The organism is Vallitalea okinawensis, assembly GCF_002964605.1.
Taxonomy (GTDB): domain Bacteria; phylum Bacillota; class Clostridia; order Lachnospirales; family PQDH01; genus Vallitalea_A; species Vallitalea_A okinawensis.
The window spans coordinates 1-57,671 of record NZ_PQDH01000017.1; the positions used below are offsets into that span (position 1 = coordinate 1).

Here is a 57,671-nt window from a genome sequence, read left to right on the forward strand (position 1 = left end):
GAAGTAGCGACAGAAGACCCAGCAGTAGAAGAAGTAGCAACAGAAGACCCAGCAGTAGAAGAAGCAACAGAAGACCCAGCAGTAGAAGAAGTAGCAACAGAAGACCCAGCAGTAGAGGAAGTAGCGACAGAAGACCCAGCAGTAGAAGAAGTAGCAACAGAAGACCCAGCAGTAGAAGAAGTAGCGACAGAAGACCCAGCAGTGGAAGAAGTAGCAACAGAGGATTCAGCAGTAGAAGAAGCAGTAACAGAAGACTCAGCAGTAGAAGAAGCAGCAACAGAAGACCCAACAGTAGAGGAAGTAGCGACAGAAGACCCAGCAGTAGAAGAAGCAGCAACAGAAGAATCATCAACGGAAGAACCAGCAACAGGAGAACCATCAACGGAAGAACCAACAACAGAAGACCCAGCAACAGAAGAACCAGAACCACAAACTCCAGAACAGACAGGTGGCACGGAATGATCATTAGGAGGATATAATGTTTACTAAAGATAGATATCTACCAACAAGACAATCTAAGTTAATAAGTTTATTACTCATACTAATTATGTGTTGCATATATATTTTTGAAAATTCGGCTATAGTATCTTTCTTTGATAGCCGAATTTTGAATTATATCATTAAACCGAGCATATGGACAAGTATAGCTTTTATAGTATGGCGATTGCCACGGCAACGTTCAAAAGGGAAATTAGTATTCAGAAGTCGTATTTATTGGTGGGCATTCAACTTTGCAATTTTTTACATAATTGTTCAAGTATTAGCTGGATTAATAGATGGATTAGGAAAGAGTCCCTATAGTCATTCACTAATAGGTATTATAACAAACATTATTTATATAGGAACATTGTTAATTGGGCGGGAACAGATTAGAAATTATTTAGTAAATAATTTTACGAAAAAGGAAAATTATTCAGTATTTATATTAGTTACCTTATTTATGACTATTACAAGTATATCATTAAAAAAATATACCAATCTAAATGAGAATATAAAAATTGTCACATTTATAGCAGAGTATTTTGCCCCAGAATTTGCTCACAATTTATTGGCCACATACCTTGTATTTTTGGGTGGGCCATTGGTTTCGATTATGTATTTTGGAATTATTGAAGGGTTTCATTGGCTATCTCCTGTATTACCTGATTTAAAGTGGATCACCAAAGCCTTAATAGGTATTTTATACCCTATATTTTCATTAATGACTATTCAAAGTATATATTTAAAAGGAATAAAAGAAATTAATAAGAGAGAACAAGATCGAGAAAGTCCTATCAGCTGGATTATAACAAGTATACTATCAATAGCAATTATATGGTTTGCTGTGGGAGTATTTCCTATATATCCTTCAGTAATCGCTACTGGTAGTATGGAGCCTATGATTATGCCTGGAGATGTTATTATCGTACAAAAGATAGATGGTAATAGTGTAGATATAGGGGATGTTGTTCAATTTAAGAGAGATGATATATTAATATCCCATCGGATAATAGAAGTAGTTGAAGATGAAAATGGGAAAAGTTATCGTTCAAAGGGAGACAACAATTCAGTAGCAGACTTGCAGCTTGTAAAGCCAGAGCAAATTAAAGGTGTAATCAAATATGTAGTACCTAAAATAGGTTGGCTGACACTACTTATTAGAAGTGAAGATGACGTAACTATGGAAGGGATTGAGTTTTAATCGATAATAATACAAAAGTGGTAGATATTTATTACTCAAAAGTAGTATTAAAGAGTATACCATAGAAGGGTGAATAAAAGGAAATAAAAGGATATAATTATTAATGGAAAAGCCAAATATCAACTATATAAATTGGCTTAAAGGTTTTTCAAGTACTTAATGGCCATTAAGTGAAATTTTAATTATTAAATACACAAATAAAGGAGTTTTTAAGATGAAAAAATCTAGAATATTAGCGTTAGTATTAGCTGTAGCAGTTATGATGATGGGTGCTGGCTATGCATACTGGTCAGATGCAGTTACATTAACAACAACTGTAAGTACTGCTCAATTAGATCTTTATTTTGACAATACTCTTGATACTGTTACATTTAATTCAGATAATGAAGATGTTGCTGTGGGAAGTGTAGATTATTCAGGTACTGCTGATGAACCTAATAGTGATGCTGTAGTTGTATTAGATAAACTTTATCCTGGAGCAACAGCTGATTTAACCCTGGTAATCCTCAATGATAGTACAATTCCTGTACAATTTTCTTCTCTTGGATTTAGTGAAGAAACACCTATAGATGGTGTAACTATTAATAAATCTATTAAATATGATGGTACCACGTATGATTTAGAAAGTGTAAATCTAAGTGAATTACCTGATATCCCAGCTCAAGAACCTATCGAAGTATTAATAGATATTGATGTTAGCACAACTGGAGCGGACGTTGCTGAAAATGGTAGTTATAGTTTTAGCTTCAATCCAACATTTACGCAATTTAACAATGATTAATGATAGGTAGTAGCAGGACTTAGTAAGTCCTGCTAAATTTTAAATTTTTTGAAGTGAGTGATAAGAATGAATAAAACAAAAGTTATTGCATTTGTTTTAGTTTTATCAATTATTCTAATGGGAGCAGGGTATGCATATTGGACAGATTCTATTCAATTGAATACAACTGTTTCGACAGGAGAATTCAATGTAAAGTTTTATAAACCTTTAGAGCCATGGGTAAAAGATAAATCTGTTAAAGTTAAAGCTACAGACGATAGTGATATAGTTTTAGCAGAAGCAGATATAGATCCTGAATTATTTCCTGACAATATTATAGGTATTCCGTATCCAGAGCCACCATGTAATCCAGATCCTCAGTATTATGCAGATGTTTTAACTGCAACATTTTCAAATGTATATCCTGGAATTAGAATGTTTGTTCCTGTTCAAGTAAAGAATATTGGTTCAATACCAGCAGTATTTGATTATGCTGAAGTAAAATTTTATCTTGAGGATGCTGAAGGTGATTATCAACCCGTAGAGGTTGATGATGAAGAGTTTAATGCATTAATTAGCGAATTCAAAATCAAAAACTTACGCTACAAAAAGTATAATGAGCTAGGAAAACTATACGGAGATAATGGGGATCCTGTACGAGTTAATAATGTTAATTTTAGCAACTTGGAAAATAAGCTAAATACATTATTATCTGGAGTAGAATTATTACCCTTTGATTATTTGAATATGTGCGAAGATGATGAATATGGTATTGAGCCATTTATTAAATTTGAATTATCACATACAGTAGAAGAAAAGAACTTATGTGATCAAGGCATTAGATTTGATATTATATTACACTGGACACAATTTAATGATCCAGAAGCACCAATAAATCAACCATAAATAAATTTAATAAGCGGAGTCAGTATATCTGACTCTGCTTAATTAAAGTTAAAATTATAGTTATGTAAAATGAATAGCAATTATTTGATCTTATAGAATATATTATACATAGGGGTTTGGATAGGAGTGTTATTTATGAAATTACGAATGAATAAAAATATAAAACTAGGTTTGCTCATAATAATAGGAGCATTGATGTGTTTAGCCTTCCTTATGCTATATAATGAATTAAATCCTGATTTTATGGAAGAAACTACTTCACTTTATAATTATAGTAGTTCTACAGATATAAACTATCAAGCAGTCTTAAAGCCTAATATTATATATGATAATGGAAGTTTAGATAAAGGTAATATTTATATTACTGAGTTTATTGACTTTTTTCAAACATCTTTCATTTATGAGTTTGCTAGTGATAAAGAGTCTAATATTAGTGGAGATTATGAGATTATTGCATCAGTTGAAGGGTATACAGGCGAGGGAGAAACCTATAAGTCCATCTGGAAGAAAAAATATGAGCTTTTACCAAAGACAAGCTTACAAGCTAAAGATAATCGCATAAATATTAAAGAGGACATACAGTTAAATATTAATGAGTATAATATATTTGTAGCACAAGTTATTGAAGAGTCAAATATTAATTCAAATATTAAGTTAACTGTTTCAATGAATATAAATTTAAAAGCCAACACAGAATATGGGCTTGTTGAAGAACGAATATCACCCTCCATTATAGTCCCACTTAATACAAGTTTTTTTGAGATCAATGAAAGTGGAGTAGAAGAGAAGCCAGGAAGCATAGAAGAAACAAAACAAATTATCTTACCAGTAAATAAATCTAGAGTTATAGTATACAGTTGTATACTAGCATTATCACTCATGGGACTTATATTCCTCATATTCTTTACTAAGGGAATTAATAACATCGATCAATTTGAAAAAGAATTAAAGAAGATATTCAAAAATCATGGAAATCGTTTGGTAGCTTTAAATGCAGAGATTGCTGCTACATGTGAAAATCTTAATAAGGTTAAATCCATAGATGACCTAGTGAGAATTGCAGATGAGATAGGTAAACCAATTTTGTACCAATACAGCCCTTATAGAAAAGATATGAATGAGTTCTATGTAATTGATGATAATGAATTGTATTTGTTTGATATCAACAAAAAACTAGAAGAGCAAAGTAGTTACGATTATTATAGTGGTGAGGAAACAGAGGAAATGTAACCTACATAACAGTGACTACAAATAGATTAAAAAAGTTGATTTAGGAGAAAATCTAGATAAGACACAGTAATTAATTTTGTAATAGATGATGAGGTGAAGGAATTGAATAAAAAAAAGATACCAGTTAATAAAATAATACCGTTAGCTCTAGCATTAATCATTGTCGGGTTTTTAGCTAAAAATATAACACAGATTACTTATGCGGTGATGGTAGAGGCAGATCCTGATGTAGTTATAACCATAGATGACGGACAAATAACTCAAGAGGGAAATTTGTTTGGAGATGAACTCTGGTATCCTGGGAAAGAAAAAAATGGGATAATACGAATTAAGAATAATAATACTTTAAAAGGGGTTGAGATAAGTAATTTAGGTCTTAAGACAAAACTACTCAGTGCAGATGAAAATTATGACCCCACAATGGTGTACACATCTTTCTTAAATAATATGTTACTTACAATAAAGAAAGGTAGGCTAGCAGTTTTTGATAATAGTATTGTAGAAAACAAGACTTTAGCAGAGTTATACTATAAAGAAAATAGTAGTAGTAATGATCTATCTAAGGAAGTCTTTCTATTAAGCGAAGGTGAAGAATTTACTATTAATAAAGAGAGCTTTGTAGATTTCAGATATACTCTACGCATGGATGAAGCTGCTGAAAATGAATTGGAAAATATGCAAGCTACTGTAGATCTTTTAATCAATGTAAATGATATTATAGAATAGATGATAGCGTATTATTTCTTAAGATTATAAGCCCCTATTACAATGTGGGATAACCCATCATTATAATAGGGGTATTTTAATTACTTAATTCTTAATTATAAGGGAATCCCTAAATAGACCATCACAAAAGCAAAGAAAAGAACAATTGAAAACACTATACCATTAAAGCTTAATTCAATGCTTCTAATCTTTTTAAAGAGTTTAATTCTCTTATATACAAATCTATAAAATAAGATTCCAACGATGAGACTTAGTAGATAAACCCCAGCCTTGAATAAATAGCTACTAGGATCTATTTCAAAATGCTGATTAAAAAAGAAATCAATTAAATAAGTCCCAAATACACCACCTGTTAGACAGAAGAGTCCTAATATAAAGATCACAACCCTTTGGTTTAAGGGGGAGTGTACCTTTTCATTTGGGTGAATCTCATCTTTACCAAAGAAAATAGACATGTATTTGACAAATGACATAATGGTTCCTAGATTAATAAGCAATAAACCATATTCGTAAAAAGTACCAACTGTACCTTTCTGAATTAAATACTTAGAAATACTGCCATTAAAAAATGGTGCGCCTGTTATTCCAAAGAAAGCCATTAATGTGACAAAACTAACTAAAGGCATCTTATAAAGTACTCCTTTAATCTTTCTTATATCCCGGGTGTGATAAGAATCGATGATCATTCCAGCAGTTATAAATAAAGTGGACTTAAATATTGCATGATTAAGAATATGGTAAATACTGCCCCAATAACTATAAGGATGATTTAAGCTGAGTCCAAATACTATGAGACCAATTTGGCTAACGGTATGATAGGCCAGAATTAGTTTGATATCTGTTTGTGATAGAGCAAGTATGAAGCCAATAATACCTGTTAAGAATCCCATAATAAGAAAGAGTTCATGAATATCTAAAGCCGTAGAAAAAGTATCTTGAAGCCGTATTAATAAGTAGACCCCTCCTTTGACATAAAGACCAGATAAGATAGCTGATACGGATGAGGGAGCAGAGGGTGTACCATGAGCTCGAGGTAACCAACTAAATAAGGGCATAATGGCCGATTTTAATCCTACTGCAGTTATAAGTAAACTATAAGGCAGTATAAGATCCTTGGGCTCGACCAAATGAATATGTTCAGCAATAAAAGTAAGATCTAAGGAACCAAATAATTTATACATATAGCCTACACCAAAAAGGAAAAATGTCATAGCAACAATATTTGTTAGGAGGTAGATCATACCATCATAAATGGACCTTGAGTCTTTCTTGAACATGATGAGTATACTGACTACTATTGTTGAAACTTCAATAAGTACATAGAGATTAAAGAGATCATTAGATAGAAAGATACCATTAATGAGTCCCTGTAACAACATAAATAAGAACATAAAAAGCTTATTAGCATATAACTTCTGATAACTGAAAATGAACATCATTAAAAATAAAAAGACAGTCAGCATGATCAAGACAGCTGTAATCAAATCCGCATATAATGTGATACCAATGTTCACAGGCCAATGGCCTAAAGTCTCTGTTAGAACACCTTCAGTCTTAACTTTCCAAAACAACCCAAAGGAACTCACTAAAAAAGCAAACTGTGTTAAGATAACCATCAATTTCAAATGTCTTGCATTGATTAAGTAAAGAAGTGTGGCAATAAGTACTGGCCACAATATAAACCAATAAAGCATTACGAATCCCCTCTTTTTCTAATGACTTTAAGCCAGTTAGTTGTTCCATAACGGTGATAGAGTGTCATGAACATGGTTAATGCTACAGCTGTTACTGCTACTCCAATAACAATTGCAGTGATCATTAAAGCTTGAGGTAAAGGATCGACCATTAAGGCTCCTTCCGACCCAATTGGTGGTTTACTATCAGGAGTAAAACGAATAGATAGGAAGAATAAGATAAGACCTGCCTGTATGATTCCTAAGGAAATAACTGTTTTCAAGATATTCCTTCGAGCTAAGAGGCCATAGATGCCCACAAGAAACAGTATGATGCTAACTGTTTCACCATTTAAAAAATCCATTGTTGTCACCTGCTTTCAAATAGTACAAATCGATAAAAGATAATCGTTAAACCACAACACACCTTTATACCTATCAAAGTATTCATTGATACAAGGTAGAACTGTTTCATCCAATCAAATGCAAGCATTTGATTGAATATTAGTAAGATAGGTAGGAGCATAATACACAAATAGAGTACTTTTTCAATAATTTGAAGCCTTTTTAGATCAATATTTTTTTCTGGTGTTATTAAGTAACGTATGATAAAAATGGCTGCTAATACAGCACCACCCTGAAATCCTCCCCCAGGTGTTATATGACCATTAAGTATAATATAAAAGCCAAAAAGAAGGATAAATGGATAGGCTACAGATAAAGTTTTAGCTACAATTGGATCACAATTATTCATTCTATATCACCTTCATGTCTTGAAAAATGGATAATCCCGATAATACTTACTAAAAGGAGTAAAGCTTCAAAAAGGGTATCAAATACTCGATAGTTTAAATAGATGGCAGTGACAGCATTAGAAGCCCCTGTATCATTTTGAAAGTGAGTGGTATAGTAAGTTGATACCTGCTCAGAGATAGTTTCTATTGAACTAACTGGAAACTGGAGAACAAGTATAAATAAGCTAACCATAAGTAAAGCTATTCCTTTTCTTCTCATTCATCATCCCCCGTTTCAAGGATTAAACAATTATAAACAACAGGACCTGTAAAATCTTCTTGCAGGTATTTCTGTAGATTCTCATAGTGATAGTTAGTACCATCACCAAAGATATAAAGCTGATCATTTTTTTCTTCTACGATTATGTCAAAGTCATCTAATTTCAAAACTTCTTCCAAGTTATGAGAGGTATAGATGACATCTAGTTCTAATTCCTCTTTCATAACGAATTTTTTTAATGCATTAACAAGGTCATTATTATTAGGCGATAAGTGGTGACCTTTTGTCTTAGTCAAATAGATACGAAAGATTTTATATTTCTTGAGGGCTACTAGAAAAAGAATAGTGGAGAGTGTACTTCCTATTATCGCTTCTGCAATTGCCACATCAGGAGCATTATAAAGCAAGTAAGTAAATGAAGATATTAATGAGAAGACACCTAAATAAATGATTGCTCGCCTAAGGATATTGGTTTGTACAGCTAAAATAGAAAAAATAATCATTAAAAGGAAAAATAACTGCTGCATCTAATCACCTTTCTTCACATGGTAACCACTATAATGGGCACTCTTTGTTATAAAATGGGTGCTAACAGGATTTAAAAGTAGTACAGCAAAGAGTATAAGGAATACTTTTAAACTAAAATAGCTAAAGCCTTTATAAACCATAACACCAAACATCATACAGATAAATCCAGCTGTATCAATGAGAGATGCAATAAGTATTCTTGAATAAAAGTTCTTAAATCTAAATAAACCAATACTGCCAATCAAAATAAAAATTAATGAGACTGCCATTAAAACTAATCCAATTATTTCGTTCATTAGATCTTTCCTTTCTGTTGAATAAACCGACTTATAAAGATTAAGCCAATGATGTTCAAGAGTGCATAGGCTAATGCAATGTCTAAAAGATAGTTCTGATCATTAAGTAAGGCGAACAATACGATAAGAGCAGTTATTTTTAGTGACATTAAATTAAGACCTAAAAGTCTGTCCCATACAGAAGGACCAAGAATAAGTCGTAATAAACTAAAAATCATAATGAATGATAGTAGTAGAATAATCGTTTGCAATTAGCTATCCTCCTTCACTAAGATACTTTCAAAATCATCTGTAATGGAGTCAGAGTTACCTGAAAGGGTCAGAACAAGTAAAGTATCTTTAAAAAAATCAATAGTAATGGTACCCGGTGTTAAAGTTACAGAATTGGATAAGACAACTTTATGCCAATCTTTTTTTAGATGAGTTTTAACTGAAACTACTTTTATATTGGAATGGCCTTTTATAATGAGTAGTATACATTTCAAACTGGCTTTATAAATATTAATGATTAAAACAAAGATATACTTGAATAGTTTAACTAAATTAAATGAGATATGAATTGAGTCTATAGGAAAACCAAGGAATAAACGTCCCATTCCAAGAGAAAAAAAGCCTAACAAGAGACCAGTTACAATAATAAAAGGTTGAAAACTTTCGTTGAGTATACACCACAGTAGTGTGCTGATAACACTAAAAGGAAGATCATGAATTAGTTTTTTCATCACATCACACCTTTTTATTTATTTACTTGTAGTATATCAAAAGGCTGTTGCTAAAACAAGTATTATTGGTTGATAGATTATAAAATGTGTTATAATCTAAGTGATGATAGTCAATGCACAAAGGAGATAAGAAATGGGTAAAAAAGTATATGCGGTTAGAAAAGGAAGAAAGACAGGCCTTTTTGGGACATGGAGCGAATGTGAAAAGCATGTCAAAGGCTATACAGGCGCGGAATTTAAGAGTTTTAAGACTAAAGATGAAGCAGAGGCTTATTTAGGTCATGGTAATAATACTAGAAAGTCTTTTACTGACAATGATATGATTGCTTATGTAGATGGTAGTTATGATAAAGATTTAAGAATATATGGATCAGGAGCAGTTATTCTTTACCAAGGAGAGAAAGTTACTTTGAGTGAGAGTGGGAATGATCCCAATTTAGTGGATATGCGTAATGTAGCAGGTGAAATTCTAGCATCCAAGATGGCTATGGATTATGCCCTTAAACAAGGCGTAAGTACCATCGTCATACACCATGATTATGAGGGGATTGCTAAATGGTGTACCAAGGCTTGGAAAGCTAATAAAGTTGGTACAAAGGAGTATGCCAAGTATTATGATGAAATAAGCGAGCAAATAGAAATAGTTTTTGTCAAGGTTAAGGCACATAGCGGTAATCGATACAACGACGAAGCTGATGAATTGGCTAAGAATGCCATTGTAAATAGTAGTAGACATTTTAGCGCTTAGTATGAAATATACTAAGCGCTTTTTCCTTATAGATAAGGGTAGTTACTGTAACTCTGAATGACGAGTTCTTCCCCAGACTTAGTAATCTGATAGATCTTTTTATTACCTGAATCGTTGCTAAAAACCAAGTGATTTTCTTCTAACAGAGATAGAATTTTACGTACAGTTTTCTTTCTATGGTTGCCAAAGATCAAATAAATTTCTTCGATATGTAATTCAGCTTTAATAACCAACTGCTCTAGTATTTTCACAGCAAAAAATTTATCTAATCCATTTACTGATTTAAAGAGATGTACAAATAAATCCTGTTGGTAACTACTCACAGCAATCAATCCTTATTGCTTTTTTATTATATATGAGTTAGCTGTTAAATTTATGCGATTGACCTCATGGTATTTATGTAGTAATATGTGAAAGGCAACATTTTATGTTTGTTATAATAAAGATTTGAGAGTGAGGGAATTTGATGATGTCAAATAGTGAAATAAGAGGCGAAGCAAGACGTCTCCTTAGTGGGAACTGGGGGACTCCAATTGGTGTTATGCTTGTACTATCTATTTTAGGTGGTACTGTTGGTGGTTTACTAGGCTTAATCCCTATTGTAGGTGTTATAGGAGCTCTTTTCATTCAAGGAGCTTTATCTTTAGGAATCGCTATTTTCTTTATTAAGTTTATAAGAACAGGTGCAGCAAGTTTTGAGGATAGTTTTCTAGGATTCAGGAACATTCTGAAAGCATTTGGTCTTACATTTATGATGGGTTTGTTTATTTTTTTATGGATGCTTTTATTCATTATACCAGGGATGATAGCAGCTTTTAGATACTCATTAGCATTCTATATCCTTGCAGATAATCCAGAAATGGGCGTTATGGAATGCATTGCAGAAAGCAAACGATTAATGAGTGGTAACAAAGGTAAGCTTTTCTTATTATCCTTAAGTTTTATAGGATGGTCACTACTTTGTATCTTAACTTTAGGTATCGGCTACTTATGGTTAGCTCCTTATATGCAAACAAGTTTTGCGGTGTTCTATGAGGACGTTAATGGGAAACAAAATATAGAGGCAACTGTAACATTATAGTATTAAGATTAGGTAAAAAGGTTGTATATGAAGACGATAAAAAGGAAATCCGTTAGTGGATTTCCTTTCTTTAATGTTCGTAATTAGTTCCCTTGATTGTTGTAGTAAATATCAATAGCCTCTTTCATAAAAGTAGCTAAGCCTTCTTTATATTTTTCATAGTAAGCTGTAAAACGAGGGTCCGCTACATACATTTCACCAAGACCTTTAAAGATCTCAGGTGTACATTCATAGAAGTACCTAGTAATATGAGCACGATAATCATCCATTAGCTGTTGTATTTCTGGATGACTAGGTCCTAAATTCATTTTCCTACTGATAGATTGAGTGATTTCTTCACTTGCTTTTTGGATAATAGCCCAATCTTTTTTTGTATAAGAATCCGTTTTTTCTTCACATTCTTTTACTTTAGCAGTATCGTATTTTTCTCTTACCTCTTCCCTATATTGCTCTTTATATTTCTCAATTTCGGTCATATCGAATCCATCAAACATGTCTTTTTGATTCATATCCATTTCTCCTTTCATTGTGTTGAGAGTCTTATCAACATTATTGATAATGCGATCAAGTCGATTTCTCTTTTTAATCAAGAATCCCTTGTGAGTTAACAAAGCTTCTTTTCTGTTAAAAGATGGATCATTAAGAATGTCTCTGATTTCAGAAAGATTGAAATCCATTTCTTTAAAAAAGAGAATCTGTTGGAGGACTTCCAAATTGCTATCGCTGTAATACCTATAGCCAGCTTCAGTAACCTCATCTGGTTTTAATAAATCAATCTCATCATAATAGTGAAGTGTGCGCACACTTATTCCTACCATTTGAGCTACTTCTTTCACTCGATAAGCCATATCAATTACCTCCATTTTTATACTGAAACTTCCCACTAACGTAAGTCTAGAAATAATTAAAATTTGAATTATTTAATAGGACGTTTCAGTGACTTACAATAATAGAATAGTCTATCACGCAACGTAAGAGTCAAGGATATTTTATATATTTATTTTACCATTTTTATCTCCAAAGAAAACATTAACTTAAAATATAGTTAAAAAAATAGCAGCTTAAGGGGTAGACCATAAGCTGCTGTTTATAAGTTTAAGCTTCGATATTCGTATTTTTATTTAAATGAGTAGGCCTGCCAAAATCGACACTCTTGCCAACATATTTTACAAAGAGACCAATACCTAAGATACCAAATAGTAATGCCAATACGACACCTATCCATGAAGATACCAAACCAGTTATTAAATAACCAATGATGGCAAATGCGGCACCTGTTAAAGCATAAGGGATCTGAGTTTTTACGTGATCCATATGATCTGCACCTGATGCCATTGATGACATAATGGTTGTATCGGAAATAGGTGAACAGTGGTCACCAAAGATAGAACCTGAAAGTACAGAACTTAATGTTGCTAATACAAGAATAGAAGCTTCTGGACTACCGTTAACATAGTTTGCAGCCAATGGGACAGCTAATGGTACTACAATAGCCATTGTTCCCCATGAAGTACCTGTAGCAAAGGCTACTAAACAAGAGATAATAAATACAATGATTGGTAATAGTATAGCTGGAATACTTGTTTGCACATATCCTACTAGAAAATCAGCAGTTCCAATTTCAGAAACAATCGTTCCAATGGACCAAGCTAAAACCAATATAACTGCAGTTATAAATAAGGATTTGCATCCTTCTATCCATGAATCAAATACCTCACCCAATTTCATGGTCTTGTTCACCATAGCTGTAACACCTGCTACAATGCTTGCAAAAATTGCAGCCCAAATCAAAGCTACAGATGGGTCAGCAGCGCCGAAGCATTCTGCCATATTGGTCCAGCTTACACCGTCTTCGACAACATATGTGTAGCCGTTATACCATAAACCAACGAAAGCAGTTACGATTAAAGTAATGATAGGAATTAAAGCAGAAGAAATTTTGGGTGTAACCCCTGCGTTAACTTCTTCAGACTGTGTCTCTAAGTTGGACATTGGTTTTGCATCATCAGCCAATAATTTGCCTTCAAGACGAGCTCTCTTTTCTGCCTTATACATTGGACCATAATCTTTTTTTAACGCAGCAAGATAGATCACTAATGCAATGGCGAATATATTATAAAAAGTGAATGGGACAGTTTTCATGAATAGTAAGAAGAAGTTGGTATCGACACCTAGGTCACCGAAAACACCAGAGATAATACCAATTTCATAACCAACCCAAGTAGATATTGCTGCTAAACCTACGATAGGTGCTGCTGTTGAGTCAACAATATAGGCTAACTTTTCTCTTGATATTTTCATTTTGTCAGTCATAGGTCTCATGGTTGGACCTACGATTAATGTATTAGCGTAATCATCGAAGAAAATAAAGATACCTGCAAAGATAGTAGAAATTTGAGCTGCTCTTGGTGTTTTAGCTTTTTTAGCTAGCCATTCTGCTACTGCTTTAGTACCGCCGCTCTTTGCAACAATACCGGCCATACCGCCAATACTTAATGTAAAGAAGATAATTGCAGCATTCCATGAATCAGCTAAACTACCGAGTAAGTATGTATCAAGTGTACGAAGAAAAGAAGTAAAGATGTCTCCCCCATAAACCATCAGAACTCCTGAGAAAACTCCCAAGAACAGTGACAGAATAACTTGCCGCGTTAAGAAAGCTAAAAGTATAGCTAATATTGGAGGAATAAGAGACCAAGCACCAAATCCAGCAGACGTGTCAGTAACATAGCGAGGAGCTAACATTGCTAATCCTAGACCTAAGACTAAAACAATAATTAGAAAGACTTTATTCAATTTGCCCATTAAGAAAACCCCCTCCTTAAAAATATAGGCATACAACTAATTATAATATATATGACGAAGAAATGAAATATATTGAAGGATAATTGTTAATATTTATAAAATTTATACTATTACATAAAATATTTTTGCCTCATACCAATGCTGTTCAAAATTATGATGGGATTTTGCATGAGATAGGCAATAAAACAGAGGGACTTAGTGATAAAATAGCTTAGTTTACATATAAATGGAATTGTAGTATAATTTTCTTTGGAAAACTTAAAGGAGGTAAGTAAATATGAGAAAAATTAGTAGCGGATTTTTAGCAGTATGCTTTGCATTGGTTGTTTTTATGCAGCCATTTGTGAGCGAGGCGCAAGTTATAGATAAAGAAATAACATTAGCAGCCTCAGATGATGAACAGTTAGGAATTACAATGGAGCCAAAAATTAGTCAAGAAGATGCCATTGCAATCGCATTGGAATTTGCAAAAGAGTATATAGCTGTTGAACTTAATGACGAGTATGAAATGGATATATATTTAGAGGACTATAGTTGGCGTTCTACTAGTGATCTGTTTTATTCTATCTACTTTTCTAAATATGATGATAGCTATAGTAAAGACATTAGTTTTGAAATAGATGCTATGTCAGGCGAAGTGGTAAGTTTTGATCAATGGGAATATGATTATAATAGTAATTTTAACTATATACCAAAGTTATCTTATGATGAAGCAAAAGTAATAAGTAATGCTTTCTTAAAAAAGATACAACCAGTATATGCAAAAGGAGTTATGTTAGAAGAAGACGACAATTACGGAGCATATCCGTCAGAAACTTATAGCTTCCAATATGTACGTGTACATAATGATATCCCATTTGATACCAACTACATTAATATTGATGTAGATGCAATAACAGGTAAGATTGACTATTACTCCATCGGTTGGCATGAAGATGTTCAATTTGTTGAAGTATCTAACATGATAAGTAATGAAGAGGCTTATAAGATACTGGCAGACAGTTGTACTGTAGAGCTTAATTATGTGGAACAAAGTAATCCAGATACCTATGAAACAGAAGCTATTGTTGCAGTGTACGAACCTAGATTTAATAAATATATGATCAATGCTGAAGGTGGTAACGAATTTGAGTATGTGACATCATATATTGTAGATGATGATGAAGTAGTTACTGATTTATCATCAGAAGATAAGGAACGTTTGAAGGATATTAGTATAGACATACCACAACCAGCCAATGTAACATATACAGATGAAGAAGTAAACAATGTAGCTTTGATTTATAAAGATCTCATGGGCATTACCGATATGAAAATTGATGGTACGTGGTTATATGATTATGATGAAGAAAAATTATGGTCAGTAGAATTACAAGGTGAAAGTAATCCTTATAATTACTCCTACTCAAGCATGGATATAGAAGCTGAAACAGGTAAGTTAACATATTACAGTCATAACGGCGAAGACAAAGAGTATATGTTATCTCAGTCAGGTACAGAAGAAAAAATGTCTTGGGAAGAAGCTTACAAAGAAGCAGTAGCCATGATAGCTACCCTTTACCCAAATGAATTTAAAGAAATTATTACCAAACAGACTTATTATGATAACTCATACTATTATGATGAATATGGAATGGAAGATGTATTCTACTATTTTAGTTTTTCAAGAGGCGTGAATGGTATTGAGTATTATAATAATAGCATAGACATTGAGATTGGCGCATACTCAGGAGACGTTAATAGTATTTATTATACATGGAGTAAACTAGAATTTCCTAAGTTTGAAAATCTTATAAGTGAGAAAGAAGCTATAGATGCCTACTTAAATCACTATGAAAGCCACTTATCTTATGTAATGGAAGATTATGAGAGTGCTGATAAAAAAGCTATACCAGTTTATACTTTAGAGGTAGAAGATGTCTATAGTTACCCAGCAGCTGTTGATGCAAAAACTGGAGAAGTTCTTGACTACTGGGGAAATTCAGTGACAAATGATAAAATCTATGTGAATTTTGAAGGGCATCCGTCTGAAAAAGAGCTTACCATTATGCAACAATATGGTTTTATCGATTATGAAGGTGTTAGCCTTCAAGATGATATGACAGTAACAGAATTTATCAAGATACTTGTCAACATATTAGGCTACAGTAGTTACTATGTGGAAGATGATGATGCCTTAAAGTTTACGAACGTGACTAAAGAAGATGATGCTTATGATCACTTAATGGGAGCTATTTATTATGGTCTTGTTGAGAATGAAGCTATAGAGTGGGACTTTGATAAGGTACTTAATCGTGAAGAGATGGCTATGTACATGGTTAAAATGTTAGGTTACAATGATTTAGCTGAGTTATCCAGTATTTACAAAGCTAGTTTTTCTGATGCAGAAGATATATCCAAAGACCTAATGGGTTATGTAGCCATTGGTGAAGGATTAGGTATTCTTAAAGGTGAGGATGGTAAGTTCTATCCAAAGAAAAATGTCACTTATGAAGAAGCTGCAGTAGCTCTATACAATTTGCTAAGTGGTAATTAATTAAGTATAAAGAGGAGCTGATTAATAATAATCAGCTCCTCAATTTTTTAGATTAAGATGAAGTAAGTCATGGTATAATATATACAACTAGTTGATCAGAAGGAGAAACCATGGATAAAGAGAAACAAGTTTATGCACTTTTAGACAAATTAGATATTGCCTATGAGCTTTTTGAACATGAACCAGCTCATAACATGGAAGAGATAGATGATGTACAAAAGAAAATAGGTGGTGTTTACTGTAAAAATCTATTCTTAAGAAATAGTAAAGGTGACCAGCATTATTTAACATTAGTAGAAGGTAGTAAAAGGGTTGATTTAAGAAGACTAGCTAGAATCATAGAAAGTACTCGTCTAAGTTTTGCTTCACCGGAGAGGTTAATGAAATATTTAGGTCTGGTGCCTGGAGAAGTTGGTCCCTTTGGGCTGATAAATGATAGTCAGAAAGTAGTTAAATTAATAATAGATCAAAGTATAGTAGATGCTGAGCGTATCAGTTTTCATCCCAATAATAATGCAAAAACAGTGGTTATCAGCTATAAAAATTTATTAAAATTCATAAATTGGGTAGGTAATGAAATGATCTGGATTCATTTATAGACTTCTTTTTTAAAATCCAAGTTATAACTATTGAAAAAGGTGCATATAATAGGTTTGTAGTACAAGAAAGAGAGAATTTGTAATTGATACTGTTCAAAATAATATTTGAATGGTATAATTAGGTATGTCATTATATGTGAAAGGAGAAAACTATGTTTAAGTTAGGAAGAGACTATAATTTTGAAGAATTAAAAGATATGATATACAAACTTAGAAAAGAAGAAGAGAAGAAAAGCAAAGCCTGGATATGGATTACTATTGCAGTTGTTGCAGCAATAGTTGGTGGTGTTATCTTCTTATGGTATAAATTCTTACGTGAAGATGAGTTCTATGATGAATTTGACGAATTCGATGATTTTGATTATGACGAGTATGATGAGGAAGATTACGAAGAAGACTATGATAATGATCGAGACTATGGTATAGTATATGAGGAAGAAGAAGTTGTTGTTGAAGAACCACCTGTAGAAGAGGCTGAAGAAGCAACAACTGATAACAAAGAAGAATAATAAGTGATTAACATAAAGGCATCCTTCGGGGTGCCTGTTAAATTGTACAGAGGTGAATGACTTGAAAAAAAACAGTATCATTGAAGGTGTTATAGCAAAAGTCAACTTTCCTAATAAAGGGATATTAGAAGTTGAAGACAAAAAAGTTGTTATCAAAGGTGTCGTAAAAGGACAAAAAGTCAAAGTAAGAATAACAAAAAAGAGAAAAAGTAAAATTGAAGGGCGCATAGTTGAGATTCTGGAAAGAGCAGAAAATGAAATAAAACCAGCATGTATCCATTTTGATGGCTGTGGTGGTTGTGTTTATCAAAACTTATCCTATGAAGATCAAGTCAAGATGAAAGAAGAACAGGTTAAAGAACTCATTGATGAGCTTGGAGTAGACTATGAATTTCTACCAATAGTAAGTAGCCCAACAGAGTGGGAATACCGAAATAAGATGGAGTACTCCTTTGGAGATGAAATAAAAGATGGTCCTTTAATGCTAGGTATGCATAAGAAGGGATCATTTTATGACATTGTTACAGTAGATCATTGTTTAATTGTACATGAGGATTTTAATAAGATTCTTACATGTACATTAGAGTATTTCAAAGAAAAGGGTACAAGCTATTATCGAAAACGTAATCACGAAGGCACTTTAAGACATTTAGTGGTACGTCGTGCTGTTAATACAAAAGAAATATTAGTAAATCTAATTACATCATCTCAGGAAGAGCTTATTCTTGATGATTATGTTAAGCATCTTACATCATTAAACTTAGATGGTGAAATCGTAGGTATCTTACAGACCATTAATGATAGCCTAGCTGATGTCGTTAAGTGTGATGAATTAAAATTACTTCATGGTAGAGATTATTTTACTGAGGATCTATTAGATCTTAACTTTAAAATATCACCATTCTCATTTTTCCAAACCAATTCATTAGGGGCAGAAGTTCTTTATTCTAAAGTTAGAGAGTTTGTAGGTGAAGGAAAAGATAAGACTATCTTTGACCTTTATTGTGGTACAGGAACTATCGCTCAAATCATGTCACCAATTGCTAAGAAAGTAATGGGTATCGAGATTGTTGAAGAAGCTGTAGAAGCTGCTAAGATGAATGCTGAACGTAATGGACTAACCAACTGTGAGTTCATCGCAGGTGATGTCTTAAAAGCGATTGATCAATTAAAAGATAAACCTGATATTATCATTCTAGACCCACCACGTGATGGCATACATCCAAAGGCATTGAAGAAAATTATTGACTTTGGTGCCAAAGAATTAGTTTATGTTTCATGTAAGCCAACGTCTTTAGCGAGAGATTTAGAGGTGCTATTAGAGAACGGTTATGTATTAGAAAAAGCGCAGTGTGTGGACATGTTCCCTCAAACCCCACATGTGGAGACAGTAGTACGACTTTGTCGTCAAAACTTTTGATTTTACTAGTGTTTAAGCCGTTTTGTGATTTCTATTCTTTTAGTAAAATACGAAAATTACGTTAAAAAAGACCTGAAAAGGAATAGAAATAAGAATTACTATATGATATGGTATGTGGAAACACGTCGAAGAAATAGCAAGAAATTCTTGAAATATAATCAAGAGTCTGTAAATAATTTTGTGTAATTAGCAATCCTTCTAGATTAATGATAAAATAAATATAATCTAGGAGGATTTTTTATGGCAAGAAAAAAACGATCACCAGAACGAGAAGCATTAATCAACAACTCATTGCAGAATATCAACCTAAAACAACCCAGGATGCACATGATACGATCAAAGATCTGATACGATCAAAGATCTGATACGATCAAAGATCTGATACGATCAAAGATCTACTTGGAGATATGATTCAAGGTCTGCTCGAAAGAGAACTTGAAAACGAACTTGGCTACAGTAAGTATGGCAAAATAGACCCCTTACTGAAAAATATGCCATCGTATTTATGGATGCTATTCACTATTACCTATTCATAATTGGCTTGAAATATTATTTGCCTGTTTATACCCCTCAATATAACATGATATACTTGTGTTGATTTTTTATCTACATATTTTTGCCATTATTTCACCTGAAATATAATATATCATCAAAGCAGTTTGGATACAGTAGAACCATCCCTTTGTTTCCGGTATTGACAAAAAATAGTTAGTTGTATATAATTAGTTAGTACTAACTAATTAGTTTTGAGAGGGGAGCTTGTCATGAAACATTTTATTAAAAATCTAATTTTATGAATATTTTCTAAGTTCAGAGTATAATATGCTTCATGATACTGATTTAGATATGTTTTAGATTATACAACCATTACCTTTATAGGAAATGGTAGCTAGATCCCTATGAGAGGCGAAGCATTTGGTATCACTGATCAACTTATATCAATTTATGACTTTACTGGAGTTGGAATACAACTAAGAGAACTGTTATCTGGAAGAGATAATGAGAGTTAGTTGATATGCTCTACTAATCAAAAGAACGTTTATAATAATTTTATTTTACCTAAGGAGGAGTAACTATGCGTCACGAAGAAAGAATGCATTTTATTATGAATCAAGAAGTAACTTTAGACGGAGATTTTAAAGGAAATATGATACTGGATATTGGAGGTGGAGGAGAGGGAATCATAGGTTTGTGCTATGGTAGTAGAGTAGTATCTATAGATCCTAATAGAGGGGAACTGGAAGAGGCGGCCGAAGGTCCCGTGAAAATTGTCATGGATTCTAGAGAACTACTTTTTTTAGATGAATCTTTTGATACTGCCACATCATTTTTTACACTAATGTATATTGATAGTAAAGATCATGCAACGGTATTTAAAGAGATTTATAGGGTTTTGAAAGAGGATGGTCAGTTCGTTATGTGGGATACTACTATACCTAAGTACAACAATGGTGACAAAGACATATTTGTAGTAAAACTTAGAGTTGAAACACCAATTAAATCAATCGAAACTGGCTATGGTGTGCTCTGGGAAAATAAAGAGCAAAGTATAGACTATTATGCTGATCTTGGTAGGAAAGCTGGCTTCAAAGTTGTTAGAAGAGAAGTTAATGATCAAACATTCAAAATAGTATTTTCAAAGTAGCTTCATTTATACTTGAGTAATTGTTAATATACTTTTTGCTAATAGAATTTACAATTAATAGACCAAACGTGGAGGGTATTGTTTTTAAGATGATTAAGCTTGAATGCAGCTAAAGAATTAAAAGAAGATAAAATAAAAATCTCCGTTGTAATTGATATAGAGGTTGATGATATGGATGAAGGAATGAGTATTGTAAATATGTTACAGCAATGATGAACGTAAAGCCACCTGAGTATGGTAATACGACTATGAATGCTCAATTTATAGAATCTGGGTGCAAAGTAAGGGTGATGTTATGGGGAATAACAAATTTATGGAGAATATGATCAGTAGTTTATCGGCTCTTACAGATCAAGAATAATGGCAGGGAAGATAGTAATAGCGCACAAGTGTTCACTTATGACAAAAACCATTATATTAGGGGGGAATTATATTAAACATGAGTTATACATATAGAGTACTTAAGAAAAATTTAATTAGGTATCCTGAGATGGAAGTCCAAGATGCTCTAAAGCTTATTTATCAAAGTGAATTTGGGTGTGGACATTTAATTGAAAATAAAGAAGCCAGTTATAAGCTGCTTATGAAAGAATGGGAGAATGTTGAGGAAAATGAAGATGAGATTTTTGAAAGTATCGGAGGTGGATATGCTCGATTTAACATAGGTGCTGCAAAAAAATCTGGAATATCACCAGAAATTTTTGGGGAAGTTTTCCTTAAAAGTGCAGAAGTTGTAAGTGGAACTTTAGATAATTTTTATGAGAGGGTTAATGAGTCAAGACGTATTTGTTCTGAAGGCAAATTGCCTTTTTCAGTAAGGGAGATTGATTCTTTTTTAGAGCAATGGGAGAAAAGAGGCTTACCGTTATTGAGACATTCAGAAAAGTATAGGGTACTTTACAAACCAGCATACCGTGTTGTATCAGAAAAATATATGAGGATATTAGCAGCTATAATAAGAATCCATAGTAAACTAAAGATGAATGAGAAAGTTGTTGTTGGAATTGATGGTCCTTGCGGCTCGGGAAAGACAACTTTAGCACAGGTATTATCAGAATTTTTTGATGGAGTTGTTATCCAGATGGATGATTTCTTTTTACCGCCGTCTTTAAGGAGTAAAGAGCGTTTGAGTCAGCCTGGTGGAAATATTCATTATGAGAGATTCTATCAGGAGGTTGCATTAAAGGTTATTAAAAACGTTGACTCTTTTAAATATAGAGTCTTTAGCTGCAAAATAATGAATTATAAGAATGAAATTGCAGTGAATACAAATAAAGTTTTGATAGTTGAAGGAAGTTATTCCCTTCATCCATTATATGATAGTATATATGATGTGAAATTATTTTGTAACGTTGAATCAGATAATCAGAAAGAAAGAATCATAAGACGAGATGGCTTAGAGATGTATAAAAACTTTGAGAAAAAGTGGATACCTATGGAAGATAAATACTTTAATGAATTTCGTATAAAGGAAAAGTGCCATCACGAATATTTATTAGAGTTATTTAGGTAGTTTGATTAATAGAAATTAGTGTGCATTTTATTGATACGCAACTCATTAAAGCATACATGTTATAAATAGGAGATAGGATTTGATTGTACTGATCGAATTCTATCTTTTTGATCACTGTCTAGTTAATTTTTACAACAATATAGACAAGTATCCATGTAATCAATGGATAGATATTAATGAATTGTTTTTAGAGTGCAGGTCAGAACTTATTCAAAAATTCCCTCAAATTAAGGTTCGAGGGAATTTTTGATATAAAAACTTGACAACTCCTAAAAAGAAGTGTAATATTGTTAGGTAAATACGAACTAACTAAGAGGTGTATGATGGAATTAAGAGATAGGCTAAATATTGGAATAGCAAAATTAACACAATTAAAAGGCGAGTGCTATTTAACGTTGCTGAATGACTTAAACCTTTCAGAGTTAAGTTTAAAGCAAATGGAATATTTAAAAAGCTTAAATAATGCTTGTGGTATTACAACCAGCCAATTAGCAGATACGCTCAATCTATCTAAACCTACAGTTACTGAGATGGTTAAAAAATTCATTAAAATGGATTTAGTCTATAAGCAAAGCTGTCCAGCAGATGGAAGAGTATATTATTTAAAACTTTCGGATAAAGGCCAGAAGATCGCAGATTTGAATCTTATGACTAATGATTTTCTAGCCGGTGAGCTGATTGAGCGGCTTGATGAGGAAGACATTAAGAAGTTAATAGAAATTTTAATGAAAATTGAGTAATCAATTTTTTTAACCAGAAAGTTAGGTTAAACAAAACTAATTACATTTCTAAATATGTGGAGGGGAATTGAAATTAATGAATCAATTTTTTGAGCAATTTGATGATATTTATGAAAATAGAGAGCAATACAATATTTCTTGGGCATTCAAAGATGCACAGGAGAAACTTAATGAATATAAGGAGCATGTTGTTGATCAAAAAGTAAAAAAACAATGTAGTTTATGCAAGAAAATAAAAAAGGGTGAGTATCATTCCTTTCAATCTAAGAGTCACTTAGAAATAAAGAAGCAAAAGGTTTTATCCAGTATATTCAGCCATGTTCATGGTTTTATGAATTTTTTAGAAATCATACTATCAGTGCTTTTAGTATTAGTCATATCTGAGATCAGCCATGGAGACTTTATCGTTCACCAAGGTGCTATGGTGGTTATCGTATTTGCCTTCATAAAAGTTTTTATAGAGCATTACGTATTAAAACCTCAATTAGAGGCTTTTGGATGGCAACTTTACAAGAATTCAGTTAATGTTCTAAAGAGTCTATTAAATGATATCTCAGAACAACTTGTATTTGAGAAAACATTAGATGTTGCATAACCTGCAAGTTAGGAGGTCACTATGAAAAAACATGTTATTATGCCGTTAAAAGATATGGTTTTATTTAGTAAGGGACAATTGAAGATCAATGCTGACAGGCACTATGATTTATCATTACAAAATACAATTGAGGAAAATGGTGGATATGCCATTGCGATAACATTGAAAGATCATGATGATAAAAATATCTATGATAAAGATGATTTTTATCAGGTTGGAAATCTTATCAAAGTAACTGAAGTTGAAAGAGAAGCCAATGGTTATAGATTAAGTTTGGATGTTATTGAACGTATTAAAATTTTAGACATCGAATTAGATGGTAGCAGTTTTATAGGAACTTATGAACCTCTGGTTGATTTAGTCGATATGGATTCAAAATCTGAACAGGAAATGATTCAATATGTTAAAAATATGACTGAGGAAATGAGTCGATCTATTCCAGGGGCTGAAGGTTTCGTCAATTACCTTTCAGAATTAGAAAGCATAAATGAACTCATTGCAGCTTTGATGCCATTTTTGAACTTATCTATTGAAGAAAAGCAAAATGTACTGGAAATGACGTCTCTAAGAAAGAAAAGCTTAAGATTTCTTGACATTATGATTGAAAGAAAAGAACAGTTAAAATTACAAGTTGAAATGAATTCTAAGTTTTCGGATTCTATGAATAAAGTATATAGAGAGCGACTTTTAAGAGAACAACTGAAGTCAATACAAGAAGAATTGAATGAAACAGATGGTAAGGGGAGAAAAAAGGACTATAGAACCAAAATTGATGATGCTAAACTACCTGAAGCTATTGAAGAAATTGCTTTGGAAGAGGTCGACAAATTAGATAGCATGGGTTTTAATAATGCAGAAAGTAATGTCATCAAGAGTTATTTAGACTTGATTCTATCTTTACCATGGCATCAAGAAGAACCAAAAGATATTGATATTGAGGATGCGTCAAAGGCACTAAATGAAAGACATTATGGGTTAGACAAAGTTAAAGAAAGAATTATTCAACACCTAACTGTGATGAAATTAAAGAAAAATAAGCAAGGATCTATATTATTATTAGTAGGCCCACCAGGGACGGGTAAAACTAGTTTAGCAAAGAGTATTGCAGAAGCATTAAATCGTGAGTACGTTCGAATCAGCTTAGGTGGAGTAAGAGATGAGGCTGAAATTAGAGGTCATAGAAGAACTTATATTGGGGCAATGCCAGGAAAGATTATTCAAGGCATGAAACGTACGGGTACAAGGAATCCCGTGTTTGTCTTAGACGAAGTTGATAAATTAATGGCTTCAGTAAGCGGAGATCCTGCTGCTGCATTGTTAGAAGTTCTGGACCCTGAACAAAACAATACCTTTAATGATCATTATTTGGATGCTCCATATGATTTGAGTGATGTATTCTTCATAGCAACAGCGAATGACTTAAGAAGCATTCCAGGACCTTTAAAAGACAGAATGGAAATTATTCAAATTGGTAGTTACACATCTGTTGAAAAATTTCATATTGCTGTCGATCATCTATTTAGAATCAGCTTAGAAGAACATGGATTAACAGAAGAAGATATTAAGTTAAGTGACAATGCTTTTAAAGCAATTATCGATAAATACACCAGAGAAGCAGGGGTTAGAAATCTTAAGAGGCAACTTGACAAGTTGGTGCGAGTGAGCTCAGAGAAAATTGTAACTGGAAAAGTAGAAGCACCTTATCGTATTCGAGAAAATATGCTAACCTCTTTACTCGGTCATGAGATCGTTCGATATGATAAAGTGGAGGAAAGAAACTTACCAGGTGTCGTAACAGGGTTAGCGTGGACACCGGTCGGTGGTGATATTCTTTATATTGAGTCAGCATTTATTCCAGGTAAGGGGAATTTAATGGTGACAGGTCAATTAGGAGATGTGATGAAAGAATCAGTTCGTATTTCACTCAGTTTAATTAAATCTCGATTATATACTTATATGACACCAGCAGATTTCGCTAAGATGGACTTGCATGTTCATGTACCAGCAGGAGCAACACCTAAAGATGGTCCATCTGCAGGTATAACCATGCTAACGGCTATCGCATCATTGGTAAGTAATCGACCTGTAGAAGCTAAACTTGCAATGACTGGTGAAGTATCTTTAAGAGGTGCGGTCTTACCAGTTGGTGGTATTAAAGAGAAAGTCATTGCTGCTCATCGTTCTGGTATTAAGAAGATTATCCTTCCACAGGATAATAAGCGTGACATCGAAGACGTCCCACAAGAAGTTAGAAGCCAATTGACATTTATTTATGTCAAGACTATTGATGAAGTGTTAACAGAAGCATTAGGTATCGAGTTGCCGGAGCCATACACTAAAGAAATTTTATTTCAAGAAAAGGCAACCAGATCAGAAATTGGTTTGGCTATGATAGAAGATCGTTAGATGAACAGAATATAATTAGTCAAGTATTTGTATATAAAATCACTGATACTAAAGGTATCAGTGATTTTTTGTGTCTATTTAAAGAGTGTGAAATAGATATGCTCCAAAAGGTTTGAAAAAGGTGTTGAATGTATATTGACAAGAAGTGGTATAAATGATATTATGACTACAAGTCATATGACTAATAGTCATATAATGATTCTAAGAATTTATTAGGAGGTAGTTAGGATGAAAAGAGGGATCGACCTATATTGGAAAGATATTTTAATAGCAACAATTATTGCAGGTATTGGTTACATTGGTTTATCAACGACAAAGCAAACAGGTCTTTTGGATATGAGTATGGAAGCAATTTTATTCTTCACAGGAAGTATGATAGCTTTTTGGGGCTTCTTTAGCTCAAATAAAAAAACAAATAGATACTTTAAGAAATTCCAGTTGTTTTATGGCTTAACCTATTTTACGGTTGTGATTTCCTTTTGTATGGGCATCATTTATTTTGTAAATCATTCAGATATCATAGAAATTGGTATAGATGAGTTGATGAGTGATCAAGTGCTTATGATTATGAGTGCCATTAAATCATTTTCAATGGTATTCCTCATCATTACATGGATATATTTTTATAAATATTTATCCATAAAAGAAACTGCTAAAAAGAAAATATTAGTCTTCTTGACTGGGTTTTTGATATACTTAAGTGTATCCATCCTTATATGGCAATTAACCAATGATGTGAATGTGTTAAGCTTAGGTGTAATTGTTGGAAGTGTTATCGGTATATTTGCATTGATAGCATTGGATAAGAGAACCAGGTATCTAACGATGATTTTTATTCTTTATAGTAGTATTCATCTAATTGAATTCTATATGATGGGGAAAGGTAAAAGTCTTACCACTGGTTTTAATAATGTTGCTTATTGGTGGGCTACAGTTCTATATGTACTTGAAGTTAGACGATGGATTAAGTTGGAATTAAGTAAGAATAATCATATAAGCAATTAGTAAGAGTTGGAGGAAATAGATATGCCAAAAGATACTTTTTTTAATTTATCAGAAGAGAAGCGAAATAGAATTATTGAATCAGCAATCATGGAGTTTTCTAAGAAGCATTATAATAAAGTGACTATTGATAGCATTGTAGGTGGGGCGGGCATACCAAAGGGAAGTTTTTATCAATATTTTGACAATAAAGATGATTTATATACCTACACTTTTAGCCAGATAGGTGACAGAAAAAAAGATCTACTTGAAAAAATGCAACAATATATAGAAGAATTAAGCTTTAGTCAGTATTTACGAAAAATGTTGAAAGAAGCTAAAGAGTTTGAGGATGAAGATGCTCATCTTATCCAGTTAAAAGATAAATTTATGAATGAGTGCCCCCAGGAGGTTAGAAAACAAGTCCTAAAAAATGAAATACCCAAAAGTTATAGATTACTTGAAAAAGTTCTTATGTCTTATATTCAAAAAGGTGAGTTGAAAAAGGATCTAGATATTAAAATGGCATCCTATATTATAACATCCTGTACAGTGAATTTGGAAAACTACGAATTTGGTGAAGAGGATGATATTCAAGAAGTAGTAACGGGGATTTTTGATATTTTATTCGATAGTTTTAAGAAATAGCATATAATTAATGAATGGAGGCATATGTATGACAAAACAAGAATTCATTAAGCTTGAAAAGTACTTAAAATTAAATGAACATGGAGATTTTGTGATTGATTATGATGGGGATCTAGATATCATCGATTTTCATACCCATATGTCCAATGTACTACCTCTCAAATCTGTTGACCCAAAAACAATAGGTAATCAGTTAATATATAAAACCCTTCCTGATATAGAGAATATGGATTTATCAGTACCATATTGGACAAAAATTGATTCGAATGAAAAAAGAAAGGGATTAGGAGCTATTGTTAAGTTTTCACTTAATGGTTATAACATTCTAAAGGATATGGCTAATGGTGGTACCTATGAGAACTGTTTTAGGTCACAGCAAGAAAATAAGATAAGATGTAATGTTGTACTTCCATTAAGTACTAAGAAATCCGATTGTTCAATGGAAGCGTTAAAGCTAGTAAAAGAATATCCCAATCAATTTATGGCATTCTGTTCAGTTCATCCTCATGATCCTGAAGCAGAAACGAAAATAAACAATTATAAAAAGTTAGGGTTCAAGGGAATGAAGCTTAAAATAACAGAAATGGAATTAAAAGATGATTATAAACCTCTTATAGATCTTTTTAAGGCTTGCTATGAAGCTGATTTTCCAGTTTTAATACATACTGGTTCATTAACGCATATTAAACGGGAGAATACTTCAAAATTAATGTGGAAATTATTAAATTCTTCAAGAGTAGAATTTTTCGGCAATCTACTGGAACATCTACCAAAAGATTTTAAGTTTGTATTCGGTCATAGCGGCATTTCAGAATATCAGCTTGTTGCAAAGTACCTAAAGGAGTTTCCGGGAAGTTATGCTGAGTTATCTTGCCAATCTGCTGCTAGTATCAGATATTTAATTGATGAAGTAGGTTATGAAAGATTACTTTTTGGATCTGATTGGCCAGCTCTTCCACAAGCTTTGACACTTTCTAGAGTACTATTAGCCACTGAGAATGATGAAGAAGCCAGAGAACATATTTTATATAAAAATGCAAGTGAACTTCTTTGTTTATAGTTCTTACTCTCTTTTGCTAATAGTAATAAAACCACTTGATCTATAACGATAGATTAAGTGGTTTTTATCTGAGATGACGTCCACGGCGTTATTAATGAATATCAATTAAACATCAACAGAACTCTTAGCAACATTCCTTCTTCTAAATGGTAAATACATCAACATAAATATCCCCCATGCTATTAACTCCATAAAAATAATATAAACCGGCCAAGGACCGAGTAAATCCATAAAGGAAGCTGTTTCTGGCTTTCTTGCTATGAAAAAGTAATTACCACCGACCATAAAGTTGATCATACCGATGGTTAACATAATAATGTTTGTATAGATTAGCGTAGTTTTTAAAGATTTAGTACTTGGGCGCATGCCAAGTACTGTCATCATATAGATAACTTGAAAGAGTATCAACCCATGTGATAAGAAGAATTGATAGTACCTAAAAGATGGAAATCCTGTAGTACCAATATCTGGTGTTAGTATAGCCACAAATGCACCAAAGCTCCAATAGTAAAGAAGATCAAATAACTTCTGGCTCTTTGTTATATAGAGGAAGGGACCAATCATGAGAGCGAGGCTACATAAATGAAGAGGCAGAGAAGATGCTAAAGACCATAGACCCATTTGATATCGCCATATGTTTAAAGCAATCTCTTGTATAATCATTAGAGCTCCTGCAATGACCTGCAGATATGTATTCAATCTTTGATTGGATCTAATATTCTCACGTTTATGTACAATAATAAAATAGATAGCTAAGAGACTCATCAAACCTGCAATATGTTCTAAGGAAAGCAAATGGAAATCAGGGGTATCCCCTGTCCACATAAATAACTTTTTCATTTTATAACCCCTCTAAAATCATCATCATACCATTTGATTGGTACAGCTATGTTTATATGCATGTTATTTGAAATTATACCATAAGGCCTTATGGAGGGTCAAAGATTGTATCCAGTAACGACCTACTACTATTCTTGACAGATAGGTGTCATGAATAGTATGTATAATAATTATATGATTATTATATTATAAATAATAAGGTTGTTATACAAGGAGGTAACAGGATGAAGCGGAAGATCATTTTAAATCTAGCTATGAGTCTGGATGGCTATATTGCAACAGAAGAAGGTAAATACGACTGGATACATGGTGATGGTAATAATCATTTAGATACAGAAGAGAAATTTAGCTTTGGGAAATTCTTAGATCGAGTTGATACAATGGTCATGGGAAAAAAATCATATGATGACTGTGATATTGAGCCGTTTAAGAATAAAGAAATTTACATTGTAACTCATAAGCAAAAAGAAAATTTTGATAATGTTAAGTTCATCAGCGGTAATGTTGTAGAGTGTATAAAAAATGAGCAGAAAGAACAAGGAAAAGATATTTACCTCTTTGGTGGTGGTTTATTAATTGATCAATTTATCAAAGCGAATGTTATTGATGAGTATATGGTTGCCATTATACCAACGGTACTTGGAAAAGGGCGACCTCTCTTCTTGGACAATAATCCACAGATTCCATTACATTTAGAAAATTACTTTGTTGAAGAAGGCATTGTTATCCTACATTATACAAAACAGTGATGCAGTCTTTAGTTATTGATTAGTTTTGCACGATGATATTAAAGATAAACTAGTGTAGATGACAAATGTATCTGCTTAATTATATATCTGATAGAGAAATATTTACCTTAAAGGTTGGATGTTTCTCTTTTTTTAGTATAAAATATCAAGTTTTATACCTTTGACCATGTTATTATAATGATAGGCGCCTAGGTAGGAGGGATTGGTAATGGATGTTTATGGAAGAATTCAAAGATCTATAGATTTCATTGAGGAAAATCTAACAGAAACATTATCACTAAAAGAGATAGCAGCACAAGCGTATTATTCACTTTCGTATTTTCATAACGTGTTTAGCAGGGTTAATTCTATTGCTTTAAAGGAATATATACGGAAGCGGAGATTGGCTTTTGCAGCTTATGAATTGATTTCTGCAAATGATAAGATTATCGATATTGCATTTAAGTATCAATATGAATCAGCAGAGTCCTTTACCAGAGCTTTTACTAAATTGTTTGGAGTTACTCCAAGTATGTATAGAAAGAATAAGAAGCATATTGTTGTTTTTCAAAAGATCAATTTGTCTCGAATGAAATTAAAAAAATATACAGGAGGGAATTCAATGGAGCCTAGAGTTATAGAGATGGATGAAATAAAACTTATCGGTATAGAACTCAGGACTAGTTTTGATGACAGTGAGTTTACTTTATCAATTAAGGAACTTTGGAACAGGTATGTTACAGAGAAGTTAGGTGATAAAATACCTAACCCAATAAGTCCAGAAGCAACATTAGGTGTCAATATGGATTATGACAAAGAAGGCAATTTTTCATATATTATCTGTAAAGAAGTCAATAGCTTAGCAGAGATTCCAGAAGGAATGGTCGGTAGGTCAATACCTCTTTCAAAATATGCTGTCTTTACTGCAAGAGGAAATAGCAAAGCTGAAATCGGTAGTAGCTTAGGGCAGGTGTGGGATTATTTTTTTAGTACCTGGTTACCACAATCGGGTTATACACAGTTAGGCATTTCGTCTCCTTATTCAATTTCTCCATATGACCAAGAAGCAGCTCCAGATTTTGAACTATATGATGAAAGATTTACTGATGATGGCTTTGAAGTAGATGTCTATATTCCTATAAAGTAATTTTTTATACACCCATTACGTAAAAGTGGACCTCTTATGCGTAATGGGGATTTTTTGATTATCAGTGAATAAAGCTAACGAGAGAAAAGGGTATCATTGTTATGGTCCAAAAATATTAAAAAATAGTCTACTTAAGCTATTTGATTATCTCCTTCTTGCTATTATAATGGAAACATAAGTATGAAAACAAATCATTTCGTTGATAAAGCAAGGAGGAAGGGATAATGCCATATAATATAGAAGGTATGTATCAACAGGTTAATCATTTTAAAGATGCTATCGCACCTCATATTTATACACCTATAGCTGAACTTGAAGCTACAGTGTGGGTAACACCAGAGCCAGTTTCCTTTAAAAATAAATGCACAGGTGAAATGAAAGTTATCAAAAAAGGTGAAACATGGGGGAAGCTTTGGGACTGTGGTTGGTTTCACCTTACAGGAGAAGCTCCAGCTGAAGCAAAAGGTAAAAAGTTAGTATTGCTTATAGATGTAAACGGTGAGGGGTGTTTGTTTGATGAGCAGGGGTGTCCGATACGCGGTTTAACCAATATTAGCTCTTCGTTTGATTTTAGTTTAGGTCGTCCAGGTAAAAGAGTATTACAATTTGTTAATGAATCAGAAGGAAATGAAAAAGTAGATATCTGGTTGGAAACAGGGTGTAATGACCTTTTTGGTCGATATAGTAAAAAAGGTACATTAGAAAATGCAGATATAGCTATATGTCATGAAGAGATGCGATCACTATATTATGACGTTGAGGTTCTTGCCAGCTTAATGGAGAGTCTTCCAAAAGATTCTGCAAGGTATTCCAGAATTTTATATGCCTTATATGAGGCAAAGTTAAGTATGAAAGATTATACGGAAGAAGAAGCTATTAAGGCAAGAAAAATAATGAAACCTGAACTTGATAAACAAAGTGGAGATCCTTCCTTAACTGTTAGTGGTATCGGACATGCTCATATTGACCTTGCTTGGCTATGGCCAATAAGAGAAACAATTCGCAAAGGTGGACGTACTTTTTCTACTGTCATAGAATTGATGGAGCGTTATCCAGACTACATATTTGGTGCAAGTCAACCTCAGTTATATCAATGGATGAAGGATGGATATCCATTATTATATAATAAGATGAAAGAACGTATAAAAGAAGGTAGATGGGAGGTACAAGGTGGTATGTGGGTAGAGCCTGATACTAACGTATCTGGTGGAGAAGCTCTAGTAAGACAATTTCTATATGGAAAAAAATTTTTCAGAGAAGAATTTGATCAAGATATGAAGGTCTTATGGTTACCAGATGTTTTTGGCTATACAGGTGCTTTGCCCCAAATTATGAAAAAATCCGGTATTGATTACTTTATGACTATCAAATTGTCATGGAATAGTACTAATCAATTTCCACATCACACTTTTGTATGGGAAGGTATTGATGGATCAAAGGTTTTAGCCCACATGCCACCAGAAGGTACCTATAACAGTTCTGCTAAACCAGATGCAATTGATAAAGCAGAAAAATCATTTAAGGATAAAGGGGTTTCTGATTACTGCCTTATGCTATATGGTATTGGAGATGGTGGAGGAGGTCCTGGTGCTGAACATCTAGAAAGGCTAAAGCGTATAAAGAATCTTGCTGGAATTGCGCCTGTTAAACAAGAATTTTCTATTGACTTCTTTGAAAGAATTGAGAAAAATCAGGGCAGCTATCAAACTTGGTGCGGTGAGCTATATCTTGAAAAACACCGAGGAACTCTAACCACCCATGGAAGGAACAAGTGGTATAATAGAAAAATGGAATATGCTCTTAGAGAATTAGAATATGTGGCGTCCCTTGCAAGTCAATATGAGGGTTTTAGTTATCCACAAGAAAAGCTCGAAAAGCTTTGGAAAGAAGTCCTCCTCTATCAATTCCACGATATTCTACCAGGTTCTTCGATCAAGCGTGTATATGATGAGTCAGTAGATCGTTATGAACTTATGTTAAAGGAAACTGAAGCAATGATCAAAGAAGTTTATGAAGCATTAGTTCATCATGTTGATGCTAGTAACTACCAGTCACCTTATTTCATTAGCAATTCACTATCCTGGGAGAGGAAAGAATGGATTGATGTTGAGGGGAAATGGTTTAATGTCATTATACCTCCTATGGGCTATACCGTGATTGAACAAAACATTAACCAAACAGGTGTCTCTGATGATTTACATGTAGATGAGTGTTTCATGGCTAATGATAAGTTGAAGATTGCTTTCAATGAGAATGGAACAATCCAATCTATTTTTGATAAAGTCAATAATAAAGAAGTTCTTGCTCCTATGGCAACAGCAAATGAACTCACTGTTTATGTGGATGAGGGAAATGCTTGGGATATACCTTTTGACTATTATAATAAGACATCAGAAAGATTTGAGTTAGTAGAAAGAAAAGCTTATATTGATGGACCAAAAGTTATTGTACGACAGACTTATACCTATGATGAATCCAAACTGATTCAAGATGTAGTTTTAACGAAAGGTAGTTATCGAATTGATTTCCATACACAAGTGAATTGGTATGAAGAGAGTAAAATGCTCAGGACCTCTTTTCCTGTCGATATCTACGCAAAAGAAGCAACTTGTGACATACAGTTTGGTACCATTAAGCGACCTACTCACAATAATACCACTTGGGATATGGCAAAGTATGAGGTGGCTGCACATAAATTCGTTGATTTATCTCAAAGAGATTATGGTGTTGCCCTTATGAATGATAGTAAGTATGGCTATCGTGTTCATGAAAACACGATGGACTTAAACTTATTAAGAAGTACTCAGTATCCTGGGGAATCAGCAGATCAGGGTAAGCATGAATTTACTTATTCCTTATACCCACATCTAGGTGATCATGTTAAAGGTGAAGTTAGTAAGGTTGCTTATGAATTGAATATACCACTAAGAAAAATGAAAGTAGAGTCAAGTCAATCTATACTACAAAAGACTAAATCCTTCATACAAATTGATGCTGAAAACATCGTCATTGAAGCAGTTAAGAAAGCAGAATATGATGATAGTATGATTGTTCGTTTATATGAAAACAATGGTCAATCTACCAATGCCAATATTCAATTTGATTGGCTAGTTAAAAGGATAGAACTTGTTAATTTCATGGAAGAATATGACAAAAATTTGACTATTGACGATAACAATAAGGTAGCTTTGCAATTTAAACCATTTGAAATTCATACTTTAAAAATAAAAGCATAAGGAATTCATCTATATATAAAAGTTATACAGTAGGTTATCATGACTTGAAATGAATTAGAATATCAAGATATGATTAAGCTGATTCATAGGATATATACCAAAACAAGGGCAGGTTTTACCTGCTCTTGTTTATATGATTTGAATATTAGTAAAGGATTCATAACCTTCAAGAAGTTTATCCGTTAGAATGGTATCGACTGAGGCAACATCAGCCACTTTATAGGGGGATACCTGATTGAATTTGGATTGATCGACCAGGAGATACCATGAGAAGGCAACATCAGTGACTGCTTGAATGATTTGGTTGCTGACTTCTGTTGATACAGAAACACCAAAGTTCTTGTCGATAGCAGAAGAACTGGTAATGGCTTTATTTATATTGAAGGTTTGTAAGTATTCACGAATCTGGTTGTTGGTTGTAAAGGCATAATTGCCGTATACAACAACCTCACCTCCAATAAGAATGAGGGTTCTACATTTATCTTTGAGTATCAAAGCTGCTTCCAAGTTATTAGTAATGATGGATATATCATCACTCCGTTGAATATGATTGGCAAGGGAAGCGCATGTATAGCCTGAACCTAAGAAGATGGTATCGCCTTTTTGAATATATTGATAGGCGGCCTGTGCCAAATTATCTTTAAGTGTATTGGTATTGGTTATAATGGTAGAAGGTGTAATGATGGACGGTGAACTAACTTCCGAATTCAACACAGCGCCTCCATGGGTTTTAGTGATCAATCCTTGGCTTTGTAGCTTATTTAAATCTTTACGTATTGTCACGTCGCTGACGTTAAAACGCCTAACCAAATCATTAACATGGACAATCCCTTCCTTCTCAAGTAATCTTATTATTTCTTCTGAACGCTGTATTGCAAACATATTACTAACTCCTCTAACTTTTAGTATGGTTAATGATCAGGCCAAAGTTTGGCATCGGGTTGTTCTACCCATAGATGTTCTTCAACAAATGTAGGTTTGATATAAGGATTCCCTTCGAGATGTCTAATGGCAAAAATGAAGTACATGGCATATCCTGGTGCTGCTACTTGGGGATGATCCATATTTGGAGGTATTAAAACTGTGTCATTTTCTTCCAGTAGAACAGCGTCATCACCAAGCTTCAATAAACCAAATCCTTTTTTATTCACTGGGTGAAACTTGTAAAAATAAATTTCAGGCTGCTCATGGTGATGAGAAGGAAAACCAGCCCATTTACCAGGATAGTGCATATCTTCCCCTAACATCAAGTTGGAAAGTGGATCAATGGATTTATCAATAATAGTTCTAGTAATTCTAGTTCCTGCTTCATTCATGAATCCTTTACCACGTTCTTCTACAACAGTATCTTCAGCACGACGAAGCACATTGTGTGTCATATCAGGGTTCTCCGTTTTAAAGATAGCAATTTCTGTATTATCAGTAGTACAGGTTATATCGACAGAAGTATTTGGAGCCAATTGTAAGGTAACAGGATTATGATCATAATAGTTCTCCCTATACATTGTCTCGGTTTGACCATTAAAAGTCACTTGGATGCCGCCATAGATAATAAGGTAAGCCCTTTCTAATGGTTGGTCATTGGTATAAGTATCTCCGGCATTAAGCTTTAGAATTTCAAAGTCCATGAGGTAGTCACGAAAAGGACCTGTTATATCAACTATTTTATTTGTTCCATTTGAAAAATCGTTGGGTTGTTTTAGTTTCATAATGAACCTCCAATTCTTATTGGTTATATTAGCATATGAATGATGTTATGGCAAGTTATATTTACTTACTTTTTGATATTTTTAAAAAGGGGAGCATATCAGTAATGCTCCCCCTAATAATGTTAGATGAGAGAGGCTTATACCTTTCTAACATTACAAGCTTTGATTAAAGCCCAGTTTTTTCAGTAATGAATGTTCTGGCTTTCTTCGCATATTCAAGTGGGTTGGCTATAGCTGGGTCCTGCTCTGCTTCAATAACAATCCACCCTTGATAGTTGCTGGCACTGATAATCTCAAAAATACTGTCCCAGTCAACCATATCGCCATCACCTGGCACTGTATAGATACCTTCTTTAACAGCTTGTAAGAAGCTAAGTTTTTTATCTTTAACACGTTGGAGAATATGGCTTCGTACATCCTTGAAATGGATATGTACGACTTGGTCAATGTACTTACGAAGAACTTCAACTGCATCCTCGCCTGCGAAAGTAGCATGACCAGTATCATATAGAACTCCAACAAGACTTTTATCGACTTTAGACATTAATTTATCGAACTCTTCCATGGATTGTACACCTGTACCCATGTGGTAATGGTATCCTATTTTCATCCCTTTACGCTGAGCTATCTCACCCATTTTGTTCAGACCAGCTGCAATTTTATCAAATTGTTCTTCAGTTAATACAGGAGCATCATCAAACATTTTCTTCGTAATATCCCCTTGTATTGTTTGTCCAGTTTCACAAACACCAACAACTCGTGCACCTAAAGCGTATAAGAAGTCCGTTAATTCTTCAAAACGCTGTAAAGTCTCTTCTTCTGGCTGAGTAGTAAATTCGCAGCTGAACCATTGGTTACATATTTGCATATTCCTAATATCACATTCATAAGCTAAAGTCTCAATATCCGTTGGGTATTTGTTTCCTATTTCGCTACCGCTAAATCCAGCTAAAGCCATTTCGCTTAAGCATTGTTGGAAGGTAAGCTCGCCTCCAAGTTCAGGTAGATCATCGTTTGTCCAGTTAATTGGAGCACATCCAAGTTTAATAAAGTGTTTGGATAAATCCATTTTACTTCCAGTCTTTCTCATTATACTATCTCCTCACATATGGTAATTTTTTTGAAATACTTCAAGTTGTTTTAATAAGGGAAACATCGTGTGCTTACCTTTTTATTCATTTCAATTGCAGCTTGTTCAACTTTAGGGTCATCAGCTACTTGAGCTGTTCCAACACGCCAGAAATGTTCAAATCCTCCTGTCATCGTACCTGGTAATACCTTAATATCAATGAGAGTGGATTTTGTTTGTTTCTTAGCATCATTAAGGGCTACAATTAATTCTTCACGATTGGTTACTCTATAAGAAACTGCGCCATAGCCCTCAGCTATTTTAGCAAAATCAATAGTTGTATAATCTCCTAGGAGTGCATTTCCTGATTCATCCCGATATCGGAACTCCGTTCCAAAAGTATTAATGCCCTGTGAACGTTGAAGATTATGAATACATTGATGACCATTATTATCAAATAAGAGTACATTGATTTTCTGATCTTCCTGTAGGGAGGTGAATAAATCTGAATGTCCCATTAGAAATCCACCATCACCCACAAAACAATAGCTCTCTACAGAGGGTTCAGCTAGTTTGGTTCCAAGAGCACCGCTGACTTCATAGCCCATACAAGAAAAACCATACTCCAGATGATATGTATCGGGTTCCGTTGGGCGCCATACACGTTCTAAATCAGAGGGTAAACTTCCTGAAGCAGATACTATGATGGATTTCTGGTCTATGGTTTGATTGATGGTGTAGAGAGCAGCTGTTTGACAGAAGCCATCTTCTCGAGTTGCATGGTCCATTTTTTCAAGTTCTTGATCCCAATCAGCTTTTGCTTGATGGATCTCATTCGTATACGTAGAAGTATAGTTGATGTCTTCAAGAGCAGCTTTCAAACTAATTAGAGCCTTTTTTGCATCGGCAACAATACTTGTCGCATTCATCTTATAGGCATCTGCGTTGTTGATATTAATAGTGATTAAGTCTACATCCGGGTTTTGATAAGCGAATTTGGAGGAAGTAACGAAATCGTTTAAACGAGTACCAACAGCGATGATAACATCAGCTTCTTTTGCTAAACGGTTAGCAGCAAGAGTACCACAAACACCACCACCACCAAGGTTAAGTGAATGATTCCAAGGTATAATACCTTTACCTGCCTGTGTTTCTGAAAAAGGTATATTGAAAGTTTCACAGAAATCAACCAGTTCTTTTTCAGCGTCAGAATAACGAACACCACCACCGCAGATGACTAGTGGTTTTTTCTTATCCTTGATGATCTCAGTAACTTGTTCTAAATCATAAGCATCCATATCGATTCTTCTTATTCGATGAACACGTTTTTTGAAGAATGATTCAGGATAATTATAACTTTCACCTTGAACATCCTGTGGTAAGCAAAGTGTAACCGCTCCAGTCTCAGCTGGATTAGTTAGAACACGGATGGCATTAATAGCTGAACTCATCAGTTGTTCAGGGCGTTGAATACGATCCCAGTATTTGCTGACAGAACGAAAAGCATCATTGGCAGTAATGGAAGGATCATATTGTTGCTCAACTTGTTGGAGTACTGGATCAGGTTGTCTGTCAGAGTAAGCATCTGATGGCAGTAATAGAAGAGGTATGCGGTTGACTGAGGCTGTACCTGCTGCTGTTACCATATTCAAAGAACCTGGTCCTATTGAAGCTGTGCAGGCGAAAATTTCTTTTCTCCTTTTTTGTTTTGCATAAGCAACAGCTACATGAGCTATTTCCTGTTCATTTTTACCTGCATAGTACTTGATTCGATCTTTATATTGATCAAGAGCTTGCCCAAGTCCTACTACATTACCATGACCGAAAATACCCATAACACCTTTAACGAATTTCGTTTCAACGCCATCTACTTCAATATATTGGTTGTCTAGAAATTCTAATAATGCCTGTGCAGTCGTTAGTTTTCTTGTTTTCATGAGAATCCTCCTTAAATTATGAGAGAAAATTGTATAGTATAACCAATGAAATGTTATGATTGGTTACGATTTAGTTGGTTATTGTTTTGAAAACTTATGAATAGTATAACTCATGATGAAAAAATGTCAATATAAAAACTAAAAATAATTAAAAAATATACAAAAGCAACAAAAAATATTGACAAACAAAAATAATCGGAATACAATATAAATATTCATAACCAATAAAAACTTAGGAATGTACTTAAAAATTTATTTTTATGGGTTACGGAAAAATTTTTATGGAGGGTTAACATGAAAAAATTATTATCACTTGTATTATTGGTAGTGCTTGTAGCGTCTTTATTTGTGGGGTGTACTGAAGAGAAGGCAGAGACAGCTCCTGTTAATGAGGAGAAAGAAACGACAAGTACTGAAACTGAGAAAAAGGATAAAATCGTCCTTGGATTTGCTTCTAATAGTTATTCGGACAAATGGCAGACATACTTAAATGACGCCGTTCAAAAGAAATGTGATGAGTTAGGAGTAGAAGTTGTGTTCTCTGATGGTAAAGGTGATCCTGCAACTCAACTTGCTAATGTAGAGAATTTTATAGTAGAAGGTGTTGATGCTATTCTTATCGTTATGGTAGATCCATCAGCCCCAAAACCATTCATTACTGCATGTGAGAATGCTGGCATTCCATTGATTGCTGTTAACAGAAAGTTTGAAGGTGCAAATGTTTTCGTTGGATCTGATGATATTAATGCTGGAAATATTCAAATGGAATATGTTGCAGAAGCTCTTGCTGAAAAAGGAAATGTTGTTATTCTTGAAGGGATGCCAGGACACAATTCAGCTGTAAAACGTACTGAAGGAAACACTATGATTTTAGACAATTATCCTGATATGCAGTTAATTTTTAAAGATACAGGTAAGTGGGATAGAGCTAAGGGAATGGAAATTACCGAGAATTGGTTGCAGTCTGGTGAGGAAATCAATGCGATTATTGCCAATAATGATGAAATGGCGATTGGAGCTATCCGAGCTCTAGAAGCTATAGGTAAGAATGACGAAGTAATTGTAGCTGGTGTTGATGCTACTCCTGATGCTCTTGAATATGTAAAGAATGGAACCCTTGAAGTGACAGTATTCCAAAGTCCTTTTGGACAAGGTGGTACAGGAGTTGAAGCAGCTATGGACCTTATCAATGGTGTAAAGGTGCCTGAATACGTAGATGTACCTTTTGAGAAGGTAACCATTGATAATGTAGACGAATATATTAAGATTTGGGAATAGTGATGATGCCGGAGAATTTTCTCCGGTATCTTAATACTTAAACACAGAGGAGAATGTATATGAGTTCAGAAGTTGTTCTACAGATGAAAGATATTGTTAAAACATTCCCTGGTGTACGAGCATTGGATGGAGTAAGCCTTGCCGTTCGCAAAGGAACTGTTCATGGGCTTATGGGTGAAAATGGAGCTGGTAAGTCAACATTGATGAAGGTGTTGATAGGCATCTTTAAGCAAGACTCAGGAACCATGAAATTTAAAGGAAAACCATTGAAAATAGATAGTACAGCTGACGCCCTGAAATCAGGAATTTCAATGATCCACCAGGAGTTAAGTCCAATACCTGAAATGACAGTAGCAGAGAATATTTTTTTAGGCAGAGAGCCAAGCAGCTTTGGTATGGTTAACGAAAAGCAATTATATAGGCAAACTAAAGAGTTACTGGATGAATTAGAAATTCAACTTAATCCCTATGCAAAAATGAAGGATTTAAGTACTGCATACATTCAAATGGTTGAGATTGCCAAGGCCATTTCCTATGACTCTGACTTGGTTATCATGGATGAACCAACATCCGCTATTACAGATAAGGAAGTAACCCAATTGTTTAAAATGATTCGTCGTCTGAAAGATAAAGGCGTAGCAATCATCTACATTACCCATAAAATGGACGAGGTTTTTGAAATAACGGATGAATGTACTGTATTACGTGATGGCCAGTATATTGATACAGAACTATCAAGTAATCTGACAAGTGATCAATTGATTACCATGATGGTTGGTCGTGAAGTCAATCAGATTTTCCCAAAAGAGGTTCATGATAATTTTGGTGAGGTTATTCTAGAAGTAAAGGGGCTTTCCCATAGCAAATATTTCAAAGATGTTAGCTTTAAAGTTCGAAAAGGTGAAATTTTAGGATTTGCTGGTCTCATGGGTGCAGGGCGGTCAGAAGTTATGGAAACAATCTTTGGCATTAGACAAAGAGAATCAGGTGAAATTCATCTTAATGGTAAACCCATAACAGTTAATAGACCAAAGGATGCAATTGACCATGGAATAGGTTTTCTTACTGAGGATAGAAAACGATCAGGATGCTTCTTACCTCTGTCTGTAGCAGACAATATTATCATGTCTGATCTCGAAAGTTACAGTAACATGATTAATCTTGTAGATGAAACTAAAATGGCAAATAGCTGTGAAGATCAACGACAGAAACTTAGAATTAAAACACCAAGTATCCATCAAATTATCAATAACCTCAGTGGTGGGAATCAGCAGAAAGTCCTTATATCCAGGTGGCTATTAATGGACCCTGACATCCTGATTATTGATGAACCAACAAGAGGTATTGATGTTGGGGCTAAGTCAGAAATTCATAAAATAATGTCTACACTAGCTAAGAATGGAAAGGCAATTATAATGGTATCTTCTGAATTACCAGAGGTACTTGGGATGAGCGATCGTATTATGGTCATGCATGAGGGGAGAATCACAGGCGAACTGGCCAGAGATGAAGCTACTCAAGAACGTATTATGGAATTTGCTACAGAATAAATAAAAAGAGCAATGTAAACGGGAGGAATTAGAATGAGCTCAAGAAGCATGAAAGATATGGGAAATGAAATGTTGAAGCGGTATGGTATGGTGTTGATTCTCATACTGATGGTTATTGGTATGACAATAGCAAAACCTGTATTTATACGAAGCGCCAACTTGATTAATATTTTTAGACAAGTTTCTGTTATCGGTACATTGGCCTTTGGTGTTACATTGATAATTATTACAGGTGGTATTGATTTATCATCAGGTTCAGTAGTTGCCCTTGTAGGGGTTATAGCAGCAACTTGGGCAGCGCCAGGTAATAACGTGATTTTAGCTGTTGTAATGGGGCTTGTTATAGGAGCAGCTTGTGGACTTTTTAATGGAGTAGTCCTATCAATAACGGGTATACCGCCTTTTATTGTCACCTTAGGAATGATGACCGCCGCTAGAGGTGCAGCGCTTTTGTTTACTGATGGACGTCCGGTTAGTGATATTTCAGATGGGTTCTTGGTTTTAGGATCAGGTAATATAGGAATTATTCCTGTACCTGTGTTAATTTTCTTGTTGATGGGACTTCTAACCCATATCATCTTACGTAAATCTAAATTTGGAAAAACCATTTATGCTCTTGGAGGTAACGAACAAGCGGCAAAGGTCTGCGGTATTAATGTTAAAAAAGTATTGATTATTGTTTATACTTATGCTGGTATTATGTCAGCTGTAGGAGGAATTATCCTGACTGCTAGAGTAAGTTCTGGAAATCCAACTGCTGGTCTATCTTATGAACTTGATGCCATCGCATCAGCTGTTATTGGTGGAACAAGTCTTAATGGTGGTGTTGGTTTTATATCTGGAACCATTATAGGTGCTTTGATCATTGGTGTACTGAATAATGGGCTAACATTGATTGGTGTATCGCCATACTGGCAACAAATCATCAAAGCTATTATTATTGTCGGTGCCGTAATCCTAGATTCATACAGGCATAAATCAGCAAAATAGAATGTAATGATTACATACAACATGTAAGCTATTTCAAAAGGAGATAAATAAAATGGATACTATAAGATTTCAGGCAGATCGTAAACTGGATGTTATTGCCATTGGAAGGATAGGCATTGATTTGAATCCTAATGAATATAACCGCCCCCTTGAAGAGACCTTAACCTTTACCAAAACTGTAGGAGGCTCTCCAGCCAACATCGCTGTTGCTACATCACGATATGGCATTCGTACAGGATTCATCGGAAGAATAGCAGACGATGCATTTGGACGCTATATTTTAGATTATTTTAAGTTAAAGAATATCGATACAGAGGGGTTAGTGGTTGATAAAGAAGGACATAAAACTGGATTGGCATTTGTTGAAATCAAAGGACCTAATGATAGCGATATTATCATGTACAGAGAAGGTGCTGTCGACCTTGAACTAACCATGGATGATGTTCAAGAAGAGTATATCAAGTGTGCTAAAGCATTGGTTGTGTCAGGAACTGCCCTTGCCAAAAATCCATCCAGGGAGGCGGTATTCTACGCCTTGAAACTTGCTAAAAAGCATAATACAGTAACCTTTTTTGATGTAGACTATCGCCCCTACACATGGCAATCGATGAAGGAAACATCACTCTACTGTTCCATGGCAGCTTCATTATGCGATGTGATTATTGGAACCAGAGAAGAGTTTGATGTCTTGGAAGGTGTTGATCTTCCTGATAATCAAGATGATGAATTAACAGCTGAGTATTGGCTTAGCCAATCACCACAGCTCGTTATTGTTAAACGTGGCAGGGAAGGATCAGTGGCGTATCTTGAGAATGGTGAAAAGTATGTAGGTGAGGTCTTTCCAGTGGATGCTCTTAAGACACAAGGTGCAGGAGATTCTTTTGCAGGAGGTGTCATCAGTGCGATGATTAAAGGTAGAGATGTAGTAGAAGCCATGCGTTATGGTGCAGGAGCTGCAGCTATCGTTGTTCAAAAGAATAGCTGTTCTGAGGCTATGCCTACTGAAGAAGAGATACAACAGTTTATAGAGAATTATAAAAAAGCTAGGAGGGGTTAAATGCTAGTAAACATGAAAGAAATGCTGAATTATGCTGCCAGGAATAATTGCATCGTACCAGGGTTTAATGTATTTGGTTATGAGGATGCAAAAATGGTTATAGACGTTGCCAAGGAAATGAATGCCCCTGCTTTATTAATGACCAATAGAGATGCTGCCGAGTTTATGGATATCAAGTATTATGGGGCACTTTATAGGGCAATGGCGCTAAATACCGATGTCAATGTATGCATCCACTTAGATCACGGGAAATCAAAGGAAGATGTAGTGAAAGCCATTCAAGCAGGCTATACATCTGCAATGTATGATGGATCAGCCTTATCCATAGAAGAAAATATTAAAATATCTAAGGAGATTGAAGAGTTATGTAAAGTTTGTGATGTTTCCTTAGAGGTTGAGGTTGGTTGTGTTGCTTATCATGAGCCTCATATCAAGGTTGAAGAACGTCTTACTGAACCAGAAGAGGTCAAGATGATGGCTGAAGCCGTTGATGTAGTAGGGATAGCCATTGCAGTTGGTAATGTTCATCGAATGAAGGAGCAAAAGGCTAACATTGATTTTAAACGACTCAAGAAAGTGGATGAGATGACAAAGGTTCCATTGGTTATTCATGGATCTTCAGGTATCCCTAATGAGCAAATTATAGAAATGAGAGAATACGGTATAGGTAAAATGAATCTAGGTACAACCCTTAGACAGGCCTTTGGGTATACAATAAGGGATTTTACACGTAATAATCCTGAAGAATTTGATAGAATTACATTAATGAGACAGCCAATGGAAGAGATGAAAAAAGTTATTCGTGATAAATATCATCTTCTCGGGTGGTAATCCGTGAGAATAAGGTGGTGGAGGATAAATGAGAAAAGTAGTAACCAAAGAGCAGATTAGAGGATGCTTTTTTAATGGAATGACAATAATGGTTGGTGGCTTTATGGGGTGTGGGACACCAGAAGGACTTATTGATTTAATTATTGAATTAGATATCAAGGATATCACCCTAATTGCTACTGACACAGCCACGATTGACCGTGGTGTAGGGCGTCTTATAGTGGGAAAAAGAGTAAAGAAGCTGTACGCATCACATATCGGATTAAATCCTGAAACAGGTAGACAAATGAATAAGGGTTCCTTGGAAGTTGAATTGGTACCACAGGGAACTTTAGTTGAGAGAATTCGCGCAGGTGGATTTGGTTTAGGTGGTGTGTTAACACCTACAGGACTCGGGACTATTATTGAGGAAGGTAAAGAGATTATTGAAGTTGATGGTCAAAAATTTTTACTTGAAAAACCCTTAAAAGCAGATGTTTCATTAATTAGAGGAAGTCTGACAGATTGCTATGGTAATACTATTTATAGGGGCACCAGTAACAATTTTAATCAGATGATGGCAACAGCTGGAGAAACTGTTATTGTTGAGACCGAAAAGCTTGTGCCAGCCGGATCTTTAAATAAAGAGAGTATAACCACACCAAGTATTTTCGTGGATTATGTCATACGTGGAGGTGGCGATTATGTCTACTAATACAAGTGTGTTAAAAAATAGAATAGCCAAAAGGATTGCAAAAGAATTTAGAGATAGAGATGTTGTGAATCTGGGAATTGGTTTACCCACGAAGGTTGCTAATTATATACCAGAAGGTATAGAAGTATTTTTTCAATCTGAAAATGGAATGATCTGCATGGGTGGGTCACCCAAAGAGGGTTATGAGACTTTCGATATTGTTGACGCTGGTGCGCAGTATTCGAGTATCTTACCTAATGGTGCTTTCTTTGACAGTTCCATGTCTTTTGGAATGATAAGAGGCGGTCATATTGATGTATGTGTTCTTGGGGCATTACAGGTTGATGAAAAAGGGAATCTTGCTAATTGGATTATACCAGGCAAGATGGTTCCAGGTATGGGGGGCGCTATGGATTTGGTTACAGGTGCAAAGCGAGTCATCATATCCACGTTACATACCAATAAGGGAAAAGCAAAAATACTAAAAGATTGTAAACTACCATTAACAGCGGTAGGCAAAGTCGATATGATTGTCACAGAGCTTGCAGTTATGAAAGTCACATCACAGGGTTTAAAACTTCTTGAGTACCATGAAAGTACATCTGTTGATAGGATTAAGGAATTAACTGATGCTAAACTGATTATAGAGGATGATGTCATTGTATGGAGGGAGGACTAAATGATGGAGGTTGTTATTCTTTCTGCTGTCAGAACACCAATTGGAAGTTTTGGAGGAACTCTAAAAGAGGTGAAAGCAGTTGAACTTGGTAAAATAGTGATGCAACAGTCTATTTCACATGCTAAAATAAATTATAACCATATTGATGAGATTATGTTTGGATGTGTTTTGCAAGGCGGGCTGGGACAGAATGTTGCAAGACAAAGTAGTCTCTTAGCAGGAATACCTGACCAAGTACCCAGCACAACCATCAATCAAGTGTGTGGATCAGGTTTAAAAAGTGTAGGATTTGGTGTAAGTTCAATTAAATCTGAAATGAATAATGTTGTTCTAGTTGGTGGAACTGAGAATATGAGCCAATCGAATTACATTCTTGAAGAAGCACGTTTTGGTCATCGAATGGGTGATAAGAAGGTGGTTGATGCCATGATTCGTGATGGATTATGGGATGCGATCAACGATTACCATATGGGGATAACTGCTGAAAATGTGGCGGATATGTACCAAATTACGCGAGAAGAACAGGATAAGTTTGCTGTTAATTCACAGAATAAAGCTGAAAAAGCTCAGGAAGAGGGACGTTTTACTGATGAGATAGTTCCTGTTGCAATTCAAGATCGTAAAGGTAAGGTTAAAGTTTTTGAGAAAGATGAATATATACGATATAACTCTACTATGGACAGGGTTGCCAAACTCTCCCCAGCTTTTAAAGCAAATGGTACAGTAACTGCAGCTAATGCTTCAGGAATCAATGATGGAGCTGCAGCAATTGTTCTTGCTTCTGAAAGCTTTGCCAAGGAACAAGGCTTAGTACCCATGGCTAAAGTCGTTGCTTATGGAAGTGTAGGACTTGATCCTGCGATAATGGGACTTGGACCTATAGAAGCTATACGTAAAGTATTAAATAAGGCTAACTTGACAATAGATGATATTGACCTTTTCGAGGTCAATGAGGCTTTTGCTGCTCAATCCATTGCTGTTGTCAAAGAATTAAACCTTGATTCAAGTAAGGTAAATGTCAATGGAGGAGCCATTGCCCTTGGTCATCCCATCGGTGCATCAGGGGCTAGAATCTTGGTAACATTACTTCATGAGTTAAAGAGAAGAAACCTAAGATATGGCATCGCTGCTCTTTGCATCGGAGGAGGGCAGGGGACTGCAGTCCTCGTTGAAAATATAAGACAGGTTGAGTAGAAAGGAAAGGTTGCGTATGAAATGGAAAATTGCTGGTGCTCCAGGTGCTTGGGGTATTGAAGATCCTAATAATCCCAATAATCCTCCTTATAAAAAGGTTCTTGATGATGCAAGTCAAGCAGGATACAAAGGATTGGAGCTAGGTCCCTTTGGGTATATGCCTCTTGAACTTTCTATACTTAAGAAAGAGCTTAAGGACAGAGGATTATCCATAGTGGCTGGAACCATATATGATGATCTGGTAGATGAGAGTAATTTTGAATCTGTCCTAGCAAAAGTTCATAAAACATGCCAGCTCATATCCCAATTGCCTAAACCAGAGCAGTTGGAAGGACAACGATATGAAACCCCTTATCTTGTCATCATTGATGCTGTTAAGGAGGAGCGTAATGCAGAAGCAGGTCACCCAGAAAATGCCAAACGGTTAAGTGAGAAAAGATGGAATCTCTTGACCAACCACATCTTAGAAATGAGTAGGATTGCTAAAACCTATGGTATTCGAGGAGTCATTCATCCCCATGCGGGTGGTTATATAGAGTTTGAAGATGAAATACAGAAAATCATGGATGATTTAAATGCTGAAGAAGTAGGGCTATGTCTTGATACGGGACATCTGTTCTATTCCAAGATGAAGCCTGATGACTACATCCGTCAATATCAGGAGCGTCTAGACTATGTACATTTTAAAGATATTAATCATGCCACCTATGAAAAGATCATGAATGATGGTATGGGATTTTTTGAAGGGTGCAATATCGGTGTTATGTGTCCTATTGGTTCAGGATGTGTTGATTATAAAGGAATTAGACAAGCACTTAGTGATATTGGGTACAATGGATGGATTACCATTGAACAAGAAAGAGACCCTTTAGCTTGTCATCAAAGTATGGATGATGCTATCAAGAGTATTCGATACTTAAATAAGGAAGGATATAATCTATAAAGATTTTGGGAGGGGATTACAATGTTTAATGAAGAAATTCGATTTGATAAGCCATTAAGATGGGGAATGATTGGTGGAGGAAGAGGTAGCCAAATTGGTTATATCCATCGTTCAGCAGCACTTAGGGATGGTCTGTTCCAATTGGTAGCAGGAGCATTTGATATCAATCCTGATAGATGCGTTGATTTTGGTACCAACATAGGAGTGGATGCATCAAGATGTTATAGTGATTATAAAGTTATGATAGAAAACGAATCAAAGAGAGATGATGGCATTGAGGTTGTTTCTATTGCCACACCTAATAAGTTTCACTTTGATATGACAAAAGCAGCCTTAGAGGCCGGCTTACATGTTATCTGTGAAAAGCCCTTATGTTTTACAGTTGAAGAGGCTGAGGAATTAAAGGCTTTAGCTGAAGAGAAGGATTTGGTTATCGGTGTAACTTACGGGTATACAGGTTATCAAATGATTCATCAGGCACGTAAAATGATTGAAAATGGAGATCTTGGTGAAATTCGAATAATCAATATGCAATTTGCTCATGGGTGGCATTCAGAAGAAGTAGAAAAAAATGACCCTGGTCTTAAATGGAGAGTAACTCCTGAGCAAGCAGGACCAACCTATGTACTGGGTGATATCGGTACGCATGCTTTATATTTGGCTGAAGTTATGATTCCTGAATTGAATATTGAAAAGTTGATGTGTTCTAGACAAAGCTTTATTGCATCAAGAGCGCCACTTGAAGATAACGCTGTCGTCCTCATGAATTTTGATAATGGGGCAGTAGGTAACCTTTGGGTATCAGCCGTTAATGCTGGCGGGATTCATGAACAAAAGATCCGTGTTGTTGGTTCAAAGGCTTCTATTGAATGGTGGGATGAGCATCCTAACCAATTGATTTATGAAGTTCAAGGACAACCAAAGCAACTCCTTGACCGCGGTCATGGCTATCTGTATCATGATGACCAAGCTGTTACATCAGATCGTATTGGATGTGGTCATGCTGAAGGGTTATTTGAATCATGGTCTAACCTGTACCAACGTTATGCAATAGCTATTGATGCAAAAATTCGTGGTGACAAAGAAGCAGGTGATATCTGGTACCCAGACGTTAATGCAGGTCTTGAGGGCGTTCGATTCATTGAAAACTGTGTTCGTTCTTCAGACAATGGTTCTGTATGGGTGGATTATAAGTAAAGATAAAACGCTCCCCTTACCGTGGGAGCGTTTAGTATAATTTACTGATATTCTTGGCGCTTTTGTAAATATTGTTTCGGATAGTCTCAATGGATTTATCATCTCTTGTGCATTGGCATATAATCATTTCCTATATTCACAACCTCATAGGCAGGTCTTAGTATTTTCTTATCACTGACAATTTGCTCGATTCTGTGGGCGCACCAACCTGGTACTCTAGCAGCAGCAAATAGTGGTGTATAAAGCTCTTGTGGAATATTCAACATTTCATATACAAAACCAGAGTAGAGGTCAACATTCGAACAGATGATAGTATCTTCTCCTTTTAATTCCTTAAAAATCTCTATTGTTAATTCTTCAATATTTTTATACAAATTATATTCCTCTAATGTATCCTTTTCAACTGCAAGCTCGTAGGCTTTTTCCTTTAAGAGTTCCGCTCTTGGGTCTGATTTCGTATATACTGCATGACCCATACCGTATATTAAACCTTCACCATTAAATACTTCTTTATTCAGTATTTTAAGTAGATAATCTTTAAGTACGCCTCTATCTTTCCAGTTTGAAGCATTTTCTTTGATGTCAAGAATCATTTCTCGTACTTTGATATTAGCTCCGCCGTGCTTTGGTCCCTTTAAAGCACCAACAGCTGATGCTATAGCAGAGTAAGTATCCGTTCCTGATGATGATACAACATGTGTAGCAAAAGCAGAATTATTACCTCCACCATGCTCTGCATGAATGACAAGACAGAGATCCAGGATTTCCGCTTCTGTTTTTGTATACTTATTATCTTGTCTCGTCATAAAGAGAATATTTTCAGCCGTACCTATCCCTTTTTGTGGAGCATGAATGTATAAGCTTTTTTTATCAAAATAATGGGCTTTTGCCTGATAGCCATAGGAGATAATTGTAGGAAATCTAGCTATTAATTTCATACTCTGAAGTAAAAGATTTTGCACACTAGTTTCATCCGGTGTCTCATCATGGGAATAGAGTACTAATATGCTTCTCTGTAATTTATTCATAATATCCTTGCTTGGAATTCGTAGAATCATATTTTCTGTAAAATGTAGTGGCAAAGTTCTCCATTCATCTAGCATCTCATTGAATTCATCAAGTTTATTTTGAGTAGGAAGCTCACCAAACAATAAAAGATATACACATTCTTCAAAACCATAACGTTTTTGTTCTTGAAAGCCTTTTACAATCTCAGTAAGCTTTATTCCTCTATAAAATAATTCACCTTCAACTGCTTTTTTTTCTTTGCCATCAAGTTCATAGCCTTGAATGCACCCTACTTGAGTAAGTCCGACCTTTACACCTGTTCCATTTTCATTTCTTAATCCTCTTTTTATTTTATACATGTTATAAGTTTCTGGAAGTATGTAGTTATTTTTTTCTGCAGTAAGCGTTAATTCATTAAGTAAATTAGCATAGGTTTCTTTGGTCAATTTTTTTACCCCCTTCAAAATAGATATAGATGTTGCAAGGAATACTGTGGTAATTCATGCGTATTTGATTAAAATAGAAGCAACTGCTTACATGATATCTATTAATATAAAATTTCTTCGACCTGTATTATTGTATACAATTATACTTGTGTGGGTGTTCTGTGTCAAGCGAACTTATTAAATTTTTAAAAAATTATAAAAAATAGTATGTTTATATTTGATGTGGATGACGCTATCACAGAAACAAGTGAACAGCATTATCAGGCATGGAAATAATGTGCAGAAGAACTTGGTATCGCCATTGACCGTAAATTTAATGACAAATTAAAAGGTATATCACAAGTGGAGTGTCTTGAAACAATTAATTTTATAATGAAGAGATTTTAGAAAAGAAAAGAAGTGCTTAGCGCCGCTAGAATACCGGAGCCAAGCACTTCTTTCATTTTTTCATTTCCTCTTTGTATGTTTTTGGAGATAAGCCGGTTATCTTCTTAAATGTTTTACTAAAATAAAAAGGGTCAGTAAATCCTACAGCTGGTGCCAATGATTTGGTAAGTATGTGTGGATTTTGCTGCATGAGTTCTTTAGCACGGGTTATTCTTAAGGTGCATAAATATTCTGTTGGTGACATGCCTACTTCCTTCTTAAATAAACGACTTAAATAAGCAGGGGTAAAACCGAACCTTTTGGCTAAGCTCTGTTGTGTTATTGGTTCTTTTATGTGATCTTCCAAGTAATGTTGAATTTGATGCATAATGGCTGTTGAGGATGTTTTATAACTATCAGAGTCATGACACTCAAATTTAATCGAAAGTTGGTTATGAATTTGATCGAGTAGCTTTGTTAAGGAGTCAACATCGACAGGCTTTAATAAGTAATCCAATACGTTTAGTTGAATGGCTTGTCTAGCGTACTCAAATTCTTCAAAACCGGTAAGTATGATAGGTATAATTTCTAAGTTATGATTGTTGATATAATTAAGCACATGGAAGCCATCCTTTACAGGCATTCGTATATCCGTAAAGACAACATGAAAATCAGAATGCTTGAGTTTCTCTATAGCCTCATCACCATTAAAAGCCGTATCAGCCACTTTAAAAGATGGATTGATGTTCTCAATGAGTTTTTTTAGACTTCTTTGGATGGGTGGTTCATCCTCAACGATTAACACTCTTATGTTCATGCAGTGGCCCTCCTATAGTTATTTTTGTACCTTCATGTTTTTCAGTTTCTACTTTGAATATCATATCATTTTTATAATAAAACTGAAGTCTGATGAGCGTATTAAGTAGGGCTAACCCTCCGATACTTAGCTGTGTCAGGCTATTTTTAGGATGGTTGTAAAAGGCATTTAACTCATCTTGAATAATCTTTAACTTATCTTCGTCAAAGCCACAGCCATTGTCCTCAACAGTGATGTACCACCTATTTTTTTTAACACCGATATTTATGTAGACATGCCAAGGTGGGCGTTTGTTCCTGAAACCATGAGAGAAACAGTTCTCCAATAAAGGTTGTAAAACTAACTTTGGTATAGGTATTTGGTTTAAAGATGGGTCAATGGCAAAAGAATATTCTAATTGATCTTCAAAACGGTCTTTCATTAATGTCATATAATTCACAGCATTCCTGTATTCATCCTCTAATGTAACAGTATCATCGTCAAAGGCTGAAGTGTATCGTAAGATGTTTGAAAGTTTGCTGCACATTTTACTAATTTTGCAATAATCTTCTTCAATGGCGGCAGCATTAATGACAGCAAGTGTATTATATAGAAAATGTGGGTTCATCTGAGATTGCAAGGCTAATATATGGGAGCGCATCTCACTTGTCTTTAGTTCGACAACCTCATCCATAGATTTCTCTAAACGTTGAAGCATTTTGTTAAAGGATTCGTTAAGAAGTTGAAGTTCATTATTATAATAGTTTTCATCCATTTCTATGGAGAGATTTTTAAAACTTATATCATTAATAGAGGTTCTTAATTGCTTAAGAGGAGAAGTTAGGTGATTAGTAATTATGGATATTAAAGCTAAGGCAGCTATAATTAATGCACACCCAATGATTAATAAGATAAGACCCATATATTGTATTGGTGCCAATAGCGTATCCATGGGTTGAACAGAAAACAATAACCACTGGGATATGGAGGAGGTGGAAAATGCAACAACCTCCTTCACACCTGTAACAGGGTTTGTAGTATTATAGAAGCCCTCTGTTTGGCCATTAGGAACTTGTTTCATATAGTAATCCATATGGACTGAGTAATTTGTAGTATTTTGTTCATAGGGATATGCCATCTGACTAGAAGGTGTCAGTAAGTAATGTTTCCTTCCATCATCCTCGTAGTCCTCAAAAATATTTGCTATGACATCATATGGTAACTGAATTTCTACAATACCATAGGAAAAATTTACGTCCCGTAATTCCCTAGAAAGTGAAAAAAGTATTTTTTGACGTTGTCGATTCCATGGATCAATAGTTGGGGGAGATAGGTGGCGCTTACCATCTAAAGAAAGCATATGGGCGTACCACTCCCTATACTGGTTTTTTTGCATTTGATTATGTATATAGACCTGAGAGTCAGGTAAGACACCTGTACTTATGAAATCACCACGGTCATTATAGATGCTAATGCGATGAGCAAAAATATTGGGACCGTTAATGGATGTCAGTGTTGCTATAGTTTGTAATCTATTCTCATAACTATGTGTAAAATAATCCTCAGGGGAAGAATCTCGCTTAGCATCTTTAAAGACCTCTTGTATGGATGGATTGGCAATAATCTGAAGTGCCATTTTATCCATATCACGAAAGAGTGTATCCAATTGGTCTTTGTTTAATTGGTTAATACTAATAAGGTGCTTAATAGCATTTTCTTCAATATTTTTATAGGTATAGCCGTAGAAGATAAGAAATGAAAAGATGATTATGCTAATTATTATAATGGAATAAGATGTAAAAATTTTTTTTTGTAAATTCAATTTTTTTTTTTTTTCATAGACAAAACCCCCAAAACTATATTAACATTTTTTCATATCAAAATGTTTATTTTATTTCAAAGAGTTATAAATATTACATTGAATTTTATGAATTATCCATTCTTTTAAAGAGTATTTTTATTTATACTAAGAATCATAGGGCCCTGGTTATGAAATAAATATGATGGAGGATGAGCATGTGAATAAGACGAAGGTATTTATTACAATGTTACTTGTTTTAACGATGAGTATTTCTCTCATTGCTTGTTCAGAGAAGGAAGAACCTTCTAATGAAGTTGTAGAATCACAAGCACCGGCTAAAAATGGAGTTAATGAAGAGAAGAAAGAAGTTAAGGAAAAACCTACTGATATAGTGTATTTTACATCATCCGCAAAATATAAAGATTCTTATGATGTTATTGCGGATAAAGTTGATGAAGCTTTAAATGTTGCAATTGACGTACAGGTTGTACCTGATGAGCAATATACCACATTATTAAAGACAAAGCTATCTACAAGAGAAGTACCAGATATATTTGATTTTAATACTCCAACTGGTTATATGCAGTTAAATGTTGTAGAAAACTGTGTGGAATTATCAAATGAACCATGGGTTGAGCGTCTAGTTAATCCAGGTTTGGTTATTAAAGAAGGACAACTATATGCAATGCCAAGAGAATCCTCTTCTTTCTTTCCAGCAATGTATTATAATAAAAAGATCTTTGCTGAATTAAATTTAGAGGAACCAACTACATATGATGAATTTCTTAATGTACTAGAAACCATTAAGCAGGCGGGGATTACACCTATACACATGGCGGATAAGGAAAATTGGACAACACAGATTTTTATGACAAGCGGATTCTCAGCTGCCTTAGCACCTGACCGCAATGATGAAGTCTATGGTGCTTTACGAAATAATACACTCAAGCATGCAGAAGTACCTGAGTTTATCGGTATTTTGGAGAAATATAAAAATTTTTATGATATGGGTTATGTTAATGAAGATCATATGACTGCAACCTATGATGTATCTCAAGATGCAGTAGGGTCAGGTAAAGCAGCAATGATGATGAACGGTGAATGGGTTGTTAGTTCAATACAGAATATGCATCCAGATGCGGAAATCGGTGCATTTGCTGTTCCACTAGAGACTGGTTATATTGGATCTGGAGCATTTGTTCAAGGAATGTTTATACCAAAAGCATCTGAAAATGTAGAGCTAGCTAAAGTAGTATTAAATACATGGTCTCAGCCAGAGTACTTGAATATATTCTTTGAAGAGAATCCATCATTTCCAGCTTTTAACGATGTAGATCCAGGTGATGTGCCAGAAAGTGTTCAAAAGATTGTGGATCAATATGTAGCTACAGGTAAAACCGTTCTTCAGTATAACAATATGTTTGAAGAGCCTTCATCTCTAAGACCGGATTATTTATGGAAGTACTTTGTAGAAATGGCCATTGGGGAGAAGACACCTGTTGAGGCTTTAGAAGCATGGGATGAAGATGTTGCAGATTTTATGAAAACAAAAGGTTATGCTGGATGGTAAACATAAAATGTTTCATGTAACGCTAAGGGTCTATATTAAGACCCTTTATGTTACGCTATCATCTAAAGGAGGTACTCAGTGGAAAAGTTAATGAAGAAAAGATATCCCAGTAGTTTTATCATACCTGCAATATTAGTATTTGGAATATTTTTTGTATTACCTACAGTGTTAGGATTCTTTTATTCTTTTACAAATTGGGATATTGACCGAAGCCAGATTCAGTTCATTGGGTTAGATAATTTTAAGTACTTATTTTCTAGAGATGAATTCACAGTAGCTTTAAAGAATACATTAATTTTTGGTATTTTTACAGCTGTTTTAAAGAATATAATTGGACTGCTTTTGGCCTTAGGTGTTAATAAAGATCTTAGATCTAAGAATTATTTAAGAACGATGTTTTATCTACCTGGTGTCTTAAGTATGATTGTTGTAGGTATTATGTTTAACTCTATTTTTGCCATGGATGGTATGTTAAACAATACTTTAGAAGCAATTGGATTAGGTATGCTAACGACAAATTGGTTGGGAAATAAAAGCACCGCCATGGCATGTATAATTATTATGGAAATATGGAAATGGTCCGGTTTTCATATGATTATATATATTGCAGGTCTTCAAACAATACCAAAAGAGTTGCTAGAAGCATCTACTGTTGATGGAGCTACTAAGTGGATGCAGTTTTGGAAGGTAATATTACCTCTCCTCATTTCTTCAGTGAGTATAAACATAATTATTGGTTTAATCGGTGGTTTTAAAGTATTTGAACAAGTATATGTTTTAACCAATGGTGGGCCAGGTGGTAGTACGCAAGTATTAAATACTTTAGTATTCCAATCCTTTTCACAAGGTCTATACGGGCGGGGCTCAGCTATGGGATTGCTCTTATTCCTATTTATAACCATTATATCTCTCTTGTTAAATACATACTTAAAAAGCAAGGAGGTAGATAGTTAATGAAGAGTGAGAAAATTCTGTATAAGTCATCCATCGACGTTCCGAAGCTGCTATTCGAGATTTTTATGATCTTGTTGAGTTTTATTATACTCATACCATTTGTTATGATGTTATTAGGTTCTTTCAAAACTCAGCAAGAAGCTATTTACTTTAATTTAAGTCTACCAGAGAAGTGGCAGTTTAATAACTATTTGCAGGTAATTCAGGAAGGGAAAATAATACGTTCTTTTCTAAACAGTATGCTTATAACTAGTTCATCCGTTACGCTATGTCTTATAGCAACTGCTTTAGCATCCTTTGTTATAGCACGACGTAAGGATAGAGCCATGTCTTTTATGATGAATCTGTTTATGATAGGAATGATTGCACCTATGTCCATGATACCGACTATTCGTGTTCTTCAAACACTTCATTTAACAGGTAGTTATTTAGGTGTAATACTGATTTACATGGCTAGGAATATCCCATGGAGTTCATTTATCTTCATAAAATTCATAAAGGGAATACCCATGGAGTTGGATGAATCAGCAATCATTGATGGATGTGGCCCCCATGGTACATTTTTTAAGATTCTCTTACCCTTATTAAAACCTGTAACGGTGACAACACTAATTATAGTAGTAATGAATGTATGGAACGATTTTATGATTCCTTTATACTTCTTAGGCAATTCTAAGAAATGGACTATGCCTTTGACAGTCTATAATTTCTTTGGGCGTTATGCGAGAGAGTGGAATCTAGTATTTGCAGACTTGATTATGACAGCTCTACCTGTAGTGCTACTCTATCTGTTCTGCCAAAAATATATTATTGCAGGATTGACAGCAGGTTCTGTAAAAGGTTAAGCCAA

General features: G+C 34.5%; 54 protein-coding genes and 2 pseudogenes. 37 read left to right on the plus strand and 19 right to left on the minus strand.

Features of this window, described 5'->3' with window-relative positions; translation table 11 throughout:
• From C1Y58_RS26605 to C1Y58_RS24210, 6 genes and pseudogenes are all read left to right on the plus strand, one after another.
• Positions 1 to 462 (plus strand): annotated as a pseudogene (locus C1Y58_RS26605) (hypothetical protein); the annotation flags it as partial.
• A 16-nt stretch (positions 463 to 478) separates the two neighbouring features.
• The gene (locus C1Y58_RS24190) at positions 479 to 1,681 is read left to right on the plus strand and encodes a signal peptidase I (protein WP_105619667.1); all 1,203 of its coding nucleotides are present in this window, start codon (positions 479 to 481) and stop codon (positions 1,679 to 1,681) included.
• Between the two features lie 214 nt (positions 1,682 to 1,895).
• Positions 1,896 to 2,462: a hypothetical protein gene (locus C1Y58_RS24195; RefSeq protein ID WP_105619669.1), complete on the plus strand. Its 567-nt coding sequence runs from the start codon at positions 1,896 to 1,898 to the stop codon at positions 2,460 to 2,462.
• A gap of 66 nt (positions 2,463 to 2,528) precedes the next feature.
• The gene (locus C1Y58_RS24200; RefSeq protein WP_105619671.1) at positions 2,529 to 3,347 is read left to right on the plus strand and encodes a hypothetical protein; all 819 of its coding nucleotides are present in this window, start codon (positions 2,529 to 2,531) and stop codon (positions 3,345 to 3,347) included.
• A gap of 135 nt (positions 3,348 to 3,482) precedes the next feature.
• A complete protein-coding gene (locus C1Y58_RS24205) occupies positions 3,483 to 4,577 on the plus strand; it encodes a DUF5305 domain-containing protein (protein WP_105619673.1) in 1,095 nt (364 codons plus the stop codon).
• Positions 4,578 to 4,679: 102 nt separating this feature from the next.
• Positions 4,680 to 5,303 (plus strand): hypothetical protein, encoded by a 624-nt coding sequence (locus C1Y58_RS24210; protein ID WP_105619675.1) that lies wholly within the window; start codon positions 4,680 to 4,682, stop codon positions 5,301 to 5,303.
• 95 nt (positions 5,304 to 5,398) lie between these two features.
• On the opposite strand, the gene C1Y58_RS24215 is transcribed toward C1Y58_RS24210, so the two are convergent.
• Genes C1Y58_RS24215 through C1Y58_RS24250 form a run of 8 tightly spaced genes read right to left on the minus strand, consistent with a single transcriptional unit; the run spans position 5,399 to position 9,536 of the window.
• Positions 5,399 to 6,997 carry a complex I subunit 5 family protein gene (locus tag C1Y58_RS24215; RefSeq protein WP_105619677.1) on the minus strand — a complete coding sequence of 533 codons (1,599 nt, stop codon included), beginning with the start codon at positions 6,995 to 6,997 and terminating at the stop codon, positions 5,399 to 5,401.
• Complete coding sequence (locus tag C1Y58_RS24220) at positions 6,997 to 7,341, minus strand: sodium:proton antiporter (RefSeq protein ID WP_105619679.1); 345 nt, start codon at positions 7,339 to 7,341, stop codon at positions 6,997 to 6,999. Before C1Y58_RS24220 ends, C1Y58_RS24215 begins: the two co-directional genes overlap by 1 nt.
• 5 nt (positions 7,342 to 7,346) lie before the next feature.
• Complete coding sequence (locus tag C1Y58_RS24225) at positions 7,347 to 7,730, minus strand: MnhB domain-containing protein (protein WP_105619681.1); 384 nt, start codon at positions 7,728 to 7,730, stop codon at positions 7,347 to 7,349.
• Positions 7,727 to 7,990, minus strand: a complete 264-nt coding sequence (locus C1Y58_RS24230; RefSeq protein ID WP_105619683.1) for a Na(+)/H(+) antiporter subunit B — start codon at positions 7,988 to 7,990, stop codon at positions 7,727 to 7,729. Before C1Y58_RS24230 ends, C1Y58_RS24225 begins: the two co-directional genes overlap by 4 nt.
• Complete coding sequence (locus C1Y58_RS24235) at positions 7,987 to 8,517, minus strand: Na(+)/H(+) antiporter subunit B (RefSeq protein WP_105619684.1); 531 nt, start codon at positions 8,515 to 8,517, stop codon at positions 7,987 to 7,989. Before C1Y58_RS24235 ends, C1Y58_RS24230 begins: the two co-directional genes overlap by 4 nt.
• Positions 8,518 to 8,814 carry a monovalent cation/H(+) antiporter subunit G gene (gene mnhG, locus C1Y58_RS24240; protein ID WP_105619686.1) on the minus strand — a complete coding sequence of 99 codons (297 nt, stop codon included), beginning with the start codon at positions 8,812 to 8,814 and terminating at the stop codon, positions 8,518 to 8,520. It lies immediately after the preceding gene.
• Positions 8,814 to 9,065 carry an MrpF/PhaF family protein gene (locus tag C1Y58_RS24245; protein WP_105619688.1) on the minus strand — a complete coding sequence of 84 codons (252 nt, stop codon included), beginning with the start codon at positions 9,063 to 9,065 and terminating at the stop codon, positions 8,814 to 8,816. The genes mnhG and C1Y58_RS24245 overlap by 1 nt, the downstream gene beginning before the upstream one ends.
• Complete coding sequence (locus tag C1Y58_RS24250; protein ID WP_105619689.1) at positions 9,066 to 9,536, minus strand: Na+/H+ antiporter subunit E; 471 nt, start codon at positions 9,534 to 9,536, stop codon at positions 9,066 to 9,068.
• Between the two features lie 133 nt (positions 9,537 to 9,669).
• Between C1Y58_RS24250 and C1Y58_RS24255 the strand changes: the two genes are divergently transcribed.
• Positions 9,670 to 10,284, plus strand: a complete 615-nt coding sequence (locus C1Y58_RS24255; protein WP_105619691.1) for a ribonuclease H1 domain-containing protein — start codon at positions 9,670 to 9,672, stop codon at positions 10,282 to 10,284.
• Between the two features lie 26 nt (positions 10,285 to 10,310).
• On the opposite strand, the gene C1Y58_RS24260 is transcribed toward C1Y58_RS24255, so the two are convergent.
• A complete protein-coding gene (locus C1Y58_RS24260; protein ID WP_105619693.1) occupies positions 10,311 to 10,607 on the minus strand; it encodes a hypothetical protein in 297 nt (98 codons plus the stop codon).
• A gap of 143 nt (positions 10,608 to 10,750) precedes the next feature.
• On the opposite strand from C1Y58_RS24260, the gene C1Y58_RS24265 reads away from it, so the two are divergent.
• The gene (locus C1Y58_RS24265) at positions 10,751 to 11,365 is read left to right on the plus strand and encodes a DUF975 family protein (RefSeq protein ID WP_105619694.1); all 615 of its coding nucleotides are present in this window, start codon (positions 10,751 to 10,753) and stop codon (positions 11,363 to 11,365) included.
• Positions 11,366 to 11,448: 83 nt separating this feature from the next.
• Here C1Y58_RS24265 and C1Y58_RS24270 read toward each other — a convergent pair whose 3' ends face one another.
• Together C1Y58_RS24270 and C1Y58_RS24275 are read right to left on the minus strand one after the other, a co-directional pair.
• Entirely contained in the window at positions 11,449 to 12,213 is a 765-nt protein-coding gene (locus tag C1Y58_RS24270) for a MerR family transcriptional regulator (RefSeq protein ID WP_105619696.1), read from the minus strand.
• Positions 12,214 to 12,460: 247 nt separating this feature from the next.
• Positions 12,461 to 14,170 carry a Na+/H+ antiporter NhaC family protein gene (locus C1Y58_RS24275; protein ID WP_105619698.1) on the minus strand — a complete coding sequence of 570 codons (1,710 nt, stop codon included), beginning with the start codon at positions 14,168 to 14,170 and terminating at the stop codon, positions 12,461 to 12,463.
• A gap of 277 nt (positions 14,171 to 14,447) precedes the next feature.
• On the opposite strand from C1Y58_RS24275, the gene C1Y58_RS24280 reads away from it, so the two are divergent.
• The 13 genes and pseudogenes from C1Y58_RS24280 to C1Y58_RS24335 all read left to right on the plus strand — a co-directional run bounded on the left by C1Y58_RS24280 (position 14,448) and on the right by C1Y58_RS24335 (position 28,822).
• Positions 14,448 to 16,706, plus strand: a complete 2,259-nt coding sequence (locus C1Y58_RS24280; protein WP_105619700.1) for an S-layer homology domain-containing protein — start codon at positions 14,448 to 14,450, stop codon at positions 16,704 to 16,706.
• Positions 16,707 to 16,816: 110 nt separating this feature from the next.
• Positions 16,817 to 17,305: a prolyl-tRNA synthetase associated domain-containing protein gene (locus C1Y58_RS24285; protein WP_105619702.1), complete on the plus strand. Its 489-nt coding sequence runs from the start codon at positions 16,817 to 16,819 to the stop codon at positions 17,303 to 17,305.
• Between the two features lie 152 nt (positions 17,306 to 17,457).
• Positions 17,458 to 17,814 carry a hypothetical protein gene (locus tag C1Y58_RS24290; protein ID WP_207655817.1) on the plus strand — a complete coding sequence of 119 codons (357 nt, stop codon included), beginning with the start codon at positions 17,458 to 17,460 and terminating at the stop codon, positions 17,812 to 17,814.
• Between the two features lie 61 nt (positions 17,815 to 17,875).
• Entirely contained in the window at positions 17,876 to 19,234 is a 1,359-nt protein-coding gene (gene rlmD / locus C1Y58_RS24295) for a 23S rRNA (uracil(1939)-C(5))-methyltransferase RlmD (protein ID WP_105619704.1), read from the plus strand.
• Between the two features lie 240 nt (positions 19,235 to 19,474).
• Positions 19,475 to 19,698 (plus strand): annotated as a pseudogene (locus C1Y58_RS27345) (hypothetical protein); the annotation flags it as partial.
• A 611-nt stretch (positions 19,699 to 20,309) separates the two neighbouring features.
• Positions 20,310 to 20,879, plus strand: coding sequence for a class I SAM-dependent methyltransferase (locus tag C1Y58_RS24300; protein ID WP_105619706.1), 570 nt, complete (start codon positions 20,310 to 20,312; stop codon positions 20,877 to 20,879).
• Positions 20,880 to 21,318: 439 nt separating this feature from the next.
• On the plus strand, positions 21,319 to 22,392 hold the full coding sequence (locus C1Y58_RS24305; protein WP_105619708.1) for a uridine kinase family protein: 1,074 nt from the start codon (positions 21,319 to 21,321) through the stop codon (positions 22,390 to 22,392).
• Positions 22,393 to 22,715: 323 nt separating this feature from the next.
• Positions 22,716 to 23,132: a MarR family winged helix-turn-helix transcriptional regulator gene (locus C1Y58_RS24310; RefSeq protein WP_157950271.1), complete on the plus strand. Its 417-nt coding sequence runs from the start codon at positions 22,716 to 22,718 to the stop codon at positions 23,130 to 23,132.
• 76 nt (positions 23,133 to 23,208) lie between these two features.
• Positions 23,209 to 23,727, plus strand: a complete 519-nt coding sequence (locus C1Y58_RS24315; RefSeq protein WP_105619712.1) for a hypothetical protein — start codon at positions 23,209 to 23,211, stop codon at positions 23,725 to 23,727.
• A gap of 21 nt (positions 23,728 to 23,748) precedes the next feature.
• Positions 23,749 to 26,133 carry an endopeptidase La gene (gene lon, locus C1Y58_RS24320; RefSeq protein WP_105619714.1) on the plus strand — a complete coding sequence of 795 codons (2,385 nt, stop codon included), beginning with the start codon at positions 23,749 to 23,751 and terminating at the stop codon, positions 26,131 to 26,133.
• A gap of 228 nt (positions 26,134 to 26,361) precedes the next feature.
• Positions 26,362 to 27,138: a hypothetical protein gene (locus tag C1Y58_RS24325; protein ID WP_105619716.1), complete on the plus strand. Its 777-nt coding sequence runs from the start codon at positions 26,362 to 26,364 to the stop codon at positions 27,136 to 27,138.
• 21 nt (positions 27,139 to 27,159) lie between these two features.
• Positions 27,160 to 27,762: a TetR/AcrR family transcriptional regulator gene (locus C1Y58_RS24330; protein WP_105619718.1), complete on the plus strand. Its 603-nt coding sequence runs from the start codon at positions 27,160 to 27,162 to the stop codon at positions 27,760 to 27,762.
• 28 nt (positions 27,763 to 27,790) lie between these two features.
• Positions 27,791 to 28,822, plus strand: a complete 1,032-nt coding sequence (locus tag C1Y58_RS24335) for an amidohydrolase family protein (protein ID WP_105619721.1) — start codon at positions 27,791 to 27,793, stop codon at positions 28,820 to 28,822.
• Between the two features lie 105 nt (positions 28,823 to 28,927).
• On the opposite strand, the gene C1Y58_RS24340 is transcribed toward C1Y58_RS24335, so the two are convergent.
• A complete protein-coding gene (locus tag C1Y58_RS24340) occupies positions 28,928 to 29,662 on the minus strand; it encodes a YwaF family protein (RefSeq protein WP_105619723.1) in 735 nt (244 codons plus the stop codon).
• A gap of 224 nt (positions 29,663 to 29,886) precedes the next feature.
• On the opposite strand from C1Y58_RS24340, the gene C1Y58_RS24345 reads away from it, so the two are divergent.
• The 3 genes from C1Y58_RS24345 (at position 29,887) to C1Y58_RS24355 (ending at position 34,773) form a co-directional block, all read left to right on the plus strand.
• On the plus strand, positions 29,887 to 30,411 hold the full coding sequence (locus tag C1Y58_RS24345; RefSeq protein ID WP_105619725.1) for a dihydrofolate reductase family protein: 525 nt from the start codon (positions 29,887 to 29,889) through the stop codon (positions 30,409 to 30,411).
• A 208-nt stretch (positions 30,412 to 30,619) separates the two neighbouring features.
• Positions 30,620 to 31,537: an AraC family transcriptional regulator gene (locus tag C1Y58_RS24350; RefSeq protein ID WP_105619727.1), complete on the plus strand. Its 918-nt coding sequence runs from the start codon at positions 30,620 to 30,622 to the stop codon at positions 31,535 to 31,537.
• Positions 31,538 to 31,761: 224 nt separating this feature from the next.
• Positions 31,762 to 34,773: an alpha-mannosidase gene (locus C1Y58_RS24355; RefSeq protein ID WP_105619729.1), complete on the plus strand. Its 3,012-nt coding sequence runs from the start codon at positions 31,762 to 31,764 to the stop codon at positions 34,771 to 34,773.
• A gap of 129 nt (positions 34,774 to 34,902) precedes the next feature.
• Here C1Y58_RS24355 and C1Y58_RS24360 read toward each other — a convergent pair whose 3' ends face one another.
• From C1Y58_RS24360 to iolD, 4 genes are all read right to left on the minus strand, one after another.
• A complete protein-coding gene (locus C1Y58_RS24360; protein WP_105619731.1) occupies positions 34,903 to 35,655 on the minus strand; it encodes a DeoR/GlpR family DNA-binding transcription regulator in 753 nt (250 codons plus the stop codon).
• A gap of 29 nt (positions 35,656 to 35,684) precedes the next feature.
• Positions 35,685 to 36,482: a 5-deoxy-glucuronate isomerase gene (locus C1Y58_RS24365; protein WP_105619732.1), complete on the minus strand. Its 798-nt coding sequence runs from the start codon at positions 36,480 to 36,482 to the stop codon at positions 35,685 to 35,687.
• A 166-nt stretch (positions 36,483 to 36,648) separates the two neighbouring features.
• Positions 36,649 to 37,572: a myo-inosose-2 dehydratase gene (gene iolE, locus C1Y58_RS24370; RefSeq protein WP_105619734.1), complete on the minus strand. Its 924-nt coding sequence runs from the start codon at positions 37,570 to 37,572 to the stop codon at positions 36,649 to 36,651.
• Between the two features lie 50 nt (positions 37,573 to 37,622).
• Positions 37,623 to 39,488 (minus strand): 3D-(3,5/4)-trihydroxycyclohexane-1,2-dione acylhydrolase (decyclizing), encoded by a 1,866-nt coding sequence (gene iolD / locus C1Y58_RS24375; RefSeq protein WP_105619736.1) that lies wholly within the window; start codon positions 39,486 to 39,488, stop codon positions 37,623 to 37,625.
• Positions 39,489 to 39,782: 294 nt separating this feature from the next.
• Here iolD and C1Y58_RS24380 point away from each other — a divergent pair, with 294 nt between their 5' ends.
• Genes C1Y58_RS24380 through C1Y58_RS24425 form a run of 10 tightly spaced genes read left to right on the plus strand, consistent with a single transcriptional unit; the run spans position 39,783 to position 49,880 of the window.
• Positions 39,783 to 40,766 carry a sugar ABC transporter substrate-binding protein gene (locus C1Y58_RS24380; protein ID WP_105619738.1) on the plus strand — a complete coding sequence of 328 codons (984 nt, stop codon included), beginning with the start codon at positions 39,783 to 39,785 and terminating at the stop codon, positions 40,764 to 40,766.
• Between the two features lie 59 nt (positions 40,767 to 40,825).
• The gene (locus C1Y58_RS24385) at positions 40,826 to 42,316 is read left to right on the plus strand and encodes a sugar ABC transporter ATP-binding protein (RefSeq protein ID WP_105619740.1); all 1,491 of its coding nucleotides are present in this window, start codon (positions 40,826 to 40,828) and stop codon (positions 42,314 to 42,316) included.
• A 33-nt stretch (positions 42,317 to 42,349) separates the two neighbouring features.
• Positions 42,350 to 43,306 (plus strand): ABC transporter permease, encoded by a 957-nt coding sequence (locus tag C1Y58_RS24390; protein WP_105619742.1) that lies wholly within the window; start codon positions 42,350 to 42,352, stop codon positions 43,304 to 43,306.
• 52 nt (positions 43,307 to 43,358) lie between these two features.
• Positions 43,359 to 44,363, plus strand: coding sequence for a 5-dehydro-2-deoxygluconokinase (gene iolC / locus C1Y58_RS24395; protein ID WP_105619744.1), 1,005 nt, complete (start codon positions 43,359 to 43,361; stop codon positions 44,361 to 44,363).
• Complete coding sequence (locus C1Y58_RS24400; protein ID WP_105619746.1) at positions 44,364 to 45,194, plus strand: class II fructose-bisphosphate aldolase; 831 nt, start codon at positions 44,364 to 44,366, stop codon at positions 45,192 to 45,194. It begins immediately after the preceding gene.
• A gap of 28 nt (positions 45,195 to 45,222) precedes the next feature.
• A complete protein-coding gene (locus C1Y58_RS24405; protein WP_105619748.1) occupies positions 45,223 to 45,888 on the plus strand; it encodes a CoA transferase subunit A in 666 nt (221 codons plus the stop codon).
• A complete protein-coding gene (locus C1Y58_RS24410; protein WP_105619750.1) occupies positions 45,878 to 46,546 on the plus strand; it encodes a 3-oxoacid CoA-transferase subunit B in 669 nt (222 codons plus the stop codon). Before C1Y58_RS24405 ends, C1Y58_RS24410 begins: the two co-directional genes overlap by 11 nt.
• Positions 46,547 to 47,740, plus strand: a complete 1,194-nt coding sequence (locus C1Y58_RS24415; RefSeq protein ID WP_105619751.1) for an acetyl-CoA C-acetyltransferase — start codon at positions 46,547 to 46,549, stop codon at positions 47,738 to 47,740.
• 16 nt (positions 47,741 to 47,756) lie between these two features.
• The gene (locus C1Y58_RS24420) at positions 47,757 to 48,683 is read left to right on the plus strand and encodes a sugar phosphate isomerase/epimerase family protein (RefSeq protein WP_105619753.1); all 927 of its coding nucleotides are present in this window, start codon (positions 47,757 to 47,759) and stop codon (positions 48,681 to 48,683) included.
• 21 nt (positions 48,684 to 48,704) lie between these two features.
• Positions 48,705 to 49,880: a Gfo/Idh/MocA family protein gene (locus C1Y58_RS24425; protein ID WP_105619755.1), complete on the plus strand. Its 1,176-nt coding sequence runs from the start codon at positions 48,705 to 48,707 to the stop codon at positions 49,878 to 49,880.
• Between the two features lie 98 nt (positions 49,881 to 49,978).
• Here C1Y58_RS24425 and C1Y58_RS24430 read toward each other — a convergent pair whose 3' ends face one another.
• From C1Y58_RS24430 to C1Y58_RS24445, 3 genes are all read right to left on the minus strand, one after another.
• Positions 49,979 to 51,334 carry a citrate/2-methylcitrate synthase gene (locus C1Y58_RS24430; protein ID WP_105619757.1) on the minus strand — a complete coding sequence of 452 codons (1,356 nt, stop codon included), beginning with the start codon at positions 51,332 to 51,334 and terminating at the stop codon, positions 49,979 to 49,981.
• Positions 51,335 to 51,773: 439 nt separating this feature from the next.
• Positions 51,774 to 52,517 (minus strand): response regulator transcription factor, encoded by a 744-nt coding sequence (locus tag C1Y58_RS24440; RefSeq protein WP_105619759.1) that lies wholly within the window; start codon positions 52,515 to 52,517, stop codon positions 51,774 to 51,776.
• Positions 52,492 to 54,318, minus strand: a complete 1,827-nt coding sequence (locus tag C1Y58_RS24445; RefSeq protein ID WP_105619761.1) for a cache domain-containing sensor histidine kinase — start codon at positions 54,316 to 54,318, stop codon at positions 52,492 to 52,494. Before C1Y58_RS24445 ends, C1Y58_RS24440 begins: the two co-directional genes overlap by 26 nt.
• A 196-nt stretch (positions 54,319 to 54,514) precedes the next feature.
• Between C1Y58_RS24445 and C1Y58_RS24450 the strand changes: the two genes are divergently transcribed.
• From C1Y58_RS24450 to C1Y58_RS24460, 3 genes are all read left to right on the plus strand, one after another.
• On the plus strand, positions 54,515 to 55,867 hold the full coding sequence (locus C1Y58_RS24450; RefSeq protein ID WP_157950272.1) for an ABC transporter substrate-binding protein: 1,353 nt from the start codon (positions 54,515 to 54,517) through the stop codon (positions 55,865 to 55,867).
• Between the two features lie 78 nt (positions 55,868 to 55,945).
• On the plus strand, positions 55,946 to 56,821 hold the full coding sequence (locus tag C1Y58_RS24455; RefSeq protein ID WP_105619764.1) for a carbohydrate ABC transporter permease: 876 nt from the start codon (positions 55,946 to 55,948) through the stop codon (positions 56,819 to 56,821).
• Entirely contained in the window at positions 56,821 to 57,666 is an 846-nt protein-coding gene (locus C1Y58_RS24460) for a carbohydrate ABC transporter permease (RefSeq protein ID WP_170311684.1), read from the plus strand. The genes C1Y58_RS24455 and C1Y58_RS24460 overlap by 1 nt, the downstream gene beginning before the upstream one ends.
• Positions 57,667 to 57,671: the final 5 nt, after the last annotated feature.

Excerpts from the sequence above, each read along its gene's own strand:
- C1Y58_RS24340 (WP_105619723.1), bottom strand. The coding sequence starts at position 29,662 with ATGAAAAAGTTATTTATGTGGACAGGGGATACCCCTGATTTCCATTTG.
- C1Y58_RS24200 (WP_105619671.1), top strand. The coding sequence starts at position 2,529 with ATGAATAAAACAAAAGTTATTGCATTTGTTTTAGTTTTATCAATTATT.
- C1Y58_RS24345 (WP_105619725.1), top strand. The coding sequence starts at position 29,887 with ATGAAGCGGAAGATCATTTTAAATCTAGCTATGAGTCTGGATGGCTAT.
- C1Y58_RS24355 (WP_105619729.1), top strand. The coding sequence starts at position 31,762 with ATGCCATATAATATAGAAGGTATGTATCAACAGGTTAATCATTTTAAA.
- C1Y58_RS24400 (WP_105619746.1), top strand. The coding sequence starts at position 44,364 with ATGCTAGTAAACATGAAAGAAATGCTGAATTATGCTGCCAGGAATAAT.
- C1Y58_RS24250 (WP_105619689.1), bottom strand. The coding sequence starts at position 9,536 with ATGAAAAAACTAATTCATGATCTTCCTTTTAGTGTTATCAGCACACTA.
- C1Y58_RS24275 (WP_105619698.1), bottom strand. The coding sequence starts at position 14,170 with ATGGGCAAATTGAATAAAGTCTTTCTAATTATTGTTTTAGTCTTAGGT.
- C1Y58_RS24270 (WP_105619696.1), bottom strand. The coding sequence starts at position 12,213 with ATGGCTTATCGAGTGAAAGAAGTAGCTCAAATGGTAGGAATAAGTGTG.
- C1Y58_RS24280 (WP_105619700.1), top strand. The coding sequence starts at position 14,448 with ATGAGAAAAATTAGTAGCGGATTTTTAGCAGTATGCTTTGCATTGGTT.
- C1Y58_RS24205 (WP_105619673.1), top strand. The coding sequence starts at position 3,483 with ATGAAATTACGAATGAATAAAAATATAAAACTAGGTTTGCTCATAATA.
- lon (WP_105619714.1), top strand. The coding sequence starts at position 23,749 with ATGAAAAAACATGTTATTATGCCGTTAAAAGATATGGTTTTATTTAGT.
- C1Y58_RS24410 (WP_105619750.1), top strand. The coding sequence starts at position 45,878 with ATGTCTACTAATACAAGTGTGTTAAAAAATAGAATAGCCAAAAGGATT.
- C1Y58_RS24390 (WP_105619742.1), top strand. The coding sequence starts at position 42,350 with ATGAGCTCAAGAAGCATGAAAGATATGGGAAATGAAATGTTGAAGCGG.
- C1Y58_RS24215 (WP_105619677.1), bottom strand. The coding sequence starts at position 6,997 with ATGCTTTATTGGTTTATATTGTGGCCAGTACTTATTGCCACACTTCTT.
- C1Y58_RS24325 (WP_105619716.1), top strand. The coding sequence starts at position 26,362 with ATGAAAAGAGGGATCGACCTATATTGGAAAGATATTTTAATAGCAACA.
- C1Y58_RS24235 (WP_105619684.1), bottom strand. The coding sequence starts at position 8,517 with ATGCAGCAGTTATTTTTCCTTTTAATGATTATTTTTTCTATTTTAGCT.
- C1Y58_RS24335 (WP_105619721.1), top strand. The coding sequence starts at position 27,791 with ATGACAAAACAAGAATTCATTAAGCTTGAAAAGTACTTAAAATTAAAT.
- iolE (WP_105619734.1), bottom strand. The coding sequence starts at position 37,572 with ATGAGAAAGACTGGAAGTAAAATGGATTTATCCAAACACTTTATTAAA.
- C1Y58_RS24195 (WP_105619669.1), top strand. The coding sequence starts at position 1,896 with ATGAAAAAATCTAGAATATTAGCGTTAGTATTAGCTGTAGCAGTTATG.
- C1Y58_RS24225 (WP_105619681.1), bottom strand. The coding sequence starts at position 7,730 with ATGAATAATTGTGATCCAATTGTAGCTAAAACTTTATCTGTAGCCTAT.
- C1Y58_RS24305 (WP_105619708.1), top strand. The coding sequence starts at position 21,319 with ATGAGTTATACATATAGAGTACTTAAGAAAAATTTAATTAGGTATCCT.
- C1Y58_RS24360 (WP_105619731.1), bottom strand. The coding sequence starts at position 35,655 with ATGTTTGCAATACAGCGTTCAGAAGAAATAATAAGATTACTTGAGAAG.
- C1Y58_RS24230 (WP_105619683.1), bottom strand. The coding sequence starts at position 7,990 with ATGAGAAGAAAAGGAATAGCTTTACTTATGGTTAGCTTATTTATACTT.
- C1Y58_RS24415 (WP_105619751.1), top strand. The coding sequence starts at position 46,547 with ATGATGGAGGTTGTTATTCTTTCTGCTGTCAGAACACCAATTGGAAGT.
- C1Y58_RS24330 (WP_105619718.1), top strand. The coding sequence starts at position 27,160 with ATGCCAAAAGATACTTTTTTTAATTTATCAGAAGAGAAGCGAAATAGA.
- C1Y58_RS24265 (WP_105619694.1), top strand. The coding sequence starts at position 10,751 with ATGATGTCAAATAGTGAAATAAGAGGCGAAGCAAGACGTCTCCTTAGT.
- iolC (WP_105619744.1), top strand. The coding sequence starts at position 43,359 with ATGGATACTATAAGATTTCAGGCAGATCGTAAACTGGATGTTATTGCC.
- C1Y58_RS24290 (WP_207655817.1), top strand. The coding sequence starts at position 17,458 with ATGTTTAAGTTAGGAAGAGACTATAATTTTGAAGAATTAAAAGATATG.
- C1Y58_RS24385 (WP_105619740.1), top strand. The coding sequence starts at position 40,826 with ATGAGTTCAGAAGTTGTTCTACAGATGAAAGATATTGTTAAAACATTC.
- C1Y58_RS24420 (WP_105619753.1), top strand. The coding sequence starts at position 47,757 with ATGAAATGGAAAATTGCTGGTGCTCCAGGTGCTTGGGGTATTGAAGAT.
- C1Y58_RS24365 (WP_105619732.1), bottom strand. The coding sequence starts at position 36,482 with ATGAAACTAAAACAACCCAACGATTTTTCAAATGGAACAAATAAAATA.
- C1Y58_RS24190 (WP_105619667.1), top strand. The coding sequence starts at position 479 with ATGTTTACTAAAGATAGATATCTACCAACAAGACAATCTAAGTTAATA.
- C1Y58_RS24255 (WP_105619691.1), top strand. The coding sequence starts at position 9,670 with ATGGGTAAAAAAGTATATGCGGTTAGAAAAGGAAGAAAGACAGGCCTT.
- C1Y58_RS24285 (WP_105619702.1), top strand. The coding sequence starts at position 16,817 with ATGGATAAAGAGAAACAAGTTTATGCACTTTTAGACAAATTAGATATT.
- C1Y58_RS24380 (WP_105619738.1), top strand. The coding sequence starts at position 39,783 with ATGAAAAAATTATTATCACTTGTATTATTGGTAGTGCTTGTAGCGTCT.
- iolD (WP_105619736.1), bottom strand. The coding sequence starts at position 39,488 with ATGAAAACAAGAAAACTAACGACTGCACAGGCATTATTAGAATTTCTA.
- mnhG (WP_105619686.1), bottom strand. The coding sequence starts at position 8,814 with ATGAACGAAATAATTGGATTAGTTTTAATGGCAGTCTCATTAATTTTT.
- C1Y58_RS24220 (WP_105619679.1), bottom strand. The coding sequence starts at position 7,341 with ATGGATTTTTTAAATGGTGAAACAGTTAGCATCATACTGTTTCTTGTG.
- C1Y58_RS24425 (WP_105619755.1), top strand. The coding sequence starts at position 48,705 with ATGTTTAATGAAGAAATTCGATTTGATAAGCCATTAAGATGGGGAATG.
- C1Y58_RS24460 (WP_170311684.1), top strand. The coding sequence starts at position 56,821 with ATGAAGAGTGAGAAAATTCTGTATAAGTCATCCATCGACGTTCCGAAG.
- C1Y58_RS24300 (WP_105619706.1), top strand. The coding sequence starts at position 20,310 with ATGCGTCACGAAGAAAGAATGCATTTTATTATGAATCAAGAAGTAACT.
- C1Y58_RS24350 (WP_105619727.1), top strand. The coding sequence starts at position 30,620 with ATGGATGTTTATGGAAGAATTCAAAGATCTATAGATTTCATTGAGGAA.
- C1Y58_RS24440 (WP_105619759.1), bottom strand. The coding sequence starts at position 52,517 with ATGAACATAAGAGTGTTAATCGTTGAGGATGAACCACCCATCCAAAGA.
- C1Y58_RS24315 (WP_105619712.1), top strand. The coding sequence starts at position 23,209 with ATGAATCAATTTTTTGAGCAATTTGATGATATTTATGAAAATAGAGAG.
- C1Y58_RS24405 (WP_105619748.1), top strand. The coding sequence starts at position 45,223 with ATGAGAAAAGTAGTAACCAAAGAGCAGATTAGAGGATGCTTTTTTAAT.
- C1Y58_RS24310 (WP_157950271.1), top strand. The coding sequence starts at position 22,716 with ATGGAATTAAGAGATAGGCTAAATATTGGAATAGCAAAATTAACACAA.